This is a genomic window from Bacillus sp. JJ1532 (assembly GCF_036965085.1).
In the GTDB taxonomy this organism is placed as follows: Bacteria; Bacillota; Bacilli; order Bacillales; family Cytobacillaceae; genus Cytobacillus.
On record NZ_JBALOW010000024.1, the window covers coordinates 1 to 48,512 of the forward strand.

The window sequence follows — 48,512 nt, forward strand, 5'->3', positions numbered from 1 at the left end:
GGCCTCATCCAAAACGCTCGTCATGACCGCTTCATAGTGAGTGTTTTGAAAGGGACTCACCAATAAGGCTAACCATGACTGCTTCATAGTGCGTGTTTTGAAAGGATCTTATCTAAAACGCTAACCATAACCGCTTCATAGTGTTAATTTTCAAAGAAGCTCAACAATCATATCAACTACGCTAAATATAAATGGGGGACAGGGACATGAACTTTCAATTATCAGAAGAGCATGAAATGATTAGAAAAATGGTACGCGATTTTGCAAAGAATGAAGTGGCCCCAACGGCTGCTGAGCGTGATGAGGAAGAGCGCTTTGACCGTGAAATTTTTGATAAAATGGCGGAGCTTGGGCTAACGGGAATTCCGTGGCCAGAAGAATATGGCGGCATTGGCAGTGACTACCTAGCCTACTGTATTGCAGTTGAGGAGCTTTCGAGAGTATGTGCCTCAACAGGTGTAACGCTTTCCGCTCATACATCTTTAGCGGGCTGGCCGATTTTCAAATTCGGCAGTGAAGAGCAAAAGCAAAAATATTTGCGTCCAATGGCAGAAGGAACGAAAATCGGCGCTTATGGCCTAACTGAGCCTGGCAGCGGTTCAGATGCAGGCGGAATGAGAACGACAGCTCGCCTTGAAGGGGATCACTACGTCTTAAATGGTTCAAAAATCTTCATTACAAACGGTGGAATTGCTGATATTTATGTTGTTTTTGCTTTAACAGACCCGGCGGAAAAACATCGAGGTACGACCGCATTCATCGTGGAGGCTGACTTTGAAGGCTTCTCAGTCGGCAAGAAAGAGAAAAAACTCGGCATTCGTTCATCACCAACAACGGAAATTATTTTTGATAATTGTAAGGTTCCAGTAGAAAATGTGCTTGGCAATGTGGGAGAAGGCTTTAAAATTGCGATGATGACCCTTGATGGCGGACGAAACGGAATCGCCGCTCAAGCAGTGGGAATCGCACAGGGTGCCTTAGATGCTTCCATTGAATATGCAAAGGAACGCGTTCAATTCGGCAAACCAATTGCTTCTCAGCAAGGAATTGGCTTCAAATTAGCTGACATGGCAACAAGCATTGAAGCTTCTAGACTCTTAACCTACCAGGCTGCATGGCTCGAGTCTGAAGGACTTCCATACGGAAAAGAATCCGCAATGTCCAAATTATTAGCTGGAGACACAGCCATGAAGGTTACGACAGAAGCAGTCCAAATTTTTGGCGGCTATGGCTATACAAAGGATTATCCAGTTGAACGATTTATGCGCGATGCGAAAATTACCCAAATTTACGAAGGCACACAGGAAATTCAGCGCCTCGTTATTTCTCGTATGCTGACAAAATAGGCTCCTATCATTTATTCTATTAAAAAAAGGCTTAGCAGAGTTGAGCCTGGAAACCCAGTCTTAACTCTGCACCCCAATTATAGAAGGACGGTAGGTAAAATGAAAAAACGCGAAGTACAGGCGTCTGTCAAAGATGAACGCCTTGTTAAAAAAAGACGGGACCAGATGATCAAAGGGGCTGTGACCCTGTTTATTCAAAAAGGCTTTCATCGCACAACGACTAGGGAAATTGCAAGAGCTGCAGGCTTTAGCATCGGAACATTATATGAATATATCCGCACAAAAGAGGATGTATTATATCTCGTTTGTGACAGCATCTATGACCAAGTTAGCGACCGGTTGCAAAAGGATCTCAACACCGACCAAGGTACGCTTGAAAGCCTAAAGCTCGGGATTGCTGATTATTTTCGCGTTGTAGACGAGCTGCAGGATGAGGTCCTTGTCATGTATCAGGAAGTGAAATCCTTATCAAAGGACGCCCTTCCATACGTGCTGAAGAAAGAAATCGAAATGGTTGGAATGTTTGAGCAAATCGTAACGAGATGCGTGGAAAATAAAGAAATAGATCTAACCGAAGATCAGATTAAAATGATTGCCCATAACATTTTTGTGCAGGGGCAAATGTGGGCATTCCGTCGCTGGTCATTGAAAAAGATGTATACGCTAGACGAGTATATCCAGCTTCAAACGGAATTGCTTTTTCAAGGGATTAACCAAGCGGAATTATCGAAGCAAGACAACTCGCTAGTTTCAAAAATGTAAGTCTATTAAAGAACCTGCGTTAATACGAACAGGGGGAGAAAAATGAGTAATCCAGTAGTGTATAAGCCAAAGAATCATATTCGTTTTGTCACGGCTTCTAGTCTATTTGATGGTCATGATGCTTCCATTAACATTATGAGAAGAATCATTCAGGCAAGCGGAGCAGAGGTCATTCATTTAGGCCATAACCGTTCCGTGGAAGAAGTGGTGAATGCGGCTATTCAAGAGGATGTTCAAGGTATTGCGATTTCTTCCTATCAGGGAGGGCATGTGGAATACTTTAAGTATATGTATGACCTTTTAAAGGAAAGAGGTGCTTCCCATATCCGCATTTATGGAGGCGGGGGCGGCGTCATTATTCCAAAGGAGATTAAAGAACTGCATGACTACGGAATTGCGAGAATCTTTTCACCTGAGGATGGACGTCAGCATGGGCTTCAAGGCATGATCAACCTCATGATTGAAGAATGTGATTTTCCGACCTTTACACCAGAGGCTACAGAACAGATTGAAAAGCTTCAGGAAGGGAACACGAATGCCGTTGCTAAACTCATTACTTTAGCCGAGCACCATGTCAATGTTGAAAAAGAAACGGCAGCAGCACTTGATTCTGTTATGGAAAAAGTAAAATCATTGGAAAGGTCTGTCCCAGTTCTAGGAATTACAGGAACAGGCGGAGCAGGGAAAAGCTCATTAACCGATGAATTAATTCGCCGTTTTATCAATGAAATTCCTGAAAAGAAGGTTGCCATTTTATCAGTCGATCCGACAAAGCAGAAAACGGGCGGAGCCCTTCTTGGTGACCGTATCCGCATGAATGCGATATTTAATCCGCGTGTTTATATGAGAAGCTTAGCCACGAGAAATTCGAAAAGCGAACTTTCGCTTGCGATTAAGGACGCTATTTCGGTTGTCAAAGCAGCTGGCTTTGATCTAATCGTTGTGGAAACAAGCGGAATTGGGCAAGGGGATGCTGAAATTACTGAAATTTGTGACGTTTCGATGTACGTCATGACGAGTGAATTCGGTGCGCCTTCCCAGCTAGAAAAGATCGATATGATTGATTATGCCGATTTAATTGTCATTAATAAGTTTGAGCGTAAAGGTTCTGAGGATGCAAAGCGCCAGGTGCAGAAGCAATACCAAAGAAGCCGCATGCTGTTTGAAAAAGACTTAGATGAGATGCCTGTTTATGGCACGATTGCGAGCCAGTTCAATGACCCAGGAACGAATGCAGTTTTTTCGGCAATCATTGAAAAATTAAACGAAAAAGCCGGAACAGACTGGAAAACGAGTTTTTCCAAAACGGCCCTTGTTGAAAAACAAAATGTCATTATTCCGAATGAGCAGCGCTATTATTTACAAGAGGTTTCCGAAGCTGTGCGCAGCTATCATAAGAAGGCAGAGGAACAGGCTAATCTTGCGCGCAAGCTTTTCCAGCTTGAAGGAGCGATTCTTGCTGTTAAGGAGAAGGAGGCAAATGAGGAAGTGGTTGCTTCACTAGAAGCGATCAAGTCTACCGTTGAATCCAAGCTGACTGATGAAACGAAGAAAATCCTTGAAGGCTGGGGCTCTCTAAAGGAAAAATACGCAGGGGATCAGTTTGTCACGAAAATTCGCGATAAGGAAATTATCACTGTGTTAAAAACGAAGAGCCTTTCTGGATTAGCTATTCCAAAGGTGGCTCTTCCAAAATACAAGGATTACGGTGAGATTATCCGTTGGGTCTATAGAGAAAATGTTCCAGGCTCATTCCCTTATACGGCTGGCGTATTCCCGTTCAAGCGTGAAGGGGAGGACCCAAAAAGACAGTTTGCTGGGGAAGGAACACCGGAAAGAACGAACCGCCGTTTTCACTATTTGTCAAAGGATGATTCGGCAAAGCGCTTAAGTACTGCCTTTGATTCAGTCACCCTTTACGGAGAAGATCCGGATTACCGCCCGGATATTTACGGAAAGGTTGGGGAAAGCGGAGTAAGCATTTGTACATTGGATGACATGAAGAAGCTTTATGCAGGCTTTGATCTTTGCCATCCATCGACATCTGTTTCCATGACCATCAACGGCCCTGCCCCGATTATCTTGGCGATGTTCATGAATACAGCCATTGAACAGCAAATCGAGGCAAAAGGAAACGAGCTTGGCCGAGTTCTAACGGCAGAAGAATTCACAGAAGTCAGAGCGCGCACACTTCAAACCGTTCGCGGAACTGTTCAAGCTGATATTTTAAAAGAAGACCAAGGGCAAAATACATGTATTTTCTCAACTGAATTTGCTCTCCGAATGATGGGAGATATCCAGCAGTATTTTATCGACCAAAAGGTGCGTAATTATTATTCTGTTTCGATTTCGGGCTATCATATTGCGGAAGCAGGAGCGAATCCGATATCGCAATTAGCGTTCACTTTGGCGAATGGCTTTACGTATGTGGAGTACTATTTGAGCAGAGGCATGGATATTAACGACTTTGCACCGAATCTTTCTTTCTTCTTCTCGAATGGGCTTGATCCGGAATATACGGTTCTTGGCCGTGTCGCACGCCGTATTTGGGCGACTGTGATGAGAGACAAATATGGTGCGAATGAACGAAGTCAAAAGTTGAAATATCATATTCAAACGTCTGGACGTTCACTTCATGCACAGGAGATTGACTTCAATGATATTCGTACGACCCTGCAGGCTTTGATGGCGCTGCATGATAACTGTAATTCCCTTCATACGAATGCCTATGATGAGGCTATTACAACACCGACAGAGGATTCAGTGCGCCGGGCAATGGCAATTCAAATGATCATTACGAAGGAACATGGTCTCACGAAGAACGAAAATCCGCTGCAAGGGGCCTTTATTATTGATGAATTAACAGACCTTGTGGAGGAGCAGGTGCTTCAGGAATTCGAACGCATCAATGACCGCGGGGGCGTTCTCGGTGCCATGGAAACGCAATACCAGCGCGGAAAAATTCAAGATGAATCAATGCATTATGAAATGAAGAAGCATACTGGCGAGCTTCCGATTATCGGGGTCAATACGTATTTAAATCCGAACCCGCCGTCTGAAGAAGACATGAACAATATGGAGCTGGCTAGAGCCACACAAGAAGAAAAAGAAACACAAATCCAAAATCTCCGCAGCTTCCAAGAGCGAAACAAAGACAAAACAGAAGAAGCCATAAAACGCTTAAAGGAAACGGCTGTTACGGGCGGCAATATTTTTGCAGAATTGATGGAAACCGTCCAAATCGCAAGCCTTGGCCAAATTACACGTGCTCTGTATGAAGTCGGCGGACAGTATAGAAGAAATATGTAGGTTATTGTGAAAAAAGCCCGCTGAATTGGTTTCAGCGGGCTATTAAGATTTGTTGAATAAAATTCAGTTATAAATATATAGCATTGGCCAGTAAAGAATAAAGATAAGACGGATGCTGCCGAAATCCAATTTCCAAACCGATCAAAATAACACGATTGTCTTTTTCCGCTGTCATAACAGGCTGTCCCTGTGCCTTTTCGTAGCCTGGCCAATAACCGGAAATGAAAGAATTAGGAGCCTTTGAGTATGTGGCAACTACTTCAGCCCCTTTTGTATTCGTAAACCAAACGGGACGATAGACAAATCCTATGCTGCCGGATGAATACCCGTATGTGAGCGGGCTTTGTAAATAATTGATATTTAAAATGGCGTGGTTATTGGATTCGTCTGTTTGAATGCCGACCTTCGTTAAGCCCAAAGGTTTTTTGATAGATTTGGCTGCCCCTGCCCCAATTCCGATAAGTCGCCCGCCCCGTTCAATAAACGCTGTAATTGTTTCTTTGCACGCCGCCAGCTGTTCTTCAGATTTAAGGATAGCGTGATGGTAACGTGACGAAACCTTAGATGGAAGATAAAATAGTTGCTTTACACCACTGTAGATTAAAACGTCAATGTCTTTTAATTGGGCTCTATCTGTTAAACTTCTCGGGTGAAGTTCTTTTACTTGAAAACCCATTTCCTTTAGCGCTTCTTTTGTCCCAGCATGGGATTGTACATGGAATAATCCATCATCACGAATAATGGCAACCTTTTTTGTTCGTAAAAGAGTGGAGCTTTTAGCGGGTGATGCAGAGCTCAATGTGAGGCCAGTTCCTCTTGCTTGTTTCCTAAGCCAATTTTTATCCGTATGTTCAATGATAAATTCTCCCGACTTTGTGCACTTTACTGATATACCTTGTGATAATAACTTTTGAATAAAGGATATGCTTTCAACGGAACGGCTTTTAAGGATAAAAGGTCCAATTCCACTCACGTAATATCGCTTCACTAATTGTGAAACAGGTGTTGTTTTTACAGCTAATGAGGCTTTTACAGGAATGCACTCGGCACCCCAAAGAAGCGGCAAGCTCCATGAACTTAAATTTGTTATGTTTATTGAGCCCTTAGACAGGTTTTCTCCTGTCCATAAAAAAGTGTTAGCTACCACAGCTTTCGGCTGATTCATTGGTATGATAAAGGTGCCCTTTAGAAAGACTTTTTTTCCATAGATAAATCCTTTTTTAGCCATTTCAACTTTAACCCCATTTTTCATGAGGTGATCGATTACTTGATAAGCTGGAGATGCATCGTTCCTTGGGACTGGAAGGATATAAGCATTTGGAAAAAATCCGGCTGCTTGATGGGGATGGTGTCTTTTGGCACCGCGGTTAAAAAAGGTGATGATGTTTTGAAGTAACTCGGATTTTTGGGCTTGAACAAACTCGCAAGCTCCAAGCATGACATAATAAAGCCAGAGTAACCCGTCATTTCCTTCAGTAGGTGCCTCGATCGTCACGCCGATTGATCCATGGAGCATCGCGTACATCGCCGCATAATAGGCGCCATAATCATCCCATCCTTTTGTGCTGTCACGATAGGGAATATAAGCTCCAGACATGCCTTTATACCGATTAGATTTGAAGCTGTCTTTTCTATTTACAATATATGATTCAATGGATTGAGCCATAGGTAAAGCCCATTTTTCATATAAATCGTATTCATAGTTAGGATTATGTGGAGGAGTACAAGGCTCTATAAGGCCGATTTTTTTCGGATCTTTGTTCACGTAGCCATGAAGATCGAGAAAAACAAGAGGATTGCACTTGGCAATCAGTTGTGCAACAGCTTTTGTTTCTTTTTGGGACTGTGTAATAAAATCCCGGTTTAAGTCAAACCCGTTTCCGTTATACCTTGTTTGTTGCTCCCTGCCTTCTGGATTTGCACAAATGATGCATATCAAAATAATATTCTCTAATAGACGTAAAATATCCTTATCCTTCTTTATTGCAATTCGTTCGATCAAATGAAGTACCGCGTCTGTCCCAGATATTTCACTCCCATGAATGGAAGCATTAATCATGATCGGGATCTTCTTTTCGCTTTGCAAAAATTCTTCCGGGTTGGTGATCATCTGCTGAGCCTGGGTTTGACAAAACGCCAAATTATATGTGTTTGCATCTTTAGTAATAACGACACAATACAAGTTTAGGCCTGATGCTGTTTTTCCAATAGTCTCAAGCGAAAGAAACGGGCTTTGCCTGGCAAGTGACTTTAGTTTTTCTTCTATTTGCTGATAGTCCATCCCCAATTGCTATTCCTCCTTCTTGAACTTGTCATTACTAGTCTATTCTTGTAAAAAGAAGGATGATTAGACTCGTTAAATAGGAGAAATAACAAAATTAATTCAAGCTTATACAATTTTTCGCCAAATTCGATATAATCAGATTAGAACCGTAGAGCTGTCTGTGTCTTCAAGGAATTTAAACAGGATGTGGGAATGTGAAGCGAATTTTTGTTTTTGCAGCGATCATGGGGATTTGTATTGGATTTTATTACCTTTACCAAAAGCAGCTGGGCGCGATTCCTTTCTTTTTAATTTCGATTTTTTTCTTTTCACTCGCATATAGCCAGCTCTCGCAAAAAACGAAGGACTCAGCTAAAAATGAAAAAGATAATAGGTGAAAGATATAGCTAGCATAAACACCAAAATATTGTTTATAATGGAGAATATGTATTCTTGAGGGTGCCTAAAAACCTAGTTATAAATCGGTTCCCAAATCATCATTAATGCTAAATTACTGATTTTGAAAAGGCTGTTTATTTTTCGCTTTCTTAAAAAGCGTTACATAGTGAAGGGGCGTGCTAATGTTGAGTTTATATGAACTTACAAAAGAAGAATTGAAAGAAATGTCATTCATTGAAGTCACTTATGAACTATTAAAAGGCAGAAAAGACGCAATGGCATTTAAGGAAATAATGGATGAATTGACTACTCTTCTTGATCTTACTGAGGATCAAGTGAAATCGAAAATTGCTCAATTCTATACAGATTTAAACATCGATGGGCGTTTTTTAGGCTTAGGTGATAATCGATGGGGACTTCGTGTATGGTACCCAATTGAGCAGCAGGAAGAAGATGTCGTAACAGAGATCAAGCCGAAGAAGAAGAAGGCGAAGAAGGCGAAGGACGAGGACGATCTAGATCTTGACTACGATGATCTTGACGATGAAGATATCGATTATGATGATATCGATGATGACATTGATGACGAATTTGAAGAAGAGGAAGATGACATCATCGAAGAGGACGACTTGATCGATGACGAAGATCTAGAAGAGGACGAAGACCTGATTGACGAGGATGAAGAGTATGACCTTGGAGATCAGGATGAAGATATAGAAGAAGATGAAGACCTTGATGTAGACGAGGAAGATTTAGATTAATCTTATATTCATATAAGTTTCGGCCTGCCATCTTGACTTTTTTTATATAGGCTTGTAGAATACTTTTTGGGCTCCTTAAAAAGGAACGAATCATTAGACGCGTATAGCGCTCCCTTACTTGTTAAAAGTAAGTGGAGCGCTTTTTATTTTTTTGCGAAGGCATTAAATAAAATTCATTATTTTTATTCATTAATTAAAGAAGAATATGCACAAACTGTAATGAGGGGGAAATTATAATGACAAAGTATATTTTTGTAACAGGTGGCGTAGTGTCATCACTTGGAAAAGGGATTGTCGCAGCTTCCCTTGGACGTCTTTTGAAAAATAGAGGATTGAGCGTAACGATTCAAAAATTTGATCCTTATATTAATGTGGACCCAGGGACGATGAGCCCCTATCAGCATGGTGAAGTGTTCGTAACAGGTGATGGCGCGGAAACGGACTTAGACTTAGGTCACTACGAGCGTTTTGTTGATGTGAATTTAACTAAATACAGCAGTGTGACGACCGGGAAAATTTATTCCACTGTACTTAGGAAGGAACGCCGCGGTGAATACAATGGCGGAACCGTTCAAGTGATTCCCCATATTACAAATGAAATTAAAGATAGAGTTTTCCGTGCGGGACATGAAACCAATTCAGATGTCGTGATCACCGAAATTGGCGGAACGGTAGGAGATATTGAGTCCCTTCCATTCCTTGAAGCGATTCGCCAAATAAAGAGTGACATTGGCCGTGACAATGTGATGTACATCCATTGCACATTAATTCCTTATATTAAAGCGGCTGGGGAAATGAAAACAAAGCCTACACAGCATAGTGTAAAGGAATTAAGAAGCTTAGGGATTCAGCCAAATGTAGTAGTAGTCCGCACAGAAATGCCGATTTCTCAAGAAATGAAGGACAAGCTTGCTTTATTCTGTGACATTGATAAAGAAGCGGTTATCGAATGTAGAGATGCGGACACTTTGTACTCTATTCCGCTTGCACTTCAAGATCAAAACCTTGACAGCATTGCCTGCAATCATTTGAAGCTTGTTTGCGGCGATGCCGATATGACGGAATGGAAGCAGCTCGTTGAAAAAGTAACCAACCTCTCTAAGACAACCAAAATCGCGCTTGTTGGAAAATATGTTGAGCTTCAAGACGCCTACATTTCCGTAGTAGAAGCATTGAAACATGCTGGATATGCACATGATTCTGATATTGATATTAAATGGATTAATGCCGAAGAAGTGAATGCAGAAAATGTTTCAGACCTGCTAAACGAAGTGGATGGGGTTCTTGTCCCTGGCGGATTTGGCGATCGCGGGGTTGAAGGAAAAATCCTTGCGATTCAATATGCCCGTGAACATAAAAAGCCATTCCTCGGTATCTGCCTAGGCATGCAATTAGCATCGATAGAATTTGCCCGTAACGTATTGAACTTAAAAGGGGCACACTCTGCAGAAATTGATCCGTCTACGAAGCACCCAATTATCGACCTTCTTCCTGAACAGAAGGATGTGGAGGATTTAGGCGGAACGTTAAGATTGGGCATTCAGGCATGTAAATTAAATGAGAATACAAAAGCTTATGCCGCATATCAAGATGAAGTGGTCTATGAGCGTCATCGCCATCGCTATGAGTTTAACAATCATTATCGTCAGGAAATGGAAGATTCAGGCTTTGTCTTCTCTGGCACTAGCCCAGATGGACGCCTTGTCGAAATTATTGAGATTAAAGACCATCCATGGTTTGTGGCATCCCAATTCCATCCTGAGTTTATTTCAAGACCGAATCGTCCTCAACCTCTATTCCGTGACTTTGTTGGGGCGGCATTAAATCATAGTAAATAATAGAAAAAGAAGACTCCTGAGTATCAGGCCCCAAGTGTGGGGACTGGTGCTTCGTGTGGAGTCTTCTTTTTTTTGATGGGTGAAGGAGTAGAGTGTAGTGTAGGTTTGTTCAATGTAAGCGTTAAGTAGGGAGGAGAAGCAATACACTAACATAGGAATGTTCAATGTATGCATTTATGAGAGAAATAGAAAAAACGGTAACTATGAATCATACATAATTACCGTCCGGCTAAATTCGCAGATAGGGCACTACCAATCAACCCCACACCCACCGCAAATAAATTCCTTTACTCATATTCCTCCAAAATTTCTTCCAAAGTAAATTTGATCCCGTAATAGACAAATAACGCAGCCATGGATGAAGGATAGCAAAATCGGTTACCTGTTTCATCTGGCAGCAGTCCCTTTGTAAGCCTTAAATCAATATGTACATCGGCCAAATCAGCTAGGCCGTGACCTTCCTGAACAGTGGAAATGCCCACAAATGGAATCATCTTCTCGGCAAGAATTCCCCCCATTTTCACCGCTTCTTCATCTGTAGAATGACGCGAGATAATGAGAAATCTGTCTGTCTCTGATAGCTCATCCAAAGGACGGTCCATTGGCCAGATCGCCGCATTTTTCAAGGGCTCTTGCCCTTCGGTTGCTTCATAGGCAATAGCATTCATCTCATTGGCCCCAAAAATATAAATATTCCCGTTTCCGACAGCCGCCTGGGCCAGAAGTCTAGCACTGTCTTCCATCGAAAATTCTTCTTTTTCCTGGATTCTTTTAAACAGCCCGGTAAGCTGTGTAGAAAACATTTTTAGCATCATGTCTCTCCTATCGCTATTTAAAGATTCGGTATATCAATTATATGAAATACAAACAAAAAGGTAAAATCGGATCCATATTAGTCATGTAATCTATAGGCTTTTCAAAATAAAAAATAACTCCAGCAAGCAAATTTTTTGAAGAGGGAGGAATTTTCAGTCATCAAATAGAATTAAATAGAGGGGGAATTCTAATTGGGTAGCTATAATAACAATCAAATGACAGAATTTTTGAGACGAAGGGAAGAGGTGGGTTGATTGAAGGGGAAAATATTAATCGTTGATGATCAATTTGGTATTCGCATTTTGCTGAATGAAGTTTTACAGAAGGAAGGCTATGATACATACCAAGCTGCAAATGGGATTCAGGCACTTGACATTGTCTCCAAGCATTCACCTGATCTAGTACTTCTCGATATGAAAATCCCTGGCATGGATGGGATTGAAATATTAAAGAGAATGAGAGTGATTGATAAAGAAATTCGTGTCATCATTATGACGGCATACGGTGAGCTGGATATGATTCAGGAAGCACGCGATTTAGGCGCCTTAACGCACTTCGCAAAGCCTTTTGATATTGATGATATTCGGGCAGCCGTTAAGAAGTATGTGCCAATAGCCAATTCATTTTAACAACCAGCCTGTGGGCGATCAGCGGCAGTAACATTTCTGCACGCTATTGCTCACAGGCTTTTCTTATCTAGCCCCGTTTTCTCATGAAAATTCATTCCGGGTAATAGCATTTCTTTAGCTGTTTTGGTATGATACAAATGAATTCCATTGGATCGGTTCCGTTTAAGCAGGAGAGTACATAAACGCAAGTAACAAGGGAACACTTATCCTGTGAAAATTAGAAGCGATGATGACGAAGGAGGAAGAAATATGCCTTTAGTATCAATGACTGACATGCTGAACAAGGGAAAAGCGGAGGGCTATGCAGTAGGTCAATTTAACTTAAATAATCTTGAGTTTACTCAAGCGATTCTTCAAGCGGCAGAGGAAGAAAAATCCCCTGTTATTCTTGGTGTGTCCGAAGGGGCAGCACGCTATATGGGCGGATTCAAAACCGTTGTAAAATTGGTAGAAGGCTTACTTGAAGATTATAAAATTTCAGTACCTGTAGCGATTCATTTAGATCATGGATCAAGCTTCGATAAATGTAAAGAAGCCATCGATGCTGGCTTCACTTCTGTCATGATTGACGCCTCTCATGATCCTTTTGAGGAAAATGTGGCAACCACTTCAAAGGTAGTGGAATATGCGCATGCCCGCGGAGTGTCAGTGGAAGCCGAATTAGGGACAGTTGGCGGACAAGAGGATGATGTTGTAGCGGATGGCGTTATTTACGCGGATGCAAAAGAATGTGAAGAGCTTGTGAAAAGAACGAAAATTGACTGTCTTGCTCCTGCGCTAGGATCCGTTCATGGTCCATACAAAGGGGAACCAAATCTTGGTTTTGCTGAAATGGAAGAAATCGGCCAGCTAACAGGCGTTCCACTTGTTCTGCACGGCGGAACGGGAATTCCAACGAAAGATATTCAAAGAGCGGTTTCTTTAGGAACGGCCAAAATTAATGTAAATACTGAGAATCAAATTGCTTCTGCCAAGCGTGTTCGCGAGGTATTAGCAGCCAATCCGGAGATGTATGATCCGCGCAAATACTTAGGACCTGCTAGAGAGGCCATTAAGGAAACCGTTATTGGAAAAATGCGCGAGTTTGGTTCTTCTGGAAAGGCTTAATAGCAGTGGAGATTTTTTAATGAAACCGCCTTTAGGATAGAGGCGGTTTTGATTCATTTGTTGGATAACAGGAAATTTATTATTTTGAGGAGGAAATATAATGAAATTTTTTATCGATACAGCGAATATGGATGAGATTAAAGAAGCACATGCATTAGGTATTTTAGATGGGGTTACGACTAACCCTTCATTGGTGGCGAAGGAGAAGAATGTTTCTTTCCATGACCGACTTAAAGAAATTACAGAGCTTGTCCCAGGTTCAGTAAGTGCAGAGGTTATCGCCTTAGACGCAGAAGGCATGATAAAAGAAGGACGCGAGTTAGCGGCTATTGCGCCTAATATTACAGTTAAAGTCCCAATGACGCCAGATGGATTAAAGGCTGTTAATACTTTTTCAAAAGAAGGCATCAAAACAAATGTCACGTTAATTTTCAGTGCTAACCAGGCGTTGCTGGCAGCAAGAGCAGGGGCAACGTATGTTTCTCCTTTCCTTGGCCGATTAGACGATATTGGCCATAACGGGCTGGATTTAATTTCTACGATTGCAGATATATTTGCTATCCATGACATTAAGACGGAAATTATTGCAGCATCCATTCGTCATCCTCAGCACGTAACCGATGCCGCTTTAAGAGGAGCTCATATTTCAACGATCCCGTATAAAGTAATTATGCAATTATTTAAACACCCGCTAACGGATAAAGGAATTGAAGCATTTCTTGCTGACTGGAATTCTCGTTAAAGAATATTTTTGATTGTAAATGGAGGGGTACTCATTTTTTACAAAAATTTGGGTTTTACGAATGGCCAATTTGGGGTAAAGTGTTAGTAGCAAGCGCTAGAAGTCGATGAACGAATGGAAACTTTATTTTCATAACCACACATGGGAATGGCTTTTTCGTGTAAACTAGAAGATAAGGATCATGTCGGAATGAACAGGATGCGACCTGTTTTCAGTACAATTCGTAAAGCAAAGGACAAGCTAAATAATTCCTACATAGTTCAAGAAGAATGCAAACATTTCATTACCCACGCAGCGATTTTCATATACTTTACGGCGTAGAAGGGAGCTAAAAATGGAAAAGCTTATGATTGCAGGCGGTTACCCATTAAAAGGAACTGTTCGAATTAGCGGAGCAAAAAATAGTGCAGTGGCATTGATTCCGGCTACGATTCTAGCTGATTCGCCTGTCACTATTGAAGGGCTGCCAGATATTTCGGATGTGCAAATTTTAAAAGGACTGCTTGAAGAACTTGGAGGGACCGTCAGCTTTGTTAATGGCGATATGAAAGTTGACCCTTCTTCGATGATTTCCATGCCTTTGCCGAATGGAAAAGTAAAGAAACTGCGTGCCTCTTATTATTTAATGGGGGCCATGCTTGGTCGATTCAAAAAAGCAGTGATTGGTCTGCCAGGTGGATGCCATCTTGGACCGAGACCGATTGACCAGCATATTAAGGGCTTCGAGGCTCTTGGCGCCACTGTAACCAATGAGCAGGGGGCCATTTACCTGCGGGCGGATGAACTTCGAGGGGCTCGAATTTATCTGGATGTTGTCAGTGTTGGGGCGACCATCAACATTATGCTGGCAGCTGTTAGAGCTAAAGGAAGAACGATCATTGAAAATGCGGCAAAAGAGCCGGAGATTATTGATGTAGCCACTTTGCTGACGAATATGGGGGCAAAAATTAAGGGTGCTGGAACAGATGTTATTCGAATTGATGGGGTAGACCAGCTGCATGGCTGCCAGCACACCATCATCCCGGACCGTATCGAAGCGGGTACGTATATGTTACTTGGTGCAGCTGTTGGTGAAGGAATGACCATTGATAATGTGATCCCTCAGCATCTTGAGTCACTGATTGCAAAATTAAGAGAAATGGGTGCTCAGATTGAAACAGGGGATGATCATGTCTATATCCATCCGGTAGGAAAAAGAAAAGCCGTTGATATTAAGACACTTGTTTATCCAGGTTTCCCGACAGATCTGCAGCAGCCCTTTACGTCTTTATTAACGAGTGCGGATGGGACAAGTATGGTGACGGACACCATTTATAGTGCCCGTTTTAAACATATTGATGAATTAAGAAGAATGAATGCGAATATTAAGGTGGAAGGCCGTTCGGCGATTATTCACGGGCCTGTCAAGCTTCAGGGCGCCAAAGTGAAGGCCAGTGATTTACGAGCCGGCGCCGCCCTAGTCATCGCTGGGCTGATGGCGGACGGAATAACAGAAGTTACCGGGGTTGAGCATATCGACAGAGGCTACAGCCATCTTGTAGAAAAGTTAAATGGCCTTGGGGCAACCATATGGCGAGAAAATTTAACAAAAGAAGAACTGGAACAAATGAAAAATGCTTAACCTTACTGATTAATTGATGAATCTGCCTAATGGTACCCCTGGGTCCCAATAGGCATTTCGAATTTTTCGCATAAATGTGAACAGCAGAGATTTGAGGGGGAAAAAGGATGGAACGCAGTTTAACAATGGAGCTTGTTCGTGTGACAGAAGGGGCAGCCTTAGCATCGGCCCGCTGGATGGGACGCGGGAAAAAGGATGAAGCAGATGATGCAGCTACAACAGCCATGAGAAATGTGTTTGATACCGTACCAATGAAGGGAACCGTTGTCATTGGCGAAGGGGAAATGGATGAGGCGCCAATGCTTTACATCGGAGAAAAGCTTGGTACTGGTTACGGTCCGCGTGTTGATGTAGCAGTAGATCCGCTTGAAGGAACGAATATTGTTGCATCAGGAGGCTGGAATGCTCTGGCCGTATTGGCTGTAGCAGATCATGGCAATTTGCTTCACGCTCCTGATATGTATATGGACAAAATCGCGGTTGGCCCTGAAGCTGTAGGCCAAATTGATATTAATGCTTCAGTCATCGATAACTTGAAGGCTGTAGCAAAAGCGAAAAATAAAGATATTGAAGATGTGGTTGCAACGGTCTTAAATCGTGATCGTCATAGTCACATTGTAGCTCAGCTTCGTGAAGCGGGAGCTAGAATTAAATTGATAAATGACGGGGATGTGGCTGGTGCGATTAACACAGCATTTGATCATACCGGAGTTGACATTCTTTTCGGACTTGGCGGTGCACCAGAGGGCGTTTTAGCCGCTGTAGCACTTAAATGTCTAGGCGGAGAAATTCAAGGAAAGCTTGTTCCGCAGAACGATGCTGAAATCGAGCGCTGCAAGAAAATGGGTCTTGATGTAAACAAAATTCTTCTTATGGAGGATTTAGTAAAAGGCGATGATGCCATCTTTGCTGCAACGGGTGTGACAGATGGAGAGCTTCTTCGCGGGGTACAATTTAAAGGAACGTACGGGTCTACTCATACGGTTGTTATGCGTGCAAAATCCGGAACAGTCCGTTTCATTGAAGGACGTCATAGTTTAACGAAAAAACCAAACCTAGTCATTGGATAAAGTGAGTCTTTACGGGCTGTTGATCCCCCGCTTAGAAATTTTTGTTTACTCAACTACTTGAAGTGGGGGTCTTACAGCCCGTTAATCTGCGATAATATCTTCAGAATGCTAGTTCATTCCATTGGGAAGTCACATTCCCAAGCTAAAAATGAAGAGGATTAAGAAATAAAAAGGTCTGGCTATGAATTTGCCAGGCCGAATCCTCTTATTTCCTGCCAAAATTGACTTGTTTCCTAATTGTAAATAAAATATAGTTAATACAGGCCCCTATGGGGAGTGCTTTTAAGTTTTTCCAATAAAGCTGCCTCAAAAAAATAACCTTTCAAAGTTGTAGGATTAAATGGGCTCCTTTTTTGATTTATCCTCAAGTTTAATTATATATAATACTAGTTTTAGTTTTACCTCAATCATATTTTTCCCGTTTTATTTTATTGTTTCTTAAGTTGACGGATTTCAATTTTTTAGGGGAAGAGTTTGAAAAAATAAAAGTGTGGTGTCATTATGGGATTAAATATATCCAGTTTAGAAAATATGAAGTTAAAAGAGCTTTATGAGCTTGCCCGTGAATATAAAGTTTCTTATTACAGCAAATTAACAAAGAAAGAATTAATTTTTGCGATTTTAAAGGCGAGAGCAGAGAAGGAAGGATACTTCTTTATGGAAGGTGTCCTGGAAATTATCCAATCAGAGGGCTTTGGATTTTTAAGGCCGATCAATTATTCACCAAGCTCTGAGGATATTTATATTTCGGCTTCGCAAATCCGCCGTTTTGACTTAAGGAATGGGGATAAGGTTTCTGGAAAAGTTCGTCCTCCGAAAGAGAATGAACGGTATTTTGGCTTGCTTCAAGTAGAACTTGTTAATGGGGACGACCCGGAAACCGCGAAGGAGCGCGTGCATTTCCCTGCTTTAACGCCGTTATATCCAGACAGCCACATGAAGCTGGAAACAACGCAAAGGCATCTTTCTACGAGAATTATGGACGTGCTGGCACCAGTTGGATTTGGACAGCGTGGTTTAATTGTCGCTCCGCCTAAAGCAGGTAAAACGATGCTTTTAAAAGAAATTGCTAATAGCATTACAACGAACCATCCTGAAGTGGAGCTTATCGTCCTTTTAATTGATGAGCGCCCGGAAGAGGTAACTGATATTGAACGCTCTGTTGCGGGAGATGTTGTGAGCTCAACCTTTGATGAGGTTCCTGAAAATCATATTAAAGTGGCGGAGCTTGTCCTTGAACGTGCGATGCGCCTAGTCGAGCATAAGCGCGATGTTGTGATCCTAATGGATAGTATTACGAGATTGGCAAGGGCCTATAACCTTGTTATTCCGCCGAGCGGCAGAACGCTGTCAGGGGGGATTGACCCGGCAGCCTTCCACCGTCCAAAACGTTTCTTCGGTGCGGCGCGTAATATTGAAGAAGGCGGCAGCTTAACCATATTAGCAACTGCTCTTGTCGATACAGGCTCCAGAATGGACGATGTTATTTACGAGGAATTTAAAGGGACTGGGAATATGGAGCTTCATCTTGATCGTTCACTTGCGGAAAGAAGAATCTTCCCAGCGATTGATATCCGCCGTTCCGGAACGCGTAAAGAAGAGCTTCTTATCCAGAAGGAACAGCTGGACATGCTTTGGGCGATTCGAAAATCCATGTCAGACTCACCAGATTTTGCTGAGAAGTTCTTGCGCAAGCTAAGACAGACGAAATCAAATGAAGACTTTTTTGCAAATCTGGCAGAAGAAATGAAGTCGAAGCGTTCTCACTAGTAGGAGATCCTCTTTGGATGGGAAAATTGGAAACAAGTCATTAGTTTCCAGATTCTTCTTAGGAAGAGTGGGAAATTGGAAACAAAGCCGATAAGCTTCCCCAATTTCCACCGAAAAGAGTGAAAAAGGGGAAACATTTAGTGGATAATTTTTCTCTCTTTATATAGGAAATCAAATATTGCAAAATGGGGTTGACCTTGTTATAATAATTCCAGTGTGCTTTAGATTATACGGTCATCTAATTTGACCCGTAATATATAACTCTGTCTCAGTATGATTCAGGGCGGAAGGAGATGAAAAGAATGAAAGCAGGAATTCATCCAAATTACAATAAAGCAATCGTTAAATGTGCATGTGGTAATGAATTTGAAACGGGTTCTGTTCAAAAGGAAATCCGTGTTGAAACTTGTTCTGAATGCCATCCATTCTACACAGGTCGTCAAAAATTCGCTGAAGCTGGCGGACGTGTTGACCGTTTCAACAAAAAATACGGCATTAAGCAACAACAATAATAAAAAAACCAAAACAGGCAAGTTTTCTTTCTTGCCTGTTTTTTATTTCAATTTTACAGCATAATTTGCACTGTTTTTAAGGAGGAGAGGCCTTCTATGTATGTCATGAAGCATCATGGATGGGTAGAGGTGATTTGCGGGAGCATGTTCTCTGGAAAATCCGAAGAACTGATTCGCCGGGTACGCAGAGTGCAATTTGCGAAACAGCAAATTGTCGTGTTTAAACCGCAAATAGATAACCGCTATAGTGAAGAAGCGGTCGTTTCCCATAATGGGACAGCCTTTACAGCTATACCGATTTCAAATTCTACAGAGATTTTCAAACATATTCACTCTGATATCGATGTCATTGCTATTGATGAGGTTCAATTTTTTGACTCGGAAATTGTAAAGGTGATTCAGCATCTAGCGAATAGCGGCCATCGTGTCATTGCAGCAGGCCTCGATCAGGATTTCCGCGGCGAGCCATTCGGACAAATGCCAGATCTTATGGCCATTGCCGAATTAGTGACTAAGCTCCAAGCGGTCTGTGCGGTTTGCGGCTCACCAGCCAGCCGTACGCAAAGATTAATTAACGGGGAGCCCGCTTCCTATGATGATCCTGTTATTTTGGTTGGTGCTTCTGAAGCATATGAAGCACGGTGCCGGCATCATCATGAAGTGCCAAAGTCACCCAAAATTCTGGGTGAAGAGCAGGCAACACAGCTTTTATAAAATACTTAATTCTGTCTGAAGGGATTCAGGCAGTTTTTTTTTGTTTATGGGGAAGGCGGTGGCGGATATATGGTTCAAAGTGGCGGATATCCTGATGGAACTGGCGGATATACTGGCTTTGGCAAATTTTTAGAGGGGAATTTTTGGCTGAAATTGGGCGGTGGAATCTCCGGTATAGTGGACATGCTATAGATGGAGGTGTAAGTGATGAAAAGATGGTTTGTTTTAATTATGCTTCTTGTATTGACGGCGGGCTGTACGAATTTTAATCGTGGAGTCGAAAAGCTTTACGGTCCGAATGAGGATCAAGATGGGTTTAGAAATGTTTCTACCCGAAATGATGATCAGGACTATAATACGAGGGCTTGGACAATGGATGAACAAAATCCTAATTTTCCTAATACGACAGGAACGAATAGGGTAAATCAGCAGTCAGAAATTAATCAAGCGCGCCAGGTCATCGATGCCATAGATGGCTACCGTTCTGGTCCCGTATGGATAAACGGTGATGATATGTGGGTCACGGCTTATAAAAAAGGCATGCTGTCTGATAGCCAAAGAACGAAGGAAGCGTCTAATCTCCGAAAAAAGCTAGAAAATGCGTTGCCTCGCTATCATATTGAAATAAAAATTCAAGAAGATCGAAGGTAAAATGCCTTGCTGTTGCAGCAGGGTATTTTTTGTTGTGGATTGTCATCTTGGCGGACACCAGTTCCGTTATCTGTGACAAAACGGGTTAATTCCTTATGTATACGGACAGAGGTTCCTTTATTTTGTAAAAAAGCAGTGATATTCTAGCGCTTTTATGTAAATAACGTCCTTAGTGTCCGCAAAGCCCCTTGAATAAGGTCTTTTAATGAAAATAGCGGATTGTATGTCCGTAAGTTTTTTCAACTATCGAGATTTATACAAAAAAATCTCCCTCAATCTTTTAAAAAAGAGTTGATAAAAAACCAAAATGCGATATATTAGTTATATGAATTTAACATAATATTTCAAATTTTGGGGAGAGAACATCATGCGGCCGATCATAATAGGTATCTTTGCAGCATTCTTTTTTGCCTTTACATTCGTTTTGAATCGATCAATGGAGCTATCAGGGGGAAGCTGGATTTGGAGTGCTTCGTTACGATATATATTTATGGTGCCATTTCTTATTGCTATTGTCGTGATCAGGAGGAATTTAAAGCCACTTTTGATTGAAATGAAAAAGAATCCGGGCGCCTGGCTTCTATGGAGTTTGATCGGATTTGGACTTTTCTACGCCCCTATAAGCTTTGCGGCGGCCTATGGACCAGGATGGCTGATTGCCGGAACATGGCAAGTGACGATCATATCGGGCTCACTTCTCGCTCCATTATTTTTCGAAACAAAACAAACACGGAACGGCCCTATTAAAGTAAGAGGGAAAATTCCGCTTATCGGTCTGTCGATGTCATTGATCATACTTCTAGGTGTTGCATTCATGCAGCTAGAGCAAGCAAGCAATCTTTCTGGAAATATGCTCTTGTTAGGGGTGGTGCCGGTCATTATTGCCTCATTTGCCTATCCATTAGGGAACCGGAAAATGATGGAGGTTTGCGGAAATCGGTTAGATGCTTATCAGCGGGTGCTAGGGATGACATTAGCAAGCCTGCCGTTCTGGCTGCTTTTATCTTTATATGGAGTTGCAACTGTTGGGCTGCCAAGCACGGGACAAACCTTTCAATCACTTCTAGTTGCATTGTTTTCTGGAGTGATTGCTACAGTACTTTTTTTCAAGGCAACGGATTTAGTAAAAGGGGATATGCAGAAGCTAGGAGCCGTGGAAGCAACGCAATCATTTGAAGTTTTATTTGCCGTAGCGGGTGAGATGCTCATTTTATCAGCACCTGTTCCTTCGTTTATTTCTTGGATCGGCATTCTATTGGTCATTGCAGGATTGGTTCTGCACAGCTATGTTTCCAACAGGGAAAAACCGTTAAAGGTACCGGCGATAAGATATAAATCTAGCTAAGCAAAAACTCATAAGGATGCCTTTGCCCGTCATGCTTAAATTGACAGACAAATACAAGGTTGATATATTGGTTTTATGAAGATAATTAAAACGATTGCACGCCCTGCTTTAAGAGATCAAGTATATGAGTCATTGAAGAAAGCCATTGTGACATTGGAATTAGAGCCTGGCCAGCGGATTATGGATAAGGATTTAGCCACACAGTTTGGTGTTAGCAGAACGCCTGTGAGGGAAGCACTCAAAAGGCTGGAGGATGAAGGCCTTGTTGAATCATTGCCTGGCTCGCAAACTCGAATTACGGAAATTCATTTGGAGGAGGCGAAAAGCGCGTTTACCGTTGTTGCAGCCCTGCATGGGTTAGCTGCACGTCTGGCAGTACCGTCTATTACGGAAGAAGATATTCAACTAATGGAAGAAAGCAATGCTCAGTTAAAAAGGGCATTAGAAAATAAAGATGTTTTAGATGCAGTGGAAGCAGACGACCAATTTCATGCGATTCTGTTATTAGCTTCCGGGAATCAGGAAATAAGCCTGGCATTAGAAAGAATTATGTCGAAGGTTCGGAGACTGGAATTTTCAAAGTTTAGTTCTCTTGATGGAATGAAATCGATTGCGGAGCACGATGAAATCATTTCTGCCTGCCGAACTAAAAATGCAAGCCTAGCCAGTTCACTGTTAGAAGAAAATTGGCTGAGTCTAGGAAGGTTATTAGTCGGAGATGCGGAATAAAGTGAATGATGCACTTTTTGAGTATAACAGCCGTTATACTCTTTTTATTTTGCTTTTTTCAAAGAGATTAAGTTTTCTAGTTCATTAACTGGTTCAAGAGGACAAAAACGGGGGGCTCCAGTGTTAAAGGACATACTAATTTAATTCTTGCAATTCGTGTCCTATAAAACGTAGCTAAAGGACATGAATTGGCGTTTTCCAAAATATTATGTCCTATAAAACCTTTTAGTGATTCATAAAAGTCTGAAAATAAATATTAGAAAAAATAAAATAATCAGAAAAATGACATTGACTGTTTGAACGATATGCGATATATTGGTTTTGGGCTTAGATTTCCCAATTAAATAATATGTTCCAATGCAGCTCTGAGTTTTCATACGATAATCAGTCAGAATGTTGTGCTTTTTGTAAAGGGATTGAACTAGATTACAAATTTAGGAGGAACGGCAATGACTTCACTTACCACAACGGCTGGAAATTATGATGTTCATGACTCAAAGGTATTAGATTGGGCAAAGGATATTATTGAAAAAAGCTCTTCTGCGAGATTAATCCAGAAGGAAATTATTGATGCTGTCGACCGGAATGCCATTTGGAGAGGGCAGGAGTGTCTTAATTTATTGGCCCCTGAGGCGCCGACAAGCCCAACTGTAAGGCAATTATTAGCTTCTGAAGTGGGAACAAGAGCGGCTGAGGGTCATATTGGACCAACACAAAGATGGTTTTCCGGAACGAAATATATAGATGAAATTGAATCATTATGTGTGGAATTGCTGAAAAAGGTATTTAATAGTAATTACGCAGATCATCGCCTCGTAGCAAGTATGATCGGGAATATGACGGTTTATGCTGCGTTAACGAAGCCTGGGGACAATATTTTAACAATTGCTCAGCCATTTGGCGGACATTCTAGTAATCGTTACGATGGACCTGCGGGAATTCGCGGTTTGAACATTTACGATGTTCCGATGGATCCTGTTGATCTCGTTGTGAATATCGATGAGTTTGCCAAGGTGGCGAGGGAGGTAAAGCCTAAGCTCGTGACGCTCGGTGCGTCCATGACGCTGTTCCCATTCCCGCTGAAGGAAATGTCTGATATTGTGAGCGAATGGGGCGGGAAAATCTTCTTCGATGGAGCCCATCAGCTAGGCCTTATCGGCGGCGGACAATTCCAAGATCCATTAAACGAGGGTGCCTGTGTTATGACAGGCTCAGCTGGAAAAACATTCAGCGGACCACAGAGCGGAATTATTGTCTGGAATGATCCTGAGCTAACGAAGCCAATTTGCGATACGATTTTCCCAGCACTTGCTGCCACTCACCAAGTGAACCGTGTAGCAGCATTGGCGGCATCAGCAGCAGAATTCCTGGCATTTGGGAAGGAATATATGGCGCAAATTGTGGCCAATGCCAAGGCTCTGGCAAAAGCATTGCATGAGCGAGGCATTACAGTACTCGGAGCCCATAAAGGTTTTACCGAAACCCATCAGGTTATTTTGGATGTGAAACAGTTCGGTGGCGGGCTTGATGTGGCTCATAAACTGGCAAAAGCGAATATCATTACGAATAAAAATCTGATTCCAAGTGATAAACCTGAGGATTGGGATTTTCCAAGCGGCTTGCGCATTGGAACGATTGAAATTACCCGCCTTGGCATGAAGGAAGCGGAGATGGAGATCATCGCAGACTATATTGTCAGTGTGCTAGAGGATCGGGATACGGTTGAGAATGTTCGCAAACAAGTCATTGATATGCGTTCTGCCTACCAAAAAATCCATTACTGCTTTGATTAATATCGCATAAAATATTAGCCAAAAAGGTTATCGTTCTTGAAACGGTAGCCTTTTCTATTTCTTTTTCCAAATTATTTTTGACCTCATCTTTCACCTATACTATAATTAGAATGTTATGGACTTTATCGGTGAATAAGCGTGAATCGCTGCTTTTAGCGTAAACGTATTGAATAGATATAGCTCGGAAATAATACTCCGAAGTGTTATGGAAATTAGAGGTGAAATGCTGTGTTTGATCGTCTTCAATCTGTAGAGGACCGCTATGAAAGATTAAATGAGCTTTTAAGTGATCCGGAAATTGTTAATGATCCAAAAAAATTGCGCGAATACTCGAAGGAACAGTCAGATATTCAAGAGACTGTTGAAGCTTATCGTGAATATAAAGATGTTCGTGAGCAGTATCAAGATGCGAAAGCCATGCTTGATGACAAGCTAGATGCGGAAATGCGTGAAATGGTAAAGGAAGAGCTTGATGAGCTGGAAGATAAGGTCGAGGAATTAGAAGCTCGTTTAAAGATTCTTTTAATCCCGAAAGATCCGAACGATGATAAAAACGTCATTATGGAAATTCGTGGAGCAGCAGGCGGAGATGAAGCTGCCTTGTTTGCCGGAGATTTATACCGCATGTACAGCCGGTTTGCTGAGACACAAGGCTGGAAAACGGAAGTCATTGAAACACACTCAACTGGAGTAGGCGGCTACAAGGAAATTATTTTTATGATTAACGGAAACGGCGCTTATTCAAAATTGAAGTTTGAAAATGGCGCTCACCGCGTACAGCGTGTACCGGAAACAGAATCTGGCGGTCGTATCCATACTTCTACGGCAACGGTTGCGGTATTACCAGAGGCAGAGGAAGTTGAAATTGAAATTCATGATAAAGATGTTCGTGTTGATACATTTGCATCAAGTGGACCAGGTGGACAGAGTGTTAACACTACAATGTCAGCTGTTCGTTTAACACATATTCCAACAGGTACAGTTGTTTCCTGCCAGGATGAAAAATCGCAAATTAAGAATAAAGAAAAAGCCATGAAAGTTTTACGTGCGCGTGTTTATGATAAATTCCAACGGGAAGCACAGGCTGAGTATGATCAGGCCCGTAAATCCGCAGTTGGTACCGGAGACCGTTCTGAGCGTATCCGTACGTACAACTTCCCGCAAAATCGTGTAACAGACCACCGCATTGGATTAACGATCCAAAAGCTTGACCAAATTCTTTCAGGGAAATTGGATGAAGTGATTGATGCGTTAATCGTTGAAGAACAGTCAGCTAAGCTGGAAAGTGCATCAAATGAGTAATCAAGCTATGAAAGTCTATGAAGCCCTCCAGTGGGCTTCTTCTTTTTTAAAAGAAAAAAATCGAGATGACAATGCGGGAGAAATATTATTGCAGCATTATATGAGAATGGACCGGTCAAAATTTTTAGCTAGCCTGCGTGAAGAGGTGGAGGCGCAGGTTTTCGAAGATTTTAAAAAGGCGGTGCTTCTTCATAGTGAGGGCAAGCCCGTTCAATATATTATTGGTTTCGAATCCTTTTATGGGCGGGATTTTAAAGTGAATGAGGATGTCCTGATTCCTCGTCCGGAAACGGAGGAACTTGTTTATCATACGCTGCAGCGAAGCGGGAAACTTTTTGGAATGCAGGAGGGTCTTAAATTGGCGGATATCGGGACGGGGAGCGGCGCTATTGCCGTCACGTTAAAGCTTGAGTACCCTGAATTAGCTGTAACCGCGACAGATATTTATGGACCGACTCTGCTTTTAGCGGAGGAAAATGCCCATCATCTTGGTGCGAATGTTCGCTTTATCCAAGGTGATCTACTGAAGCCCTTTATCGAGAGTAGCGAGCGGTTTGATATTGTTCTTTCCAACCCGCCGTATATTCCGGATGGCGATATTGAATGGATGTCAGAGGTTGTAACCGAGCACGAGCCGCACCGGGCACTGTTTGCAGGAGTTGATGGTTTGAATATTTATAAAAGGCTAGCGGAGGAGCTCCCACTTGTTGCCCGTGAACAGGCGTTAATAGGTTTTGAGGTAGGGGCTGGTCAAAGTGAAGCTGTTGCTAGTCTGCTAAAACAAGCCTTTCCTCAAGCAAAAGTGGAGACGGTTTATGATATTAACGGGAAGGACCGAATGGTATTTGCGGAGGTTGGATTTTAGGAAAATGGGTGCTCTCGTAGTGAGTGTTTCTTTGATTTCGAGCCCAAAGTGCTTGTCATGAAGACTTCATAGTGAGTGTTTCTGTCAGTTCAAGATCAAAACGCTCGTCATGAAGTCTTCATAGTGAGTGTTTCTGCCAATCTAAGGCCAAAATGCTCGTCATGAAGACTTCATAGTGAGTGTTTCTGTCAAACCAAGATCAAAACACTCGTTATGAAGCCTCCATAGTGAGTGTTTCTGCCAGTCCAAGGTCAAAACGCTCGTCATGAAGGCTCCATAGTGAGTGTTTCTGCCAGTCCAAGCCCAAAACTCTCACCATAAAGGCCCAGAGTAACGCTATCCCAAAAAATCAGCACAATCCCAAATCAAAAGCCCTTAGAAAAATTCTAAGGGCTCCTTGATTTATGTATTCTGTTCTTCAGGCACTAAAATTTATCCCTTTTTACCGGTTTTCAGCAGGGTTTGATGGGTCGCTTCCGGTAGCTCGCTAGGCTTATATGGCTTAATTAAAAAGTCGTTGGCCCGAGGGATAATCCCTTCTAAATCGGTTGAGATAAAATTTTAATAGAATGAAAGAATCCCCATCTATGGTTAATCATTTCCCTATCAAACAAAATATAGTCTTCACACAATCATTCGTCAATCCATTTTTCTGTGTCTGAAAAATGTTATTTTTTGCTGATGTTAAAAGTAAACTTTTTCATTTTACTAGTTTAAGATTTAGGCTCCTTGACCACAATGAGTTAGTGAAGGGGCGTGGAGAATATGAAAACAAAAACAGCGGTAAATTTATATATAATAATCTTATGTATTGGAACTATTTTAAGTTTATATATGCCACAAAGTGACACATTGGCGGAAGATCAGCTTGTCATTCCAAATGAGGCGATACGTTTAAGAATTCTAGCAAATAGTGATAGAGAAGCTGATCAAGTAATAAAGCGTCAGGTGAGAGACGCGGTGAATGAGGAAATTACTAAATGGGTAGCAGAATTAACTTCTATTGATGAGGCAAGAAGTTTACTTCGATCCAAGCTTCCGGAAATTCAAGCAATCGCAGAAAAAGTGGCAGCGGAAAACCAATCAGAACAAGAGGTTAAGGTGAACTTCGGCAAGGTAGACTTTCCAACGAAGCTTTACGGGCAATTCCTTTATCCGGCAGGTGAATATGAAGCAATCCTGATTTCACTTGGTGACGCGCAAGGAGCTAACTGGTGGTGTGTATTATTCCCGCCGCTATGCTTCCTCGATTTCTCAAATGGGGTAGCGGTAAGTGATGGATTTGAGGAAGATGGAACGAAAGAAGCGGCGGCTGCAGAAAACAAGCAGGAGAAAGAAGAGAAGGCACCTCCAGTCTATACGGAAGAGGACGAACAGCCTGTGAAAGTTAAATTTTTCTTAGTTGAGCTTTGGGAGAAAATTTTCGGATAAGAATAGTTCTACTATCTCTATTTTTTCATATGAATATAGTAAGTTTCTACATACTTAATAGAACAGAATGGGATGAATTTTTTTTCTGGAAGAAGACTTCCACCTCGAGGAATGTGAAAGGTAAAGCCTAATAAGTAGGTGGGTGATGAATGTAGGTTGTTGCTAGCAAAAATGCCCTTACTATGGTAAGGTGGGAACGAATGTTCCTATCTGGTGAGGTGGATATCTTGCTTGTCAACAAAGCCTATAAGTTCCGTATCTATCCAAACAAAAGACAGACTGAACTCATTAACAAAACTATTGGTTGTTCGAGATTTGTGTTCAATTTCTTTCTAGGCAAACAAAAAGAAAAAGACGCTTATTGGTACGTTGTTGAAGAAATGAAGCAGAATGGGCAATTTCCAATTAATAATTGGAAAGGCGAATACCTAAATAAATACAAAACGGTAAAATTACTTCCTGAACTTAAAAAGCATTATCCATTTTTAAAAGAAGTAGATAGTATTGCTTTGCAAAAATCAGTTGAAAACTTAGCAGTTTCTTATGATCGCTACTACAAAAAGCAAAATAAGTATCCTCGCTTTAAGTCTAAAAAGAATCCTGTTCAAGCATACACAACCAAGCATACTAACGGTAATATTACAATCGTTGACAACAAAATCAAGTTGCCAAAACTTGGTTTTGTTAAGCTTGCTAAAAGTCGTGAAGTCGAAGGTCGCATTATCAGTGTAACAATTAGACGTAATCTTTCGGGAAAATTTTTTGTTTCTTTGGCAACTGAAACCGAAGTGACAGAACTGCCAAAAACAAACTCTGCTATTGGCATTGATATTGGCATCAAAGATTTTGCCATACTATCTAATGGAACAATCTACCCCAATCCACAATTTTTCCGCACCTTAGAAGAAAAGCTAGCTAAAGCCCAACAAATTATGAGCAGACGAACGATAGGCGGAGCTAATTGGTACAAGGCAAAATCCAAAGTAGCACGAATCCATGAAAAAATTACAAACACACGAAAGGATTACTTAGATAAAATCTCCACTGACATTGTCAAAAACCACGACATAATCGGAATGGAGAATTTGTCGGTAAATAACATGCTTAAAAATGGTCATCTTGCCAAAGCCATAAGCGAAGTATCTTGGTCAAAATTTAAAACCATGATTGAATACAAGGCGAAATGGTATGGAAAACAAATCGTAACCGTTGCCAAAAACTTTGCTTCAAGTCAACTTTGTTCAAATTGTCACTTTCAAAATAAAGACGTTAAAAATCTCGGATTGCGTAAATGGAAGTGCCCAGAGTGCAATGCCCACCACGATCGAGATATTAACGCAAGTTTGAATCTAAAAAATGAAGCAATAAGACTTCTAACCGCAGGGACTGCGGGGATCGCCTAATCAATAACTAGCGGTTACGCTGGTGTTCTTAGGAATCTCCCACTTCAATCAACCCTTAAGGGGTGTTAAGTGGTGAGTAGTTCAATAATAGAATATGATGAACGAGGTGGAACGATGGCTGCTTTCATAAGATGTGCAGTGGCGGAGGATGTTGAGAGATTAACAAGTTTTTTGGCAGAGGCGAAACTTAATACAGATGGACTAGCGGAATCCATCGATTATTTTTTAATCATGGAAAATGATCAGGGGAATGTGAAAGCAACGCTTGGGATTGAGCCATTAGGGACAATAGGGTTGCTCCGTTCCCTTGCCATGACAAAGGATATGTCTGAAAACGAATTGTTCGTCCTTTTCGAGCAGATCCTAATGTTAGCAAGAGACAGGAAGTTGCAATCTCTTTACCTCTCCTCCAATAAAAAAAACTCGCTGGCCTTTTTTCAGCTGCTAGGTTTTAAAGAAGTGAATAAGCTGAGTTTGCCACAGGAGCTCTATGAATCCGACCATGTAAAACATATTTTAACTGTGGACAACTCATTCTTTTTGACATTATCCCTGTAAAATGTGGATATATTGGCGAAGTTATGCACAAATTCGAGTTATCTATCCACAAATTGTGGATAATACTTGAGTTATCCTCCATCTTCTTTTATACTTTCAAAAGTAATTAACATATAAAACAAGTAAACAAAGGATTTTTTTTACGATATTAAGGTGCCAAAAGAAGGTGGAGCATTATGAATACGAAAAGATGGTCAGTGGATAAATATGTGGATGATCTCGAAAGTTATCCACAAATCGCACAGGCTGCTGACCTTTTAAAAAATAATGAAGTGGTAGCATTCCCGACAGAAACGGTTTACGGCTTAGGTGGAAACGCGGAAAATAGCGAGGCTGTAGCGAAAATTTTTGCAGCTAAAGGAAGACCGAGTGATAATCCACTGATTATCCACATTGCGGAGGACCAACAGCTTAATGATTTTGCGGAGGACATATCAGATCAGGCTAAGCTGTTGATAAAGGAATTCTGGCCAGGTCCGCTTACCCTTATTTTTAAAAAGAAAGAGGGAATGCTTTCAGATCAGGCGACAGCAGGGTTATCCACAGTTGCTGTTCGTATGCCGGATCATCCTGTTGCGTTAGCCATCCTAAAGAGATCGGGCCTTCCGATTGCCGCACCGAGTGCAAACCGCTCAGGAAAGCCAAGTCCGACAGCCGCTGAGCATGTGTGGGAGGACCTAAACGGGAAGATTGCGGGAATTGTGGACGGTGGTCAAACGGGTGTGGGTGTGGAATCGACCGTATTGGATTGCACAGAAGAAATCCCCGTTATTTTGCGGCCGGGTGCAGTGACAAAGGAACAGATAGAAGCCGTGATTGGTGAAGTGTCCGTTGATGCAGCGCTCCTGGATGCAGGTCAGGCGCCGAAATCTCCGGGAATGAAATACCGCCACTATGCTCCAGATGCACCACTATATTTAGTGGATGGATCAAGAGAGTTTATCCAGACGCTTGTGGATAAGAAGAAGGAGGAGGGGTTGACCGTTGGGGTGTTAACAACTGTGGAAAACCAAGCCTTCTATCAAGCGGACTATGTCGTACCTTGTGGACAACGGGAAAATCTTGAAACCGTTGCGAGCTATTTATATGAAGCATTAAGGAAATTCAACAATACAAACGCAGATATTATCTATAGCGAAATGTTCCCGAATGAAGGAGTCGGCGTTGCTGTCATGAACCGCCTTTTGAAGGCAGCGGGGCATCGCGTAATTTAATGGGATGGGGGATAGGACCTCGTCTCATTTTTTTGAGGTCATGGGGTCTATTTTTCCCCGGGGGATGTGGCCTAACCCCTCGCTAGGTTGGGTCACTCGGTCCATTTTGGTTTGGGGAACTGACCTATTGTTCGCTGATACGGGTTACTAGTCCCGCTTTTTTTAGGAAGCTATGGTCAGGACCCTCGTTATTGAGGAGGATTCCCAACCTTTTATCGCTTTTCGATTCTAAATCCTCTTGGACGTGCATATGTTGGAATAGCAAGTCCAAGGAGGAGAAATGATGGTAGATTTATTCGGAGAAATACTAACACTTACGATTATGGCATTCGCTCTAGCTATGGATGCTTTTTCAGTGGGCTTGGGGATGGGCATGTATAATCTCCGCCTTAGACAAATATTCAAAATTGGAATGACCATCGGCTTTTTCCATGTTTGGATGCCTCTCTTTGGAATAATTGCAGGGAGATTGTTATCAGAAAAATTCGGTGCCATTGCCACCTATGTCGGCGGCGGGCTCCTGCTCATATTAGGTATACAAATGGTCTGGTCAGGATTCCAGAAGGAAAAAAGCAGCATGATTACGCCAGTGGGACTAGGCTTAATGCTCTTTGGTTTCAGTGTTAGCTTAGACAGCTTTTCTGTTAGCTTAACCCTAGGAATTTACGGGGCCAAAACGTTGTTAGTTTTGACAAGCTTCGGCGTAACCGCTACCGTCCTAACGTGGCTCGGCCTGCTCATAGGCAGAAAGGTCCAGGGTTGGCTCGGCACTTATAGTGAAGCCCTTGGCGGAAGCATTCTTTTTGCGTTTGGGATTAAGCTGCTATTGGGGTAGAGAGCAGCGCTGCGGATTCGTACGGATTTGATAAACAATCTTTTCGGAAAGGATGGTGACTATCCTTTCTTATTTGTTGTCTCCCAAAAAAGATTTTCCATTGTAAGCGTTTGGAAGGATAAAGTCGAGAAAGGCTTACATTAGTCCGTTCAATGTAAGTGTTTAGATGGATAAAGCGAAAAAAAGCTAACATAGGAGTGTTCTATGTAAGTGTTTGGAGGGATGAAGTCTCAAAACACTAACATAGGGTCATTCAATGTAAGCGTATTGAGGGGTGAAGACGCAAAAAGCTAACATAGCCCCGTTCAATGTATGGTTTTTCTAATTATTATAAAAATTTTTCACATACAATACTATTGAATCTGGGAACTTTGGCTTATAATGGAATGAAAGGAGGCGCAGCTATGACTCGAATTTTATTTGTGTGCACGGGGAACACATGTCGGAGCCCGATGGCTGAGGCCATTTTGAGGAATATGGGGATTTCTGGTGTAGAGGTGAAATCTGCAGGCGTTTATGCTCAAGATGGAAGCGATGCGTCTGAACATACACGAACGGTTCTGGCGGAAGAAGGAATCGACTTGGATCATCAAGCTGCCATGATCAACGAAAGCCTAGTGAATTGGACAAGCTGTATTTTGACCATGACGGAAAGCCATAAGGCCGCAGTCACTCGGATGTTTCCAAATGCCTCGGGAAAAACATTTACGTTGAAGGAATTTGCCGGAAATGATGGGGACCTGGATATCATAGATCCTTTCGGGGGTCCCGTTGAAATGTATCGAAAAACCTTCGATGAGATGAAAATAGCTTTATCGGAAATAATAAAAAAATTATAAAGCAAATATTTTTTTCAGGGGGAGCATAATGGGGGAAAAGCAAAGATACAAATTTGGGTTGAGAAAGAAACTTGTATGTTTTATTACAATTTTAGCCATCATTACGTATTCAACAAGTGCATTCTTTATTTATTTCCTATACCCAATGATCAAAAATTCATTGCCTTTTAATGAGGTCCTTTTCAGCGTTATTACATTAAGTTTAGGCATTATTTGGTCGGCGATTTTGGCCTTTTTTGCTGCGGGCTTCATTATAAAGCCATTACAAAAGCTAGAGAAAATGGCATTAAAAGCTGCGCAAGGGGATATTCAAGAGGATGTGGAGTTAGCGAAATCTGATGATGAAATTCGCTCACTTGGGGTTGCCTTTAATGACATGCTTGCGAATTTAAGGGAAATGGTTCAAAAAATTGATGAGAACTTTCGCGAAACAAATGATAAGGTAATCGCGATTTCCAAGGAATCCTCTTATGCGGCAGAGCAAGCTAATTCCATTGCTCGAACGATCAATGAAATCTCACTTGGGGCTGACAATTCAGCGATTGCGATTCAGTCTACTGCGGAACTAGTTGAAGATGTAATTAGCATCGCGGAAGAGGTTCAAGAGAAAGCGAGAGCTTCTGTATCCGTTTCGAGTGAAATGGTTCAGGATCTTCATGATTCGAAAAAGGTGATTCATTCTCTCGTATCAGGCATTGAAAAGCTTGCCAATGAAAATCAGGAATCTCTGCAAACGGTTATTCGTTTAGAGGAGAATGCTAGAAAAGTAGAGCAGATTATTCAGCTTGTCGGTGACATTGCCGCTCAGACGAATCTGCTTGCCCTAAATGCTTCCATTGAAGCAGCGCGTGCCGGGGAGCATGGGAAAGGATTTGCCGTTGTCGCGGAGGAAGTAAGAAAGTTAGCTGACGAAAGTGCAACCGCGGTTCAAGGAATTTCTGAATTAATTTCGAATATCCAAGCTGAGGTTCAAAATGTCGTTAAGCAAATTTCTGAGCAAGTCGAGACCGCTAACAATGAAGCGAAAAAGGGAACAGAAACGAATATAGTTATTGAGGAAATGACGAAAACCGTCAACGAAATGGCTTCCTTCGTGTCAGCCATTACCGATTTGGTCGACCGCCAAATGGAAAGCATTCAACATACATCCACACAATCTCAAGAGGTCGCAGCGATTGCGGAAGAAACCTCTGCAGGTGCTCAGGAAGTGGCGACAGCCACAGACCAGCAAAACGAAGTCATGTCGAATGTCGAAAATCTAGCCAATGAACTAAAGGAACAAGCAGAAAAATTAAAGAATACAATTACGAGATTTCAAATTTAGTAGTGGAGAGTCTTCTGTTTCAGGAGGGCTCTCTTTTTAACTACTCCCACAAAATCGTCCCCTTGCACACTTCTCATTTCTTATGTCAAAATAACAGTATACTTAAAAAAATTAGTGTTTCTGATAAATAGGAGGATTATATATGAAGGTAGCAATTGCATCAGATCATGGCGGCATTCAAATTCGCGAGGAAATTAAAGGGCTCATGACAGAAATGGGCATTGAATTTGAGGACTTTGGCTGTGATTGCGAAACATCTGTGGATTATCCGGATTATGCATTGCCTGTTGCTGAAAAGGTAGCGAAAGGTGAGTTTGATAAAGGGATTCTTGTTTGCGGAACTGGAATCGGGATGAGCATTGCAGCAAATAAGGTGAAGGGCATCCGCTGTGCACTCGTTCATGATACCTTCAGTGCGAAGGCAACACGTGAACATAATGACAGCAATATGCTGGCAATGGGGGAACGCGTCATTGGTCCAGGGCTGGCACGTGAAATTGCGAAGGTATGGCTGACAACGGAATACGAAGGCGGACGCCACGAAAACCGCGTTGGAAAAATTAGGGATTACGAAAATAAATAAGGTGAAGCTTCCGGTTATTGGACAGGTTCTCTGGAAAACGCTGAAACCTGTCCAGAAAGCTTGACTTGTTGGACAGGGTCTCGGAGGAATCATTGAAACCTGTCCATGAAACTCGATTTATTGGACAGGTTTTCGGAAAAACATAGAAAGCTGTCCAAGAACCTTGATTTGTTGGACAGGTTTTCGGAAAAACATAGAAAGCTGTCCAAGAACCTTGATTTGTTGGACAGGTTCTTGGAAAAGGATAGAAAGCTGTCCAAGAATGTTGATTTGTTGGACAGGTTCTCGGAAAAACATAGAAAGCTGTCCATGAAACCTGATTTATTGGACAGGTTCTCGGTAAAACATAGAAAGCTGTCCAAGAACCTTGATTTATTGGACAGGTTCTTGGAAAAACGCTGAAACCTGTCCAAAACATTCAACAGCTGAGGTTAAGGCCTGTTTTATCAAAAATAAAAAACGAAGCTTCCGAAAGGGTGAGCTTTTTATGACGGAATTGATTCATGTTTGGGAAAAGCAGCTAACAGATATTATTCAAGATTTTGGTGAGCAAGTGTCCCTTGATCAGCGGCATATTTTAGTGATAGGCTGCAGCACAAGTGAGGTGGCAGGGAAGAAAATCGGAACAGCTGGCACTGAACAGGTAGCCGAAATGATTTTTTCAAAACTAAAAAGCTTTAGTGAAAAAACGGGTGTGGCTCTCGCCTTTCAATGCTGTGAACATTTGAACCGCGCTTTAGTTATCGAGAGGCAAACAGCGGAGCGGAATAGTCTTGATGAAGTAACCGTGGTTCCGGTTCGTACGGCTGGCGGAGCTATGGCAACGTATGCGTTTGAGCATTTCGAGGATCCGGTTATGGTCGAGCATATTAAGGCGGATGCGGGAATCGATATCGGCGATACTTTCATCGGCATGCATATGAAGCATGTGGCTGTTCCAATTAGAACTGCTCAGAAATCGGTTGGTGATGCGCATGTAACATTAGCTAAAACGAGACCGAAGCTGATCGGCGGCGCAAGAGCGGTATACGAGAGAAAAGCGGAAAATGAATCATGCCAATAAGGGTATTGTGGGTTCTTTAAAATGGAAAGTCTTGCATCATGCAGGGCTTTCCCTTTTTAAATCGCTAAAGAATATATAATCTTCTTTTCACAAACAAAACATGATAATATATAATAGAATTTTCAAAAATGGTAGAGTGTATATATTTTTTTGAAAATAGATGAAGGAAAAGGGAGGCCTACTAGATGAAGCATTTATCAAAGCAAGATGAGCTAGTTTTCAAATCCATTCAAGATGAGTTAGGACGACAAAGATCAAAAATTGAATTAATCGCTTCTGAGAACTTTGTGAGTGAAGCAGTTATGGAAGCACAAGGATCTGTGCTAACAAATAAATATGCAGAAGGCTATCCAGGCCGCCGCTATTATGGCGGATGCGAGCATGTTGATGTTGTGGAGAATTTAGCTCGTGACCGTGCGAAGGAAATTTTCGGAGCTGAGCATGTGAATGTACAGCCACACTCTGGTGCCCAAGCGAACATGGCAGTTTACTTCACTATTTTAGAGCCAGGCGATACGGTTCTTGGTATGAATCTATCTCATGGCGGTCACTTAACACATGGCAGCCCTGTAAACTTCAGTGGAGTTCTATACAATTTTGTTGAGTATGGTGTTGACGAAAAGACTCAAATGATCGATTATGATGTGGTTCTTGAAAAAGCACGCGAACACAAACCGAAGCTAATCGTTGCGGGTGCAAGTGCTTATCCACGTGCGATTGATTTTAAACGTTTCCGTGAAATCGCTGATGAAGTGGGAGCTATTTTAATGGTGGATATGGCTCACATCGCTGGTCTTGTAGCAGCTGGCTTACATCAAAATCCAGTTCCTTATGCAGATTTTGTTACGACAACTACTCATAAAACTCTTCGCGGCCCACGCGGCGGTATGATTCTTTGTAAAGAAGAATACGCGAAGAAAATTGATAAATCCATCTTCCCTGGCATTCAAGGCGGTCCATTAATGCATGTGATTGCGGCGAAAGCTGTTTCATTTGGCGAAGCGCTTCAGGATGACTTTAAAACATATGCAGGCAATATCATTTCTAATGCGAAGCTTCTTGGGGAATCTCTTCAAAAAGAAGGAATCAACCTTGTTTCTGGCGGAACAGACAATCATTTATTGCTAATTGATTTGCGTTCACTAGGCCTAACAGGAAAAATTGCTGAACATGTTCTTGATGAAATCGGCATCACTGTGAACAAGAATACAATTCCATTCGATCCAGAGAGCCCATTCGTAACTAGCGGTATACGCATCGGTACAGCTGCCGTAACATCTCGCGGATTCGGGGAAAAAGAAATGCAAGAGATTGCATCCATTATTGCTCTTACACTGAAAAACCACGAAGACGAAGGCAAGCTTGAAGAAGCTAGAAATCGTGTCGAAGCCTTAACAAGCAACTTTACATTATATCCTGAATATTAATCTATAAAAGCACGGGTCAGATCCTATTAGAAAGGGTCTGGCCTTTTTTGGTGATTAAATCCAAGGGGAAAGCGGTTGAAACGGATTTTTTTAGCCCATTATGATAGTTTATCACCAAGATTGGCTGCTTTTTCAGCAAAAAGAAAGATTATCAGCAGATTCGTTACTTTGTCAGCCAATTTCAAAAACCTGCTAATCCCCGATTGATTCTACTCATATTATGAAAGTTCCATAACAATTTAGAATCAAAGTTGCCGTGTGAAAAGTTTTTCTGTAAAATTAGACGAAGTGCAAGATGAAGAAAAATGTCGAAGATAGAATAGCTTCCTTATTGTTGCTAACCCTATTGGAGAAATGGAAAGATTTTTTCGGGAGGTTGTAAGGAAGATTCTTCATTTATAGGAGCATGTCTAAAATAAAAAAAGGAGAGATTTTTACATGGCAAAAGTATACGTATTTGATCATCCACTAATCCAGCATAAACTTACATACATTCGCGACAAATCTACAGGGACGAAGGATTTCCGCGAGCTTGTTGATGAAGTTGCCACTTTAATGGCGTTTGAAATTACGAGAGATATGTCATTAGAAGAGGTTGAAATCGAGACGCCGATTAGCATGACAAAATCAAAGGTCCTATCTGGGAAAAAGATTGGGATCATCCCTATTCTTCGTGCAGGAATTGGAATGGTCGATGGAATCTTAAAGCTAATCCCTGCTGCAAAGGTCGGCCATGTTGGGTTATACCGCGACCCAAAAACATTGCAGCCGGTAGAGTATTATGTGAAACTGCCTAGCGATGTGGAAGAAAGAGACTTCATCGTCATCGACCCAATGCTTGCGACAGGCGGGTCCGCTATTGAAGCCATAAATTCCTTGAAAAAGCGTGGCGCAACCCATATTAAATTCATGTGCCTAGTTGCGGCACCAGAAGGAGTCGAGGCGCTTCAACAAGCTCACCCGGATGTAGATATTTATATCGCGGCCCTTGATGAAAAGTTAAATGACCACGGCTATATCGTTCCTGGACTAGGGGATGCGGGAGATCGATTGTTTGGAACGAAGTAAGGCTTCTTTTTGAAGATGTGCTATTAAATTGCCTATTGTAAAATGGAAGAGGCCGTAAATTTGTTTGGCGATGGGGCTGGATCAAGAATTTTATCCGATCGTCCAGAAGAATATAAGCCATATTAATAGTGATTAAACTGGTCCTGATAAAGGGCCAGTTTTTTATTAGAAAAACACTAACATAGGAGTGTTCAATGCAAGAGTTTTGTTGAAGTCTCGAGAAAAATACTTATCCCTCACCAAACTCCCAACAATCCCCCGCATATTTCCCCTCTATAAAGAAAACCCTATGAAAAAAGGGTGATGGTCATATGAAAAAACAAAACATTTTCTTACCTCTCATGTTCATGCTATTGTTCCAATCAACCGCATATGCACAAACACTGCATCACCCTCCCATCCCAATGGAATCTTCACAGGACAAAAAGGTATCCATCATCATTCTGGAAAAAGAAAAAAGCGAGCAGGAAATCAAAAAGCTCATCCAATCAATACCCAAGATGGAATTACGGCATATTTACAAATACGCTTTTCACGGGTTTTCGGTAAAAGGCATGCAGGCGGATATTGATCAGCTTTCTAAGATAGCTGGTGCAAAAATGGCTTCACCAGTTCATACGTATAAGGTTCATGCGGACGAAAGTGTGAAAATGATTGGAGGAGAAGAGGTCAGGGGCTTATTTGATGCCAAGAATCAGCGATTAACGGGAAAAGGCGTAAAGGTTGGCGTCATTGACACAGGGATCGATTATACGCACCCGGACTTAAGGGTCAATTATGGGGGCGGTTTTGATTTAGTTGATGGGGATGACGATCCGATGGAAACTCTGTCTTCACAAGGGGAGGGCACCCTCCATGGGACGCATGTTGCGGGGATCATTGCCGCAAACGGAAAAATTCGCGGGGTTGCGCCGGAAGCCACCATTATTGCCTACCGGGCACTTGGGCCAGGGGGGAGCGGAACCACCGAGCAGGTGATAGCAGCCATTGATCGTGCAATAAAGGATAAGGTGGATGTTTTAAACTTATCGCTCGGAAATAATGTGAACGGTCCTGATCTTCCGATAAGCCTAGCTTTAAATAAAGCAGTGGAAAAGGGGATAACGGCTGTAACGTCTTCGGGAAATTCGGGCCCGAATAGCTGGACAGTCGGTTCGCCCGGCACAGCCTCCAAAGCAATCTCAGTCGGTGCTTCAACCCCTACCTTAAACATTCCATATATAGATATTGCCGGCCAGAGGTTAAGACTCGAGCCTCTTCAAGGATCTGAAGAGTGGGATTTTAATAAATCCTATGAAATCATCAAAGCAGGATTAGGGAAAAAGGAAGAATTAAAGGAGGCAAAGGGTAAAATTGTGCTCCTGGAAAGAGGGGAACTTACTTTTACAGAAAAAGCGATAAATGCTTATGAAGCAGGTGCCGTTGCTGTCATTATTTACAATAATACGAAAGGTGCCTTTTTTGGCAACTTAGAGACGGATGTTTCGATTCCTGTCACGGCCCTGTCAAAAGAGAACGGTGAAAAAGTAAAAAAAGAAATAGCCAAAAACAAAGTATTTGCCAGAACCCATATTATAGAGGAAAAGGATATTCTTGCTGACTTTAGCTCCCGCGGTCCTGTGACCTCCACATGGGAAATAAAACCTGATGTGGTTGCGCCAGGGGTCGCGATTAACAGCACTGTACCTGGCGGGTATTTGCCTTTACAAGGTACAAGTATGGCAGCGCCTCATGTAGCGGGAGCCTGTGCATTAATTAAGCAAGCCCATCCAGACTGGGGGCCTGAGGAAATTAAAGCTGCTCTTATGAATACCGCAAAACCCATTTTCAATCAAAAAGGAAAGCTGTACCGGACATTCGAGCAAGGCTCCGGGAGAATTCAAATCGAACGGGCACTAAAGACCAATACGCTGGCTACGCCTGGATCCCTTCAATTCGGGAAGTTTCAACTCGCTGACAGCCTGCATGAGCACTCAAGCTATGTGACCATCAAAAATATCGGCACAAAAGGTCAATCCTATTCATTTTCTATCCCGCCTGCCGAAAATGGCCTGAGCTGGAAATTTCCTTTATCCTTCTTTTTAAAGCCAGGTGAGAAAAAGAGAGTGGAAGTCAAGCTTTCTGTAGATCCGGAGCTGCTAAACAAAAAGATATATGATGGCAATATTATATTAAATGCGGGTTCACAAACAATCAACCTGCCATATCTTTATGTCCTTGAGGAACCTAATTATCCGCGGGTGATGGGATTTGGTTTAGGAAAAGGGGATAAAAAGGACGTGTATCGCTATGAAGTGTATTTGCCAGGAGGAGCGGAGGAGTTCGGGATTGCAATGTTTGAAGCAGAAAGTCTTCGCTTTATTGGATTTTTAGACTGGAAAAGGAACGTTGGAAAAGGGCAGCTTTTACAGGAAATCGACAGTCGACAGCTTCCGGACCCGGGGTTATATATTATCAAAGTTTTTGCCAAAAAGGCGGGAAAAGAAGATTCCATTGAGTCATATCTTTTCATACAGCAGAATGGACAATTGGTTGAACAAAATAGCCAAAAAAAAATAGCTAAAAAATGAGCGTAGCAAAACTGCGCTCATTTTTCAATAGATTTCGCGAAAATAAATTATGATAATTGTGTGAACATACCATATTTCCATCATTTTCAATGTGACTTTTTTCACTACAAACACATTGACATTGACAAGTGCCTATTGTATGCTTACAAAGGGTGTAAATGGCAGGGTTTTCAAAATGAAAAAGCAGTCATGGATCCCGTTATTATTGACTTTTTTAGTGATTCGCTTACCGTTCTCTTATACGGAGAGGATGCGTTTTCATGCGTCAAAAAAATCGCAGTCCATTTATCGCAATGGGTTTAATTTCTGCTATTCTTTCACAATTAGTCGGGTCTGTCTTAATTGGTATTTTTGTAGGAAGATGGCTAGACAGTAAGGCAGATACTGAACCGCTATTCCTTATTATAGGATTATTTCTCGGCTTAGCAACAGGAATTTTTGCTATGACTAGATTAATCCAACATTTTTTCACAGGAGAATAAAAGACCATGCCGGAATTTAAACTGATGTTCATCAGGCAACGAAAATACATATTTTTACTGTTGTCCATTTATGTTCTTGGCTGGGGATTTACCTCTTATCAATCTATTTTCCTAGGGCTTATCTTAGGAACATCCTTAAGCTTATTTAATTTGTGGCAGATGGCGAGAAGGGTTGATAAGTTCGGACAAGCGGTGGAAAAGGGAGGAAAGGTGCGTTCCTTAGGGATGGTTTCCAGGATGGCATCGGCCGTTTTAGCGGTGATGATCGCGATGAAGTATCCGGAAAATCTGCACCTGATTAGCGTAGTTTTTGGATTAATGACAGCCTATATTGTCATTATGATAGATTATTTTATTCAATCTTTTCATTTACGTAAATAGTGGGGAAGAGAGGTGAAACACATATGCATCATGAAGCTCCTATAGGTGAGTTTATGGGCTTATCATTTAACTTGGCAAACGTTTTGATGATCACAATTGCAAGTGCTGTTGTATTCATCATTGCACTTCTTTCCACCCGTCGTTTAGCCATGAAACCAACCGGAATGCAGAACTTCTTCGAGTGGATCATGGATTTTGTCAAAGGAATTGTCAATAGTACGATGGATTGGAAAACTGGCGGTAGATTCCATATATTAGGAATTACTTTACTTATGTATATCGCTATATCCAACTTTTTAGGGCTTCCGTTTTCAGTTGTCATTAATGATTATTTATGGTGGAAATCACCTACAGCTGATCCGGTTATTACCCTAACTTTAGCAACGATGGTTGTTGCCCTTTCACATTATTATGGCATTAAAATCAAGGGTATTAAGGAATACGGACGTGATTTTGTAAGACCGATGCCGTTTTTATTTCCTCTTAAAATTATTGAGGAATTTGCCAATACCTTGACACTTGGTTTGCGTCTTTATGGTAACATTTTTGCGGGTGAAATTTTGCTTGGGCTTCTTGCTGGAGGTCTGGCAACCGGATTTTGGGGTCATATTGGAGCCATCATCCCAACGCTTGCTTGGCAAGGGTTCTCTGTTTTCATTGGCGCCATTCAGGCATTTATCTTTACAATGTTAACAATGGTTTATTTAGCTCACAAAGTGAGCTCGGACCATTAATATATATACCTGTTCATCATATGAACAAACACAAATAAACAAAAAAATATTTATACAATTTTAAGGAGGAACTTAATAATGGGTCTTATAGCAGCAGCAATCGCAATCGGTTTAGCAGCACTAGGTGCCGGTATCGGTAACGGTCTTATCGTTTCAAGAACAGTAGAAGGTATCGCTCGTCAGCCAGAAGCACGCGGTATGCTTCAAACAACAATGTTCATCGGGGTTGCGTTAGTAGAGGCGATTCCTATCATCGCGGTAGTTATCGCGTTCATGGTTATTGGTGGCTAATAACGAGTTAAAATGTTCCAAAATGGCGAAGATCATTCTATGAGAACCTTCGCCTTTCCTTTATGTCAATATTCCTGAAAAATTCGTTTTCATATACACAGAAACTTGAGAGACTCTTGAAGGGAGTGAATCGAAGGTGTTAAATAGCAGTTTAGTATTAGGAGTTGCTTTTAACGGCGGAGATATTTTATTCCAGCTTGTGATGTTTATCGTTTTAATGGCTCTGCTTAAGAAGTTTGCCTGGGGTCCTTTAATGGGCATCATGAAGCAGCGTGAAGAGCATGTAGCAGGTGAGATTGAAGCAGCTGAACAAAGCCGTCAAGAAGCGAAGAAGCTTTTAGAAGAACAAAGAAATCTGCTTAAACAAGCTCGTGAAGAAGCGCAAGGTCTAATTGAAAGCGCTAAGAAGCAAGGTGACTTGCAGCGTGAAGAAATCATTACGGCAGCTCGTACTGAATCCGATCGTATTAAGGAATCTGCTAAGCTTGAAATCGAGCAGCAAAAAGAAAAAGCAGTTGCAGCTATTCGCGAACAGGTAGCTTCTCTGTCTGTCTTAATTGCATCTAAAGTGATTGAGAAGGAACTAAGCACGGAAGACCAAGATAAGCTAATTAATGAATACATTCAAGAGGCAGGAGAAGTGCGATGATAGGCTCCACAGTAGCAAAACGCTACGCGTTGGCTCTTTTCCGGCTTGCAAATGAACACCAGCTTCTTGATCAAATAGAAGAAGAGCTTCGTGTAGTTAGGAAAGTAGTAAACCATAACTCGGACTTAAAAGCGGTTTTAAAATCTCCTAAGCTTCCAATGGAGAAGAAAAAAGAGATGATTAAAGATGCTTTTGCATCATTGAACATTTATGTATTAAATACGCTGATGATTTTAGTAGAACGCCATCGTGAAGATCATATTTCCGATGTGGCTGATTATTTTATTAGTCTTGCAAATGACGAAAGAGGCATTGCAGACGCGACTGTTTATTCCATTCGCCCGTTATCTGGGGCTGAAAAAGAAGCTTTATCTGCATCTTTTGCAGCTAGGGTTGGAAAGAAATCACTTCGTATTGAAAATATTATAGATTCTAATTTACTCGGCGGCATCAAGCTTCGAATCGGAAACCGGATTTTCGACGGCAGCCTGCGCGGTAAGCTAGATCGTCTAGAACGTCAATTATTAGGCTAAGATTCGTAGATAGGGGTGAAACTCATGAGCATCAAAGCTGAAGAAATCAGTGCGCTGATAAAAAAGCAAATCGAAAACTATCAGTCGGAAATTCAAGTGAGTGATGTAGGTACGGTTATCTCTGTGGGTGACGGTATCGCTCGTGCTCATGGCCTCGACAATGTCATGGCTGGAGAACTTGTTGAATTTTCAAACGGCGTTATGGGTATGGCACAAAACCTTGAAGAAAATAACGTCGGTATCATTATTCTTGGACCTTTCACAGAAATTCGTGAAGGCGATGAAGTACGCCGTACAGGACGCATCATGGAGGTTCCGGTTGGAGAAGAACTAATCGGACGCGTGGTAAATCCACTTGGACAGCCTGTCGATGGCATGGGTCCAATTAACACAACGAAAACTCGTCCTATTGAAGCTAATGCTCCTGGTGTTATGGATCGTAAATCCGTACACGAGCCGCTTCAAACGGGAATTAAAGCGATTGACGCATTAGTGCCAATCGGACGCGGACAACGTGAGCTAATCATCGGTGACCGTCAAACTGGAAAAACATCTGTTGCAATCGATACAATCCTTAACCAAAGAGACCAAAACATGGTTTGTATCTATGTGGCAATCGGACAAAAGGAATCTACTGTTCGTAATGCAGTAGAAATGCTTCGCAGAAACGGTGCATTAGATTACACAATCGTTGTAACAGCTTCTGCATCACAGCCTGCTCCATTATTATTCTTAGCTCCTTATGCTGGGGTAACAATGGGTGAAGAGTTCATGTACAACGGCAAGCACGTTCTTGTTGTGTATGATGACTTAACGAAACAAGCATCTGCTTACCGTGAGCTCTCCTTATTATTACGCCGTCCTCCAGGTCGTGAAGCGTATCCAGGGGATGTATTCTACTTGCACAGCCGTCTGTTAGAGCGTGCTGCTAAATTAAGTGATGCAAAAGGTGCTGGTTCAATCACAGCATTGCCATTTATCGAAACTCAAGCAGGTGACGTTTCTGCTTATATCCCAACAAACGTTATTTCCATTACTGATGGACAAATCTTCTTACAGTCAGATCTATTCTTCTCCGGTGTACGTCCGGCGATCAACGCAGGTCTTTCTGTATCACGTGTAGGTGGATCCGCACAAATCAAAGCGATGAAAAAGGTTGCAGGTACACTGCGTCTTGACCTTGCTTCTTACCGTGAGCTAGAATCATTTGCCCAATTCGGTTCTGACCTTGATAAAGCAACACAAGCGAAATTAAACCGTGGTGCCCGTACAGTTGAGGTTCTTAAGCAGGATCTAAACAAGCCGTTAAAAGTTGAGAAGCAAGTTGCGATTCTTTACGCACTTACTCGCGGCTTCCTAGATGATATTCCTGTACATGATATTCGTCGTTTCGAATCTGAGCTACATGCATGGTTAGACCATAACCGCAAAGATTTGTTAGACCATATCGTTACAACAAAGGATCTTCCTGCAGATGACGATATGGGTGCTGCCATCAATGAATTCAAGAAAACATTCGCGGCATCTGAAAAATAGAATTTCTCTATTATAGGGGTCTGACATTAGGAAAGCAGAAAGTGCCTGGAAATATCTAGGTGCTCTCTGCTGGACATTCTTTGAAAAAGGGTGGTGAGAACCTGTGGCATCATTACGTGATATAAAAACTCGTATTACTTCTACGAAGAAAACGAGCCAAATTACAAAAGCAATGCAAATGGTATCTGCTGCGAAAATGAGCCGTGCAGAAATGAATGCAAAATCATTCGTTCCCTACATGGAAAAAATTCAAGAGGTTACTGCCTCCATCGCAATTGGAAGCAAGGATTCAAATCATCCAATGCTAACAAGCCGACCAGTGAAGAAAACGGGCTACTTAGTCATCACATCTGATCGTGGTCTTGCTGGAGCTTTTAACAGTAACGTTTTAAGGCATGTATACCAAACAATTCAACAACGCCATAAATCAAATGATGAATATGCAATCATTGCCATCGGCCGTAATGGACGTGACTTCTTTAAAAAGCGCGGCATGAATGTCATTCTTGACATTGTAGCTGTTGCTGATCAGCCTGAATTTGCTGAGATTAAGGATATTACGAGCAAAACGGTTGGCATGTTTACGGATGAAACATTTGATGAATTATATATGTACTATAACCACTACGTCAGTGCAATTCAACAGGATGTAACTGAGAAGAAGCTGCTTCCTTTAACGGATATTTCAACTTCAACAAAGCTTACATCTTATGAATTTGAACCGTCAGCAGAAGAAATTCTAGAAGTATTGCTCCCACAATATGCAGAAAGCTTAATTTACGGAGCCCTTTTAGATAGTAAAGCTTCTGAGCATGCCGCAAGGATGACGGCTATGAAGAGTGCCACGGATAATGCGAATGAGCTTATTAAATCTCTAAGCCTAAGCTACAACCGTGCTCGTCAAGCAGCCATTACGCAAGAGATCACAGAGATCGTTGGCGGAGCAGCTGCGCTAGAATAGTAATAAAACACTTTCTTAACTTAAATATATTTGGCATCTGCTCCCGAATTAAGTTTGGGCGAGGCGCCAACGCATTTCTTTATTAGGAGGGAAAAAGATGAACAAAGGACGCGTTCTTCAAGTTATGGGTCCGGTTGTTGACGTAAAGTTCGAAAGCGGTCAGCTTCCTGAGATCTATAATGCATTGACAATCGTAAATCAAGCGCGTAACGAATCTGAAGTTAACATCAATTTAACCCTTGAAGTTGCTCTTCATTTAGGTGATGATACCGTTCGTACCATTGCGATGTCTTCAACTGACGGCTTAACGCGCGGCAGTGAAGTAGTAGACACGGGTGCTCCTATTTCTGTTCCTGTTGGGGACGTAACTCTTGGTCGTGTATTTAACGTATTAGGTGATAATATTGACCTTGATGCACCAATTCCTGCAGAAGCACGCCGCGATTCCATCCACAGAGAAGCGCCGAAATTCGAGCAGCTATCAACTGAGGTTGAAATTCTTGAAACTGGAATTAAAGTAGTAGACCTTCTTGCACCATATATTAAAGGTGGAAAAATCGGTCTATTCGGTGGTGCCGGTGTAGGTAAAACCGTTTTAATCCAGGAATTAATCAATAACATCGCTCAAGAGCACGGCGGTATTTCCGTATTCGCTGGTGTAGGTGAGCGTACTCGTGAAGGTAACGACCTTTATCATGAAATGACAGATTCAGGCGTTATTAAGAAAACAGCGATGGTATTCGGTCAGATGAACGAGCCGCCTGGCGCACGTATGCGTGTTGCTTTAACTGGTTTGACAATGGCAGAATATTTCCGTGATGACCAAGGACAAGACGTTCTTTTCTTCATGGATAACATCTTCCGTTTCACACAAGCAGGTTCTGAGGTTTCTGCCCTATTAGGCCGTATGCCTTCTGCGGTAGGTTATCAGCCGACACTTGCTACTGAAATGGGTAAATTACAAGAACGTATTACTTCAACGAACGTTGGTTCTGTAACTTCGATCCAAGCGATTTACGTACCAGCCGATGACTATACGGATCCAGCTCCAGCAACAACTTTCGCTCACTTAGATGCAACAACGAACCTTGAGCGTAAGCTTTCTGAGATGGGTATCTATCCAGCTGTGGATCCACTAGCTTCAACATCTCGTGCATTGTCAGCAGAGATTGTTGGAGATGAGCACTATCAAGTGGCTACTCAAGTACAGCAAACATTACAGCGTTATAAAGAATTACAAGATATTATCGCGATCCTTGGTATGGATGAGCTTGCAGACGAAGACAAGTTGATCGTTGCCCGTGCGCGTCGTATCCAGTTCTTCTTATCACAAAACTTCCACGTTGCTGAACAGTTTACTGGTCAGCCAGGATCATACGTACCTGTTAAAGAAACAGTTAATGGTTTCAAAGAAATTCTTGAAGGAAAATATGACCACCTTCCAGAAGATGCATTCCGTCTCGTCGGCCGTATCGAAGAGGTTATCGAGAAAGCAAAGAACATGGGCGTAGAGGTCTAATTTCGGTCCAGGAGGGTAAAAAATGAAGACGATTAAAGTCAGTGTTGTTACTCCCGATGGCCCGGTGTATGAATCAGATGTGGAAATGGTAAGCACAAAAGCTCAAAGCGGTGAGCTTGGAATTTTACCTGGCCATATTCCAATGGTTGCACCGTTACAAATTGGAGCTGTCCGTTTAAAAAACGGCGGAAATACAGATTTCGTAGCAGTTAGCGGCGGCTTTCTTGAAGTTCGCCCTGACAAAGTCTCGATTTTAGCACAATCAGCTGAACAAGCAGACAGCATTGATATCGAGCGTGCCGTCCGCGCCAAAGAACGTGCTGAGCAGCGCCTCAACGACCAAAAGCGCGACAACGTCGACTTCAAACGAGCTGAACTCGCTCTTCAACGTGCCATCAATCGTATCAAAGTTTCAGAAAAACACTTCTAATCATGTTACCAAACACTCTTCAGCTGCGGCTGGGGGGTGTTTTTTGTTGTATAGGTCGCGCGGAAGTTTTTTTTGCTGCTTTTGGGGGGCTGTATGTAGTAAAAAGAGTATTATATCGCCGTTTAGATTTTTAAGTGAGTGGTTAAGGAAGTTAAGAAAGCTTTATAACACCCTTCGGGTAGAAAAAAGAGTGGTAGGGTAGTTAAGAAAGCTTTATAACACCCTTTAGGCAGAAAAAAGACTGGTGAGGGTAGTTAAGAAAGCTTTATAACACCCTTAAGGTAGAAGAATGAGTGTTGAAGGTAGTTAAGGGAGCTTTAAAACGCCCTTTAGGTAG

At 42.0% G+C, this 48,512-nt stretch carries 46 protein-coding genes and 1 pseudogene; 44 read left to right on the top strand and 3 right to left on the bottom strand.

Annotation, left to right across the window (positions count from 1 at the left end):
* Window positions 1-206 precede the first annotated feature (206 nt).
* The 3 genes from V7122_RS10370 (at window position 207) to icmF (ending at window position 5,417) form a co-directional block, all read left to right on the top strand.
* Entirely contained in the window at window positions 207-1,346 is a 1,140-nt protein-coding gene (locus V7122_RS10370) for an acyl-CoA dehydrogenase (RefSeq protein WP_335526603.1), read from the top strand.
* 99 nt (window positions 1,347-1,445) lie between these two features.
* Window positions 1,446-2,108, top strand: a complete 663-nt coding sequence (locus V7122_RS10375) for a TetR/AcrR family transcriptional regulator (protein WP_335484898.1) — start codon at window positions 1,446-1,448, stop codon at window positions 2,106-2,108.
* Window positions 2,109-2,150: 42 nt separating this feature from the next.
* Window positions 2,151-5,417, top strand: a complete 3,267-nt coding sequence (icmF, locus tag V7122_RS10380) for a fused isobutyryl-CoA mutase/GTPase IcmF (RefSeq protein WP_335526606.1) — start codon at window positions 2,151-2,153, stop codon at window positions 5,415-5,417.
* 67 nt (window positions 5,418-5,484) lie between these two features.
* Here the strand turns inward: icmF and V7122_RS10385 are convergent, their stop codons facing one another.
* Entirely contained in the window at window positions 5,485-7,698 is a 2,214-nt protein-coding gene (locus tag V7122_RS10385; protein ID WP_335526644.1) for a M14 family zinc carboxypeptidase, read from the bottom strand.
* Window positions 7,699-7,895: 197 nt separating this feature from the next.
* On the opposite strand from V7122_RS10385, the gene V7122_RS10390 reads away from it, so the two are divergent.
* The 3 genes from V7122_RS10390 to V7122_RS10400 all read left to right on the top strand — a co-directional run bounded on the left by V7122_RS10390 (window position 7,896) and on the right by V7122_RS10400 (window position 10,678).
* Window positions 7,896-8,078, top strand: a complete 183-nt coding sequence (locus V7122_RS10390; RefSeq protein ID WP_335344259.1) for a hypothetical protein — start codon at window positions 7,896-7,898, stop codon at window positions 8,076-8,078.
* Window positions 8,079-8,261: 183 nt separating this feature from the next.
* Window positions 8,262-8,840: a DNA-directed RNA polymerase subunit delta gene (gene rpoE, locus V7122_RS10395; RefSeq protein WP_438824045.1), complete on the top strand. Its 579-nt coding sequence runs from the start codon at window positions 8,262-8,264 to the stop codon at window positions 8,838-8,840.
* Between the two features lie 236 nt (window positions 8,841-9,076).
* On the top strand, window positions 9,077-10,678 hold the full coding sequence (locus tag V7122_RS10400) for a CTP synthase (RefSeq protein ID WP_335344258.1): 1,602 nt from the start codon (window positions 9,077-9,079) through the stop codon (window positions 10,676-10,678).
* A gap of 287 nt (window positions 10,679-10,965) precedes the next feature.
* Here V7122_RS10400 and V7122_RS10405 read toward each other — a convergent pair whose 3' ends face one another.
* Window positions 10,966-11,490 (bottom strand): DUF2529 domain-containing protein, encoded by a 525-nt coding sequence (locus tag V7122_RS10405; RefSeq protein WP_335526608.1) that lies wholly within the window; start codon window positions 11,488-11,490, stop codon window positions 10,966-10,968.
* Window positions 11,491-11,748: 258 nt separating this feature from the next.
* Here V7122_RS10405 and V7122_RS10410 point away from each other — a divergent pair, with 258 nt between their 5' ends.
* The 24 genes and pseudogenes from V7122_RS10410 (at window position 11,749) to rpiB (ending at window position 34,531) form a co-directional block, all read left to right on the top strand.
* Window positions 11,749-12,123, top strand: coding sequence for a response regulator (locus V7122_RS10410; protein WP_066296672.1), 375 nt, complete (start codon window positions 11,749-11,751; stop codon window positions 12,121-12,123).
* Window positions 12,124-12,372: 249 nt separating this feature from the next.
* Window positions 12,373-13,230: a class II fructose-bisphosphate aldolase gene (locus V7122_RS10415; protein WP_335344256.1), complete on the top strand. Its 858-nt coding sequence runs from the start codon at window positions 12,373-12,375 to the stop codon at window positions 13,228-13,230.
* Between the two features lie 100 nt (window positions 13,231-13,330).
* Window positions 13,331-13,972 (top strand): fructose-6-phosphate aldolase, encoded by a 642-nt coding sequence (fsa, locus tag V7122_RS10420; RefSeq protein ID WP_335344255.1) that lies wholly within the window; start codon window positions 13,331-13,333, stop codon window positions 13,970-13,972.
* 334 nt (window positions 13,973-14,306) lie between these two features.
* Complete coding sequence (locus V7122_RS10425) at window positions 14,307-15,593, top strand: UDP-N-acetylglucosamine 1-carboxyvinyltransferase (protein WP_335526610.1); 1,287 nt, start codon at window positions 14,307-14,309, stop codon at window positions 15,591-15,593.
* A gap of 107 nt (window positions 15,594-15,700) precedes the next feature.
* The gene (gene glpX / locus V7122_RS10430; protein ID WP_335353982.1) at window positions 15,701-16,663 is read left to right on the top strand and encodes a class II fructose-bisphosphatase; all 963 of its coding nucleotides are present in this window, start codon (window positions 15,701-15,703) and stop codon (window positions 16,661-16,663) included.
* Window positions 16,664-17,164: 501 nt separating this feature from the next.
* Entirely contained in the window at window positions 17,165-18,433 is a 1,269-nt protein-coding gene (gene rho, locus V7122_RS10435; protein WP_438824044.1) for a transcription termination factor Rho, read from the top strand.
* Window positions 18,434-18,735: 302 nt separating this feature from the next.
* On the top strand, window positions 18,736-18,945 hold the full coding sequence (gene rpmE, locus V7122_RS10440; protein ID WP_315669110.1) for a 50S ribosomal protein L31: 210 nt from the start codon (window positions 18,736-18,738) through the stop codon (window positions 18,943-18,945).
* Between the two features lie 96 nt (window positions 18,946-19,041).
* Window positions 19,042-19,659 carry a thymidine kinase gene (locus V7122_RS10445; RefSeq protein ID WP_335344253.1) on the top strand — a complete coding sequence of 206 codons (618 nt, stop codon included), beginning with the start codon at window positions 19,042-19,044 and terminating at the stop codon, window positions 19,657-19,659.
* Window positions 19,660-19,728: 69 nt separating this feature from the next.
* Entirely contained in the window at window positions 19,729-19,851 is a 123-nt protein-coding gene (locus V7122_RS10450; protein WP_335526612.1) for a hypothetical protein, read from the top strand.
* 15 nt (window positions 19,852-19,866) lie between these two features.
* The gene (locus V7122_RS10455) at window positions 19,867-20,310 is read left to right on the top strand and encodes a hypothetical protein (RefSeq protein WP_335526614.1); all 444 of its coding nucleotides are present in this window, start codon (window positions 19,867-19,869) and stop codon (window positions 20,308-20,310) included.
* 367 nt (window positions 20,311-20,677) lie between these two features.
* Window positions 20,678-21,655 carry a DMT family transporter gene (locus V7122_RS10460; RefSeq protein ID WP_335344251.1) on the top strand — a complete coding sequence of 326 codons (978 nt, stop codon included), beginning with the start codon at window positions 20,678-20,680 and terminating at the stop codon, window positions 21,653-21,655.
* A 75-nt stretch (window positions 21,656-21,730) separates the two neighbouring features.
* Window positions 21,731-22,384, top strand: coding sequence for a GntR family transcriptional regulator (locus V7122_RS10465; RefSeq protein WP_335344250.1), 654 nt, complete (start codon window positions 21,731-21,733; stop codon window positions 22,382-22,384).
* A gap of 449 nt (window positions 22,385-22,833) precedes the next feature.
* Window positions 22,834-24,177 carry a serine hydroxymethyltransferase gene (glyA, locus tag V7122_RS10470; RefSeq protein WP_335526617.1) on the top strand — a complete coding sequence of 448 codons (1,344 nt, stop codon included), beginning with the start codon at window positions 22,834-22,836 and terminating at the stop codon, window positions 24,175-24,177.
* Window positions 24,178-24,405: 228 nt separating this feature from the next.
* Window positions 24,406-25,479 (top strand): peptide chain release factor 1, encoded by a 1,074-nt coding sequence (prfA, locus tag V7122_RS10475; RefSeq protein WP_335526619.1) that lies wholly within the window; start codon window positions 24,406-24,408, stop codon window positions 25,477-25,479.
* Window positions 25,472-26,344 (top strand): peptide chain release factor N(5)-glutamine methyltransferase, encoded by an 873-nt coding sequence (prmC, locus tag V7122_RS10480; RefSeq protein ID WP_335526621.1) that lies wholly within the window; start codon window positions 25,472-25,474, stop codon window positions 26,342-26,344. The genes prfA and prmC overlap by 8 nt, the downstream gene beginning before the upstream one ends.
* Window positions 26,345-27,109: 765 nt before the next feature.
* The gene (spoIIR, locus tag V7122_RS10485; protein ID WP_335526623.1) at window positions 27,110-27,775 is read left to right on the top strand and encodes a stage II sporulation protein R; all 666 of its coding nucleotides are present in this window, start codon (window positions 27,110-27,112) and stop codon (window positions 27,773-27,775) included.
* 227 nt (window positions 27,776-28,002) lie between these two features.
* A complete protein-coding gene (gene tnpB / locus V7122_RS10490; RefSeq protein ID WP_335526646.1) occupies window positions 28,003-29,178 on the top strand; it encodes an IS200/IS605 family element RNA-guided endonuclease TnpB in 1,176 nt (391 codons plus the stop codon).
* A gap of 72 nt (window positions 29,179-29,250) precedes the next feature.
* Window positions 29,251-29,736 (top strand): GNAT family N-acetyltransferase, encoded by a 486-nt coding sequence (locus V7122_RS10495; RefSeq protein WP_335489007.1) that lies wholly within the window; start codon window positions 29,251-29,253, stop codon window positions 29,734-29,736.
* A 176-nt stretch (window positions 29,737-29,912) separates the two neighbouring features.
* Window positions 29,913-30,950: an L-threonylcarbamoyladenylate synthase gene (locus tag V7122_RS10500; RefSeq protein WP_335344845.1), complete on the top strand. Its 1,038-nt coding sequence runs from the start codon at window positions 29,913-29,915 to the stop codon at window positions 30,948-30,950.
* Window positions 30,951-31,233: 283 nt separating this feature from the next.
* Window positions 31,234-31,785 carry a manganese efflux pump MntP gene (locus V7122_RS10505; RefSeq protein WP_335489034.1) on the top strand — a complete coding sequence of 184 codons (552 nt, stop codon included), beginning with the start codon at window positions 31,234-31,236 and terminating at the stop codon, window positions 31,783-31,785.
* A gap of 404 nt (window positions 31,786-32,189) precedes the next feature.
* Entirely contained in the window at window positions 32,190-32,624 is a 435-nt protein-coding gene (locus tag V7122_RS10510; RefSeq protein ID WP_335344846.1) for a low molecular weight protein arginine phosphatase, read from the top strand.
* Window positions 32,625-32,769: 145 nt separating this feature from the next.
* A pseudogene (locus V7122_RS25735) lies at window positions 32,770-33,009 on the top strand (HAMP domain-containing protein); the annotation flags it as partial.
* Window positions 33,010-33,021: 12 nt separating this feature from the next.
* Entirely contained in the window at window positions 33,022-33,948 is a 927-nt protein-coding gene (locus tag V7122_RS10515) for a methyl-accepting chemotaxis protein (protein ID WP_438824090.1), read from the top strand.
* Between the two features lie 142 nt (window positions 33,949-34,090).
* Window positions 34,091-34,531, top strand: a complete 441-nt coding sequence (rpiB, locus tag V7122_RS10520; RefSeq protein ID WP_335526626.1) for a ribose 5-phosphate isomerase B — start codon at window positions 34,091-34,093, stop codon at window positions 34,529-34,531.
* A gap of 117 nt (window positions 34,532-34,648) precedes the next feature.
* On the opposite strand, the gene V7122_RS10525 is transcribed toward rpiB, so the two are convergent.
* On the bottom strand, window positions 34,649-34,828 hold the full coding sequence (locus V7122_RS10525) for a hypothetical protein (protein WP_335526628.1): 180 nt from the start codon (window positions 34,826-34,828) through the stop codon (window positions 34,649-34,651).
* A 190-nt stretch (window positions 34,829-35,018) separates the two neighbouring features.
* Here V7122_RS10525 and V7122_RS10530 point away from each other — a divergent pair, with 190 nt between their 5' ends.
* The 14 genes from V7122_RS10530 to V7122_RS10595 all read left to right on the top strand — a co-directional run bounded on the left by V7122_RS10530 (window position 35,019) and on the right by V7122_RS10595 (window position 48,175).
* Window positions 35,019-35,594: a TIGR01440 family protein gene (locus tag V7122_RS10530; protein WP_335526630.1), complete on the top strand. Its 576-nt coding sequence runs from the start codon at window positions 35,019-35,021 to the stop codon at window positions 35,592-35,594.
* 185 nt (window positions 35,595-35,779) lie between these two features.
* Window positions 35,780-37,021 (top strand): serine hydroxymethyltransferase, encoded by a 1,242-nt coding sequence (glyA, locus tag V7122_RS10535; RefSeq protein ID WP_335526632.1) that lies wholly within the window; start codon window positions 35,780-35,782, stop codon window positions 37,019-37,021.
* Window positions 37,022-37,459: 438 nt separating this feature from the next.
* A complete protein-coding gene (gene upp, locus V7122_RS10540) occupies window positions 37,460-38,089 on the top strand; it encodes a uracil phosphoribosyltransferase (protein WP_335344851.1) in 630 nt (209 codons plus the stop codon).
* Between the two features lie 311 nt (window positions 38,090-38,400).
* Window positions 38,401-40,659: a S8 family serine peptidase gene (locus V7122_RS10545; RefSeq protein WP_335526634.1), complete on the top strand. Its 2,259-nt coding sequence runs from the start codon at window positions 38,401-38,403 to the stop codon at window positions 40,657-40,659.
* Window positions 40,660-40,919: 260 nt separating this feature from the next.
* On the top strand, window positions 40,920-41,141 hold the full coding sequence (locus tag V7122_RS10550) for an AtpZ/AtpI family protein (RefSeq protein ID WP_335526636.1): 222 nt from the start codon (window positions 40,920-40,922) through the stop codon (window positions 41,139-41,141).
* Between the two features lie 6 nt (window positions 41,142-41,147).
* The gene (locus V7122_RS10555) at window positions 41,148-41,522 is read left to right on the top strand and encodes an ATP synthase subunit I (RefSeq protein ID WP_335344854.1); all 375 of its coding nucleotides are present in this window, start codon (window positions 41,148-41,150) and stop codon (window positions 41,520-41,522) included.
* Between the two features lie 23 nt (window positions 41,523-41,545).
* Window positions 41,546-42,256: a F0F1 ATP synthase subunit A gene (gene atpB, locus V7122_RS10560; protein ID WP_335344855.1), complete on the top strand. Its 711-nt coding sequence runs from the start codon at window positions 41,546-41,548 to the stop codon at window positions 42,254-42,256.
* Window positions 42,257-42,334: 78 nt separating this feature from the next.
* Window positions 42,335-42,547, top strand: coding sequence for a F0F1 ATP synthase subunit C (atpE, locus tag V7122_RS10565; protein WP_019153961.1), 213 nt, complete (start codon window positions 42,335-42,337; stop codon window positions 42,545-42,547).
* Window positions 42,548-42,683: 136 nt separating this feature from the next.
* Window positions 42,684-43,196, top strand: a complete 513-nt coding sequence (gene atpF, locus V7122_RS10570; protein ID WP_335526638.1) for a F0F1 ATP synthase subunit B — start codon at window positions 42,684-42,686, stop codon at window positions 43,194-43,196.
* A complete protein-coding gene (locus tag V7122_RS10575; RefSeq protein WP_335526640.1) occupies window positions 43,193-43,729 on the top strand; it encodes a F0F1 ATP synthase subunit delta in 537 nt (178 codons plus the stop codon). The genes atpF and V7122_RS10575 overlap by 4 nt, the downstream gene beginning before the upstream one ends.
* A 24-nt stretch (window positions 43,730-43,753) precedes the next feature.
* Window positions 43,754-45,265 (top strand): F0F1 ATP synthase subunit alpha, encoded by a 1,512-nt coding sequence (gene atpA, locus V7122_RS10580; protein ID WP_335344858.1) that lies wholly within the window; start codon window positions 43,754-43,756, stop codon window positions 45,263-45,265.
* A 103-nt stretch (window positions 45,266-45,368) separates the two neighbouring features.
* The gene (locus V7122_RS10585; RefSeq protein ID WP_335490072.1) at window positions 45,369-46,226 is read left to right on the top strand and encodes a F0F1 ATP synthase subunit gamma; all 858 of its coding nucleotides are present in this window, start codon (window positions 45,369-45,371) and stop codon (window positions 46,224-46,226) included.
* A gap of 97 nt (window positions 46,227-46,323) precedes the next feature.
* Window positions 46,324-47,745, top strand: coding sequence for a F0F1 ATP synthase subunit beta (gene atpD / locus V7122_RS10590; protein WP_335353627.1), 1,422 nt, complete (start codon window positions 46,324-46,326; stop codon window positions 47,743-47,745).
* A gap of 22 nt (window positions 47,746-47,767) precedes the next feature.
* Window positions 47,768-48,175: a F0F1 ATP synthase subunit epsilon gene (locus V7122_RS10595; RefSeq protein WP_335344861.1), complete on the top strand. Its 408-nt coding sequence runs from the start codon at window positions 47,768-47,770 to the stop codon at window positions 48,173-48,175.
* Window positions 48,176-48,512 lie beyond the last annotated feature (337 nt).

Coding starts and splice junctions, on each gene's coding strand:
- icmF (WP_335526606.1), top strand. CDS start 2,151: ATGAGTAATCCAGTAGTGTATAAGCCAAAGAATCATATTCGTTTTGTC.
- V7122_RS10450 (WP_335526612.1), top strand. CDS start 19,729: ATGGTTCAAAGTGGCGGATATCCTGATGGAACTGGCGGATATACTGGC.
- rpoE (WP_438824045.1), top strand. CDS start 8,262: ATGTTGAGTTTATATGAACTTACAAAAGAAGAATTGAAAGAAATGTCA.
- V7122_RS10415 (WP_335344256.1), top strand. CDS start 12,373: ATGCCTTTAGTATCAATGACTGACATGCTGAACAAGGGAAAAGCGGAG.
- V7122_RS10405 (WP_335526608.1), bottom strand. CDS start 11,490: ATGCTAAAAATGTTTTCTACACAGCTTACCGGGCTGTTTAAAAGAATC.
- upp (WP_335344851.1), top strand. CDS start 37,460: ATGGCAAAAGTATACGTATTTGATCATCCACTAATCCAGCATAAACTT.
- atpE (WP_019153961.1), top strand. CDS start 42,335: ATGGGTCTTATAGCAGCAGCAATCGCAATCGGTTTAGCAGCACTAGGT.
- atpD (WP_335353627.1), top strand. CDS start 46,324: ATGAACAAAGGACGCGTTCTTCAAGTTATGGGTCCGGTTGTTGACGTA.
- prmC (WP_335526621.1), top strand. CDS start 25,472: ATGAGTAATCAAGCTATGAAAGTCTATGAAGCCCTCCAGTGGGCTTCT.
- V7122_RS10465 (WP_335344250.1), top strand. CDS start 21,731: ATGAAGATAATTAAAACGATTGCACGCCCTGCTTTAAGAGATCAAGTA.
- V7122_RS10575 (WP_335526640.1), top strand. CDS start 43,193: ATGATAGGCTCCACAGTAGCAAAACGCTACGCGTTGGCTCTTTTCCGG.
- V7122_RS10530 (WP_335526630.1), top strand. CDS start 35,019: ATGACGGAATTGATTCATGTTTGGGAAAAGCAGCTAACAGATATTATT.
- V7122_RS10515 (WP_438824090.1), top strand. CDS start 33,022: ATGGTTCAAAAAATTGATGAGAACTTTCGCGAAACAAATGATAAGGTA.
- V7122_RS10525 (WP_335526628.1), bottom strand. CDS start 34,828: ATGTTTTTCCGAGAACCTGTCCAACAAATCAACATTCTTGGACAGCTT.
- V7122_RS10425 (WP_335526610.1), top strand. CDS start 14,307: ATGGAAAAGCTTATGATTGCAGGCGGTTACCCATTAAAAGGAACTGTT.
- rpmE (WP_315669110.1), top strand. CDS start 18,736: ATGAAAGCAGGAATTCATCCAAATTACAATAAAGCAATCGTTAAATGT.
- glpX (WP_335353982.1), top strand. CDS start 15,701: ATGGAACGCAGTTTAACAATGGAGCTTGTTCGTGTGACAGAAGGGGCA.
- atpA (WP_335344858.1), top strand. CDS start 43,754: ATGAGCATCAAAGCTGAAGAAATCAGTGCGCTGATAAAAAAGCAAATC.
- V7122_RS10400 (WP_335344258.1), top strand. CDS start 9,077: ATGACAAAGTATATTTTTGTAACAGGTGGCGTAGTGTCATCACTTGGA.
- V7122_RS10595 (WP_335344861.1), top strand. CDS start 47,768: ATGAAGACGATTAAAGTCAGTGTTGTTACTCCCGATGGCCCGGTGTAT.
- rpiB (WP_335526626.1), top strand. CDS start 34,091: ATGAAGGTAGCAATTGCATCAGATCATGGCGGCATTCAAATTCGCGAG.
- V7122_RS10510 (WP_335344846.1), top strand. CDS start 32,190: ATGACTCGAATTTTATTTGTGTGCACGGGGAACACATGTCGGAGCCCG.
- V7122_RS10500 (WP_335344845.1), top strand. CDS start 29,913: ATGAATACGAAAAGATGGTCAGTGGATAAATATGTGGATGATCTCGAA.
- V7122_RS10455 (WP_335526614.1), top strand. CDS start 19,867: ATGAAAAGATGGTTTGTTTTAATTATGCTTCTTGTATTGACGGCGGGC.
- rho (WP_438824044.1), top strand. CDS start 17,165: ATGGGATTAAATATATCCAGTTTAGAAAATATGAAGTTAAAAGAGCTT.
- V7122_RS10445 (WP_335344253.1), top strand. CDS start 19,042: ATGTATGTCATGAAGCATCATGGATGGGTAGAGGTGATTTGCGGGAGC.
- V7122_RS10370 (WP_335526603.1), top strand. CDS start 207: ATGAACTTTCAATTATCAGAAGAGCATGAAATGATTAGAAAAATGGTA.
- spoIIR (WP_335526623.1), top strand. CDS start 27,110: ATGAAAACAAAAACAGCGGTAAATTTATATATAATAATCTTATGTATT.
- V7122_RS10375 (WP_335484898.1), top strand. CDS start 1,446: ATGAAAAAACGCGAAGTACAGGCGTCTGTCAAAGATGAACGCCTTGTT.
- V7122_RS10555 (WP_335344854.1), top strand. CDS start 41,148: ATGCCGGAATTTAAACTGATGTTCATCAGGCAACGAAAATACATATTT.
- atpB (WP_335344855.1), top strand. CDS start 41,546: ATGCATCATGAAGCTCCTATAGGTGAGTTTATGGGCTTATCATTTAAC.
- V7122_RS10545 (WP_335526634.1), top strand. CDS start 38,401: ATGAAAAAACAAAACATTTTCTTACCTCTCATGTTCATGCTATTGTTC.
- glyA (WP_335526632.1), top strand. CDS start 35,780: ATGAAGCATTTATCAAAGCAAGATGAGCTAGTTTTCAAATCCATTCAA.
- V7122_RS10505 (WP_335489034.1), top strand. CDS start 31,234: ATGGTAGATTTATTCGGAGAAATACTAACACTTACGATTATGGCATTC.
- V7122_RS10385 (WP_335526644.1), bottom strand. CDS start 7,698: ATGGACTATCAGCAAATAGAAGAAAAACTAAAGTCACTTGCCAGGCAA.
- glyA (WP_335526617.1), top strand. CDS start 22,834: ATGACTTCACTTACCACAACGGCTGGAAATTATGATGTTCATGACTCA.
- V7122_RS10460 (WP_335344251.1), top strand. CDS start 20,678: ATGCGGCCGATCATAATAGGTATCTTTGCAGCATTCTTTTTTGCCTTT.
- V7122_RS10550 (WP_335526636.1), top strand. CDS start 40,920: ATGCGTCAAAAAAATCGCAGTCCATTTATCGCAATGGGTTTAATTTCT.
- fsa (WP_335344255.1), top strand. CDS start 13,331: ATGAAATTTTTTATCGATACAGCGAATATGGATGAGATTAAAGAAGCA.